Raw genomic sequence first — 55,983 nt, 5'->3', positions numbered from 1 at the left:
ACACCGGTAACAACCATGTCTGGGCCACCAACGATAAGGTTGACGATATCGCCAACCTCGAATGCGTCATCGGTCTCGGGGATGGGCGTAGCATTAAACCAAGGGCTAGATGCGTTCATGTGTATCCTCCTAATGTGACGGCTTAGATCTTGGTGAAGTCGAGGTAGAACGTGTCGCCAACCTTGAACTTGCCGAGAAGAGCGGGATTGGCGATCGTCAGTGACAGCGCGCCCATTGGACTAAACCGCGCGAACTGTTGATCCTCGTCGCTGCCGTCGTCCGGGTAAGCGCCGTCCTTGGATGGGAAGTGGAACGTCAGCGATTCCTGCGTTGCAGGGCCGGCGGTTGGGCAACCGGTGATATTGGTGATGCGAACTTTTGCGACCATGTCGGCCATTGTATTCTCCTCTTTAGTCAAGCTGGAGCCGCCGACAGGATTTGAACCCATATCTGGTCGCTTACAACGCGTCCGCGTTACCGTTACGCTACAGCGGCAAAATGGGCGCTTATCATGGCGCCCTTCTTTATATTATCTATCGCCCACAGCGGCTGAAGATTTGATAGAGACCATGCGCGCTTAAAGTCGACGTCATTTGGCGTTTCATAGTCAAAAGCGGCTAGCGGAATCTTATGATCCACATGCCACTCGCCATAGTTATTCCAATTCATTCCATCCGCAAACTTTGCTTCCAGATGGTCTTTAAGTTCATCAATGGTGTAATCAAGCAGGTCAAAAACCCTTTTCCCGCCTTTCATATCCCTTGATATTGTACCGTTAACAGCCCGCCTTATGTTGTGCTCAAGACGTCCCTTTGCGGTGCTTGTCCTCTTTTGATTTGCCCTCTTCATTTGCTGAAGATGCATATCCTTATTATTCATCCTCCACGCGTAAACGGCGCCAAGAAACTTATCTGGATTTTCGCGTCTATATCTCGCTTTGCGTTCATTCTCGCACGATTGGCAGCGAGAACCGTATCCTGATTTTGTCTTGCTATCTTTGCAGAAAAGCTCCAACGGCTTTTCCTCCAAGCAAGCCTTGCAGGTCTTCATAATCAAAATATGCGCTCCAATAAAACTTGCACCACGCTTCGCGCAACGCGCTGGTCCGGTGCCAACCTATCGGGGCGTCGCCCACGGGTATTAGATTGCGCTTTTAGGCGCTTTTGCGCGGTATGTGATCAAGCGTCGCCATGGCATTAGCAGCATTACAGGCGGCTTGGGAGAAGCGCATCGCATCCTCCGACTTCTCCGACTTGCCAGCCTTTGCAATCATGCCTTCGACATACTTCTTCGTTTCGCTCATTGGGTTCTAACTCCAAGGAATAATCGACGCTTGGTTGATTCTATTCGGCGGTGCGTCGATACGACCGCAGAAACTGAATTGGTGCCTCGCTCAACCACGGCCAGACGCTAGGCGACCAGCAACAGGAGCGAGGCAGAAACGCCACAACGCTGCGGGAGGAGGACGCGCGGAGTGGCGATGGGACGACACGCATGGGTAACTTACCATTGGCCCATCGCCCGTGCCGTAGTCGTTGCAGCCGGCTCCCATACGGTGGGCCTTTGGCTATCCACAGAGCTATTACGCCAGCGTGGTGCTGCAATAGTTACGCCCGGTTCAGAGGCGGCACCGAACTGCCGCATGACCAAGCGCCCGATGCTATGTTGCATGCGGAAGGTGTGGGGATGTCAAAAACATCCCTTCACTTGTCCACACCACAGGATCGGAAAAAGCGGCACTAGGCAGCGGATTTTTTAAGTGCGGCAACCAAATTATCATTCGCCGCCTGCAGCTTACGGCGCCCTTGCCTTTCACGCGTGCGCCTATGACCGCCATCGCCAAGATCGGCCAGACTCCTGGCTGTAAGCGCCCCATCCAACACCTTGGTATCCGCGTCAGAAAGCATGGCTATTGTCGCCTCCCAGACCTCTCGGTTTGCGATATGCGCAGATACGTCCTGCCAGGCCACCGACCCGCTTTCGCCTTGCTTGCCCTTCTGCATGCCAAGGAAGCTTTCGGCTACTCGCTGGCTGCCGCATGGCAAGCCCTTCCGATAGCGCTTCACAGGCGGCAGCACTGGCGTGTTAGCGTAGGCCTCCGCAAGCATTGTGCGGGCTTCCGCGGCCGAATACGAGCGCCCGTAGCGGCGCCCGGTTCCCTTGACGTACCGTGGTTCGATTGCGCCGAGCATTTGGGCGAAATACAGATTGCTCTGCTCAATGTAGGCGTTGCTGACGCCATTACCGCCGAGCATGCGCTCTTGCTGTTCCTCCGTGCGCAGCATGGCGCCAACGGGCATTTCTAAATCTTTGATGACCAACTTGCCGTCCAGCCCTTTTGCAAAACCTTTCTCGGTTTGCGTACCGTCGCTGAAGCGCAGCCTTCCGATGCGGACCACGACCCGATGCCGCTTTCCGTTATCGTCTGTAGCGAAACCGTACTCCACATCGCGGCCACACGGGTATAGCTCGCACTCATGCTTTCCCTTGGCCTTGCTCACGTCAGCGACTGGAACTGGACGACAGTCGACTTCCGCGGACTCGCGCAAAATCTTTGAGATCGTTGGTCTGATCGCCAATCGCCTCTCCACGTGCGTGTTTGCGATTTCCTCTGGATTGGCGTTGTCGTTGGCGGGAACGATCGTCCAGTTGGTGCGGGCAGTCTCAACTGGTGCATCGATGTCGGTACGGTTGCGATAAGCCAGCAGCGCTGAAAGCTGATCGGCCAAAGATCCTTTTTTCAATGTCTGCTCCTGCCGTAAAAATGATCGAGTGCTGCTTTGCCTTTGAGGTTGGCCGCCAATTTGAAAGTGCCGTCACCGATTGGTTGCCACGACAACATTTTGCGTTGTTCGAGGCTGCGCCGAGTGCGATCAGTCAGGGCGGCCGACCAGTGTTGCGAAAAGCCTCGCCGGAGAAAGTCGGCCTGGTTTTTCGTCACCCGCAGTTGCGAGTGGCTCCATGTCTGGACCTGGCTTTGGCTTTCTGTTCTTGCGCACCGTTTGGTCTGCATTTCTGTGTCCCCGAAAATGTACGATTGGCATTGCATTGGTCCCACTACATAAAAAAGGACCTAGGCGATGTCGGTAAGGGAACCGCGAAAAAGAAATACGCGATGGCCGGTGGCGGCCCCGATCGCTTAGCAGGTTGTATGAGAATTCGCTAAATTACTTGCAAAAGTGCAAAAGCTCGAAGTGGTTCACTTTGGCGCTGCAAAAGTGTGCAAAAGTCCTATAGGCACTTTTGCACTTTTGCACTGTTTTGCGGATTTTACTTTTGCGCCACTTTTGCGCTACTTTTGCACTTACTTTTGCAGTATCACAGGTTGTGGGCATATGCGCAGGTTGTATCGCTAGGCTGCATCTGCAACGTCAGCGGCGCTCCGAACAAAGGTGGCGGACATGCGGGTGACTGGGTCTTTTTCGTTGACCTGCTCAAGGACGCCCTCCTTAAGAAGCGCTTTCAAAATTGCGCCGGCTTGCTTGCGGTTAGCTTTGTCGCTTGCGTCGGCGCCCATGACATAAGCCACGGCAAGCCCGGCCCACTCCCGAGAATTCGGCGCAGCCTTGTAGCTTCCGCTGTCGAGCGTCACCTTAAGGCTCCTCAGTTGTTCCGGTGACAAACCCTCAGCAATCTTCTCGCTTGACGGCCAGTCCCACGGGACAACAACGCCGATTTCGTCACCGTTGATGAACGCCAGGTTGCCTTTGCCATTGCCTAGCTTTACCGACTGGAAACGGCGCCAGTCGGACTTGCCGGTGCGTTTTGCCAGGTTGGCCTTTCCGAAATCAACGCGGAAATAGCCCATCCTGTCATGCTGCGGCACGGCAGCCTCAGTGGCCTCTGCGTCTGTCATCTGGTTGATGGTGCGCACCGATCGGCACTTGTCCTTCAGTGCGCCGGCGCCGCGCCCACTGTCTGCTGTAATTTCCATGTTGTTCTTTGTGACATGGTGTATCAGTTCAATCGCGCAACCGGCTTGCTCTGCTATCAGTACCCATTGAGTTGCGACGCGCTGAATCTTGCTATTGTCGTTTTCCTCCACTTCATGCGTCGAGACGAACGGGTCCACGATCGCAACGTCAATCCGGTTGCGGCGAACCTCTTCCTTGAAGGCGTCGACGGTTGGGACGCAAACTCGCGTTTTCTTGCCGTCCTCAGTCATGACGACGAAGCTTTGCTGGCGCCCACTGTCGGTAAACAGCCTCTCGCCAATCTGGTCGGGCCGAATGTTGTAGTGCTTGATTGCACCGGCAAAGCGTCGCTCGATTTCGACTGGGTCATCCTCGGCGTTGATGTACCAAACCCGGAGCGGTGCCTGCGGTGCACCGCCAAGTAGCGGTCGGCCGGTGCACATGCTCAAGGCTTCACTTACGGCAAGCGCCGATTTGCCGCCACCGCCGGCGCCGAATGTGGCCGTCAGGTATTTGCGGACATAGTGACGCCCGTACAGGAATTCGCGCCGCGGAATGAGCGACGGGTCGCGATAGACAAACGGCGATGCAACGAGGATCCGCTTTTCCGGTGTCGCGTCGGATATCTCCGTTTTATGTATGCTGTCCAAAGTTTGTGCGCCATTTTCGGACAAAGGTTCTTCGGCCCGCTGCTTCGCAGCGTGGTTCGCTACCAACCGTGCCACGCCCACAGGGTTAGGTAAGTTGCTATCAGCGCTGCGTTCCGGCACCTGGCGAGGAAGGCGCAAACCAGCCTCGATACCGCGCCGGATCTTCGCGCGGATTTCCTTTTCGCCGTCTTTGGCCAAGACGCCATTGGCGACAGCAGCGCTATATAGGTCAGCCTCAGCCTGTCCGCGATCGAGAGCTCCGCCCGCTATAAATTGGCCGAGTTTGAAGGCTGTCCGGTTCACTAGTTCGCCGCGACCAGGCGCTTGCTTTCGGGCTAGCATTTCGAGCTCGTCGTTTACCGCGGCCGCAACCCAAGCGGGGTTGTCGCCTGCCGCTACCAGCCGGCCTGACCACTCAGCGGACGACTTCTCGAATGGCTTGGGAAGGACCAAGGACAAGAGCCATTCCGGAGCGTTAGCGAACTCGGGTAACCCCTCGCCATCGTGGTCAACCCATTCATAGCTGCGACCGTCCGCCATGACGCTACCCGGCCCGATGACGTAGCCGCCGTCGCCCCGGCAATCGAGAGCCGCGCCCAGCCCGCCACGGTTGCGGACGCCTTCAACGTGTTTCCAAAAATAATGCCTACCGCCGTTGGCAGTGGACACCATGGCCGTTACAGGCAATTCGCCGTGGATTTCCTCGAGCGCCCTCAGCGTCTCGAAGCCATTTACGATCGTCCCGTCAGGGAGGTGTTTAACGTCAACATCTAACACCCAAGCGCCAAGTTTCTCGCCGGTCGGCACGCCGATCAGGGCATTCGGGTAGCGCTCGCCGAACCAGGTTCGGATAATGTGATCATTCTTCGTGGCGCCCTTCAGGCCATCGTGAGTAAGCGGCGACTTCTCGGGCCTTGTCGTTATCTCCCCGGTCGAAGGGTCGAATGAATCCTCGTCGGCGGGTCGGCATGGAAAAATCGGGATTCCGAGGCTTTGATAATGCAGCGCTAGGTCAAGTGCGGCGGGTTGCTCATTCATTCAGTCACTCCAGTATGCCTATAGCACTGCGTGTGGGCGACAGATTGCCTCCGTCGCCCATCTTCGTCGGCCCTATGCTGCGCGGGGTGAGAATGCTTCGATGCCTGTGCGAAGGTACATATCCATCGCGGCGTCTGCCTCCTCTCCCTCAGCTTGCTCGGCGGCGTATGCACTGGCTGCAGCGAATGCCTTGCGATCCGCGTCGAGGCAGGCCGATGCAAATTCCAATGAGGCGAAATCGTCCGGGGAAATGCCGTTATTTTTCATCGCAAAAACGCGCCCTGGAAACGCGTCAATGTCCAATACCATGTGCACGCCCAGCGCCCGTGCAAAGCTCGCGTAGCGCCGACCCTGGCCGCCTAGGTCAGTGATAAAATTCAGTGTGGTGACAGTTTCTGGGTCTCGAATGGACGAGACGGCAACACGAAAGAAAAAAACGCCGTCCAGGCGATGCGAACTGACATCGACACCCCGCACACGGTGGGCGGCGAAATTGAAGGTGGGCTTTTGCAAGGTGTTCTCCTCCCGCAGGGTGCGGGTGTGTGGCTGTTCTGGGATTTGGGTGATGGTTTGGTACTTAGGCTGCGCGGGCTGCGATGCGCTGATCGATCCACGCCTCGACCTCGGATCGGACATATGCGATGCGCCTTTCACCAAGACGCACAGGCTTTGGAAATTCTCCAGCTTCCGCCATAAGCGTCAGAAGCGGACGGGAAAGGCTCGTGGCGATGGCCGCATCCTTCGGCGCCATTAATCGCGGTGCGTTGTCATTCGCGGCAGGGTGCACTTTTTTCTCCTGATTGGGTTGACACGGAATTCGAAATAGGATTATAAAGATTGACTGCTTGATTATTATTTGCGCAAAGCGTTTACGCAATCGTGACAGCTACCGCTTTACCATATTAAAGTCAATATGGAAAATGCGGTCTATTGCGCTTTTGCGCAGTACTCTGCCCAGTCCGTCATCATCTCGCGCCGTTTATCCAGCGCCGTCCCGCGGCGGTAGGCGGCCTCGGTCTTGTCCTTGATGACGTGCGCCAGGGCCGCCTCGGCGACCTCGCGCGGATGGTCAGTACAGTCACCGCACCAATCGCGAAACGAGCTTCGCAGCCCATGTAAGGTGGCCGCTTTGCCTGGCGATGCCTCGCGCATTGCCTTGACGACGATCATTTCGGAAATATGGGTCTCGGCCTTGCGGCTCGCGAACACGAATTGATTCGTGGCAACTTGCTTCTGTGTCTGCAGAATCGTCATGGCGCGCTCGCTCAGCGGGATAACATGATCGCGCTTTGCCTTCATGCGAGCCTTCGGAATCGTCCATGTTCGTTCGGCAAGGTCGAACTCGTCCCAAACCGCACCGCGAGCCTCGCCCGCGCGGACAGCGGTTAGTGCGATAAGTTCTACAACGCGAGCGGCGGCAGTGTTGGCCTCGCGCAGCGCCTTCATCAGCGCCGGAATTTGTTTGTAGGGCAGGGCCGCGTGATGCTTTCCGGATGCGGCAGGCCGTGGAAGCACCTTGTCCAGCAGGCCGGTCCAACGCGCCGGATTGCCAGCCGTGCGCCAGCCATGGGCGCTTGCGTAGTCAAAGACGCTCTCCACGCGAGCACGCAGCCTACTGGCGGTTTCTGGCTGCGTCGTCCACAGCGCCAGCAGGCATTCCTTGACGTCGCCCAAAACGATTTCGCCAACCGGCATGTTGTGGAGATGTGTGGCCTGCTCTCGGAGGCTCACCTCCCACTCACGAGCGGTCTTTCCTCCTGTCCATTCAGGACGCTTTGCGTCGATTAGCGCATTGGCGACTTGGATGAAGGTTTTCGGTTTGTGAGTGCGGGCAGCCCGAGGATCCTCGCCGCGGGCTAGTTGCTGCCGTATTGTTTCCGCCTTCTCCCGTGCCAACGCCAGGCTGACTGGTGCCGTACCACGTCCGTAGCCGCCGAGACCAAGCTCCTCACGCTTGACGCCGCGCCGGTATATAAATAGCCAATTTTTCGATCCGCCTTTTTGGACGCGAATCCACAAGCCGTCGCCGTCACCATATAGACCGGGATCGGTGAGGCCTTTAAGTTTGCTCTCGGATAGCTTGTTTCTTGCCACTTTGGATGCTCTTTGCCACAACCGTTATCATAACGATATCTGCGTAAATACGGCTATTGTGGCAAGAAACAAGCGATTTTTGCCGAGTTTTCGTCAAAAACGTCCGCTTGGCCGGGACGAGCCCGGCCATTTCCTCGATTGCAGAACCGAATTACGGCTGGATCGGCGCGTATTTGCCGTCATGCCACTGGTTGATGTCATAGCTGGCGTTCTTCAGGTCGCCCTTCTCGTCGAAGATGACGTCGCCGACGACGGTGCTGATCGGCTTGCCATTCTTGAGCGCCTCGGCGACCTTGGCCGGATCGTCGGTGCCGGCGCGCTTGACGCCTTCGGCGACGGCCTGGATCACGGCGTAGGAGAACAGCGTGAAGCCTTCCGGCGTGAAGCCGCCGGCCTTGATCTTGGCCACAGCGTCCTTGGCTTCGGGCTTCGACTGCGGGTCCGACGGGAAGACGAACATGGTGCCTTCACCGGCCGGGCCGGCGACCTGCCAGAATTCCGGCGAGGCGATCGAGTCCGGCATGATCAGCTGGAACTTGACGTTCTGCTCGGCCGCCTGGCGCAGGATCAAGCCCGCCTCCGGGTGATAGCCGCCGAAATAGACGACGTCGGCCTTGAGCTCCTTCAGCTTGGTGACGAGGGCCGAATAGTCCTTTTCGCCGGCATTGATGCCTTCGTAGTCGACTTCCTTGAGGCCGCCGGCATTCATCGTCGCCTTCACCGCATCGGCCACGCCCTGGCCGTAGGCGCTCTTGTCGTGCAGCACGACGACATTCTTGCCGGCGTATTTCTTGGCGATCCACGGGCCGATGAAGGCGCCCTGGGCGTCGTCACGCGTGTAGAGGCGCATGATGGTCGGCCAGCCGGACTTGGCGGCGGCGTCGGTCAGCACCGGGTTGGACGAGGCCGGGCTCATCATCAGCGTGCCGGCTTCGGCATAGACGGCCGAGGCCGGAATGCTGGAACCCGAGCAGGCATGGCCGTCGACGAACTTGACGCCGTTGGCGACGATGCGGTTGGCGACCGAAACCGCCTGCTTCGGATCGCACTGGTCGTCCTCGATGTCGAGCTTGATCTGGGAGCCGTTGACACCGCCGGCCGCGTTGATGGCGGCGGCAGCGGCCTGCGCGCCCTGCTTGAACTGGTCACCGATGGTGGCGAGCTGACCGGTCATCGGGCCAACCACCGAAATGGTGATGTCGTCGGCGAAGGCAACCGGTGCGCTCATCATCAGGCCAAATGCGGCCGCGCTCAAAATACCCAATTTTTTCATGGCTATAGAACTCCTCCACTTATGCGCGGCGGCTTGGCCGCGCCTCTTCCACAGAGCCGGGACAATTTCACCCTTCGCCGAAACTGTCGAGAGGACAGCGAGGCCGGTTTTGGTTCATTCCGGCGAGGATTTCTTGGGCCAAGCGCGTGATTACCAAGCGTAATGCAAAAAGCCGCGCCGACCTTGTTTCGGTCGGTCACGGCTTTTGCAGTCGAGCTCCCCAGACGCCCCCGCGCCTGAAAACCCGCTCGCTTCCCTGTTATTTCGCGCAACTTGGCCCGGTTTGGCCCGTTGCGTTCTTGCTCTTGGAAACCGGCCGTCTTGTCGCGACCTTATCCTCTGTGGACTTCCAGGCCTGAGGCCGGGACGATCAGTGCATCGTCATCCATTCGCGCGCTTCGCGCAGCGCCTTGGCGATCTCGATCTTCGACATAGTGGCCGACAGCTCCGAGCGCAGCTCGGCGGCGCGGGTCGAGCCCTTGATTGCGGCGATGTTGAACCATTTGTGGGCGGCGACGACGTCGGTGTCGCAATCACGGCCGGTCGCATACATCATGCCCAGTTCGAAAAGAATGTCGGCCTGGGCAGTTGCCCCCATGGCGCCGAAGCCGTCTTCAAGCATTTCAAAACGTGCCATTTCAATCCCCTGTCTGGCTCCCGAGAGCTGCCTCCTTTTCCCTTGGTGTCCCTCGGGGCGGGCCGCTCTTTCGATGCTTTCGAGAATGACGGCTGGGCTTGAATCCGTCGTTAAATGGCTTGCTTAATTTGAGGAAAACAAAGCTAAAACAAGACGTAAACGCGGAAATTCATTAAGCATGGGAATCCAGCGTTTCAGCCATTTTGCGTCAAATTCGATGAAAATTGACGGGAGCGGAATCAAGACTTCGCTAACCACGGAAACCGAAGCGTTTTTCGCGCCGCGTTTATTTTCCGCCATCCGCGCGGCGAAAATCCTTACAGCCTTCCGCCGCGGCACCGCTTTTGTTTTGGCGGTAGCTGGACTAGCTTTACCTTTGCGTAAGGGACTGGAAGGCGGACCGGAGCCCGCCGCATGCCTATTGAGAGGAGGACAAGATGTTTCGAAAGATGAGCCTGGCCCTCGCGGCCACCATGATCATGGCCGGCGCTGCGCTGGCAGACCCGATCGAAGGCAACTGGAAGACACAAGCCGGCGACACCGCGGCGATCGGCGGCAGTGGCTCCTTCTCCATCACACTCACGACCGGCAAATATGCCGGCAAGACGATCGGTTCGCTGAAGGCGACTGGTGACAACAAATATGCCGGCAGCATCACCGACCCGGCGAACGACAAGACCTATTCCGGCAAGGCGACGCTCTCGGGCACCTCGCTGAAGATGAGCGGCTGTGTGCTCGGCGGCCTGATCTGCAAGAGCCAGACCTGGCACAAGCTCTGATCACCAATCCCAGATCGTCCAAACGGGGCCCAAGCGGCCCCGTTTCTTTTGCAGCGGCCGCGCTCTGCCTGACCAGGTCCAGGCCCGCCGGCAACTCTTCAAGAGCCCGTCAATCAATTTGAACCGCAGATGAATGCCGGTCTCAGAACCGGTTCAGAGGCATTCCGGCATTTTCTCCCGCATTGAAGGAGAGAGAAATGCTTGCCCGTCGCTTCACCATCGTCTGTTTGCTGATGAGCCTGTTCGGCATGTTCTTCGCCATCCTGGTGGCCGAGGGCGGCCACTCGGTCCGCTTGTGGGAACGGCCCGTGGCTGGGTTCTCGGCTCCGTGAACCAAGTGACGCGCTAAAACGACAAAGTTGAAAATCGACCACGTTGAAAACCGGACACCACCAAAATGAACCGCATCGCTGCCACCCCAACGAAGATACTGAGGCTGCTGCCGCGGGCGACGCTCATCCTCATGCTGCTCGCCGCCCCGGTGCTGGCTGTGCCGATGATGCGCGCCGACACCGGCCACCGGATCGAAGCGCCGGCGAATAAGAACAGGAGCGTCGGCTTTGTGCTGCTGGTCAGCCTGCAGCGCGGGCAAGCTCTATAGAGTGTCGGGCGGCGCGAATGGCTCGTAGCCAGCGCGCCTTAAACACATCCGAAGAAAATCGACGCTGTCGGCTCTCGCGGCCCCGCTTTCCCCTCCCAACCGCTCTTCCAAATCCCTATATTGAGCCATGGAAAAGCGAATCTACCCCCAAGCCATCGAATCGGTCGTCATGCCGGAGCCCTTCGGCAAGCAGGAGTTCCACGACGCCAAAAAGGCCGTCGCGGCGCTGCAGGCGCTCTACGACCGCAACACCAAATTCCTGCGCGACTCCTTCTCGGCCCTTGCCGCCGGCGGCGACGAGAGCAAGCGCTACCGGGCATTCTATCCGCAGATCGGCGTCACCACGACCTCATTCAGCCAGGTCGACTCGCGCCAGGCCTATGGCCATATGCCGACGCCCGGGCATTTCGCCACCACCATCACGCAGCCGCAACTCTTCGAGAATTATCTCATCGAGCAGCTTCGGCTGATCATGCGCAATCACGGGGTGACGGTGACGGTGTCGGAATCGACGACGCCGATCCCGCTGCATTTCGCCTTCCTGGAAGGCACTTATGTCGACGGCGCCGCCGCCGAGCGCATCAAGCGGCCGATCCGCGACCTTTTCGATGTGCCGGATCTCGACGGCACCGACGACCAGATCGCCAACGGTACCTTCGAGGTGGCGTTCGGCGAGCCGCGGCCGCTCGCCCCGTTCACCGCGCAGCGCATCGACTATTCGCTGCACCGCATGACGCATTACACTGCAACCAGCCCCCATCATTTCCAGAACTTCGTGCTGTTCACCAACTACCAGTTCTATATCGACGAGTTCGTGGCGCGCGCCCGCGAGCTGATGGCCAATGGCGACAGCGGCTATGTCGAGTTCGTCGAACCGGGCAATGTCGTGACCAGGAACGGGGCGGCGGCCTCTGAAGGCACGCCGCCGGAGCGCCTGCCGCAGATGCCGGCCTATCATTTGAAGAAGCCCGGCCATGGCGGCATCACCATGGTCAATATCGGCGTCGGCCCGTCCAACGCCAAGACCATCACCGACCATATCGCGGTGCTTCGGCCGCACGCCTGGGTGATGCTCGGCCATTGCGCCGGCCTGCGCAACACGCAGGCGCTGGGCGACTATGTGCTGGCACATGCCTATGTGCGCGAGGACCATGTGCTGGACGACGACCTGCCGGTCTGGGTGCCGATCCCGCCGCTGGCCGAAATCCAGGTGGCGCTGCAGGAAGCGGTCGCCGAAATCACCGGCCTCTCCGGCTACGATCTGAAGCGCATCATGCGCACCGGCACCGTCGCCACGATCGACAACCGCAACTGGGAACTGCGCGACCAGCGCGGACCGGTGCAGCGCCTGTCGCAGTCGCGCGCCATCGCGCTCGACATGGAATCGGCCACTATCGCCGCCAACGGCTTCCGCTTCCGCGTGCCTTACGGAACGCTGCTGTGCGTCTCCGACAAGCCGTTGCATGGCGAATTGAAGCTACCCGGCATGGCGACCGAGTTCTACAAACGGCAGGTGGCGCAGCATCTCACCATCGGCATCAGGGCGATGGAGAAGCTTGCCGAAATGCCAATGGAGCGGCTGCATTCGCGCAAGCTCAGAAGTTTTTCCGAGACGGCGTTCCAGTAATCGATCGCTAATTTTTGACCCGCGAGGCAATTCGTCGTCTTGCCTAAGCCGCAATTTGACCGATAAGCGGTCCAAACGGATGCCTTAGGCGGTCGGAGCAGATGACAAGGGGCGATGCGCGCTTGAGCATGATAGCTCAGCTGACATTCCTGGCGGTGATGGCATGCTCGGCCGCGCTCTTGGCCGGGTTCTTCGGCGCGATGCATCCGGCCTTCGATTCCTTCTCGCATTTCCGCATGCATCTGAGCGCGCTGACGGCGTTGCTGGCGCTGTCGCTGCTTGCCACTTCCTACCGGCTGCAGGCGGTGGCGGCGCTGGTGTTCGCCATGGCCAGCTTCGCCACGACGATGAGCGCGCTGCCCAGACTGTCGACGCAACAGGCGGTCGCGAAGCCGGCCGACCGGATCGTCTACAGCCTGCTGCAGATGAATTTGCGCTTCAACAACCCGACGCCGAAGAAGGTTCTGTCGCTGATCGGACGGACCAATCCGGACGTCATCACGCTCGACGAAGTGTCGGCGATGTGGGCGACCGAGCTTGGCTATATCGCCAGCGCCTACCCCTATCGCATCCTGTGCGACTATCCCAACGGCATATTCGGCGTCGCGCTGCTGTCGCGCCGCCCCTTCGCCGCCGGCACCGCGCCACGTTGCGAGCCGCGCGGCGCGATGGCGACCGCAATGATCGATTTCAACGGCGTTCCCGTCAATGTCGCTGCTATCCACCTGAGCTGGCCATGGCCGAAGGAGCAGTACTGGCAGATTGGTGAACTGTCGGAGTCGCTGGCCGCGCTCGGCGAAACCGCCATCATGGCCGGCGACTGCAACGCCGTTCCGTGGAGTGCCGCGGTGCGGCGGGTGGCGCGGCTCAGTGGCATGACGATGATGCCGTCAGCCGGCCCGACCTGGATCCATCGCAAGCTGCCGGACTTCCTGCGCCGCTACGCCGGCCTGCCGATCGACCAGGTGTTCAGCAAGGGCGGGGTGACGATCCTGTCGTCGGCCCGGCTGGAGGATACCGGCTCCGACCATCTGCCTGTTTTGGTCGATTTCACGCTGCGGCCCGACGCGCCCGAGGACGAGCATAAATCGGCGCTGGCGGCGAATAGCTGGTCTGCCGAGCCACGCGGCTGACACGCCCGCGCTGTCATCCCGGAGGGGAAGCGCAGCCGAGCGCACGGATCGCCCAATCAAGGCTTGATCAAGGCCATGACCAGATGCTCGACATGGCCGCCTTCGCGATGCTCGCTCACATCGAACGCGTTCTGCTTCGCCTCATATTGCGCGTAGACGGCCTCGATGCGGCGCCGTGCTTCGCTTCGCGCCTTGTTGCAGGAGGAGTCGTTGGCGATCTCGAGGCCGGCGACCGACCGCTCGGCTTCGCGCATCATTTGCCTGGCGATGCGGCCATGGGTTTCCTCATGCGCCCGCACGCCGGCGAAGAACCGGCTCCAGCGCTGTCTCAGCACGGGCGTCATCGGCGAAACGACGCGGGGAAAGGTGTAGACCAGGTTCATCGTGCCGCTCGCCTGCCGTACCCGGCAAGAACCGTTGTTCTGGAGCACGACCATGTCCCAATTGGCGGTGTAGGACGTCTGGGCGATGGCATGAGTCATGAAGCCGCGCTTCGGGCCCTTGCGGTTGATGGCCACGATCAGCGCCGCGCCGGAAACGCCGCTGACGTCGTAAGTGCGGGTCTCGACCTGGATCCTGCTGCCGGCCGAGGCAGGCGCACACAATGCGCCGACGGCTACGAGACAAGTCAGAGCCTTCAGCCGCATTGTCCTTCTCCCTATCAACGGAGAGGGAACCACAGCCACGGTTCCGTTTCAACAATATTGGTCGGACCGCATACGTCTATAGAAGTCTTGCGGCCTGACCGGCGCCGCTCACATGCCCTGGTAAACCGGCCCCTCACCGGCTTTGGGTATTGTCGTCGGTCGAGACGGCCCGGCTGGCAGGCGCGGTTCACATGCCTTGATAGACCGGGCCTTCGCCGCCTTGTGGCGGCACCCAGTTGATGTTCTGGTTCGGATCCTTGATGTCGCAGGTCTTGCAGTGGACGCAATTCTGCGCGTTGATGACGAAGCGCACATCCTTGGCCGCCGGATCGGCGGCGGCGTTGCCGTCCTTGTCCACCCATTCATAAACGCCGGCCGGGCAATAGCGGGTCGAGGGACCGGCGAAGACGTCGTGCTCGGAGCGCTGCTGCAACGCCAGATCGCCGACGATCAGGTGGGTCGGTTCGTTTTCCTCATGGTTGGTGTTCGAGAGGAACACCGAGGAGAGCCGGTCGAAGGTCAGGACGCCATCCGGCTTCGGATAGGCGATCTTCTGATGCTTGGACGCGGGCTCGAGCGTGGCGTAATCCGCCTTGCCGTGCTTCAGCGTGCCGAAGGGCGAGAAGACGAACAGCGTGTTCAGCCACATGTCGAGACCGCCGATGGCGACCCCGGCTATGGTGCCGAAGCGCGACCACAGCGGCTTGACGTTGCGCACCTTCTTCAGGTCCTTGCCGATATCGCTGCCGCGCCAGGCTTGCTCATAGGAAGCGAGCTCATCATTGGCCCGACCCGCCGCGATGGCGTCCGCGACTTTTTCCGCCGCCAGCATTCCCGACAGCACCGCATTGTGCGAGCCCTTGATGCGCGGCACGTTGACGAAGCCGGCCGCGCAGCCCATCAACACGCCGCCCGGGAAAGACAGCTTCGGCACCGACTGCCAGCCGCCCTCGGTGATGGCGCGCGCGCCGTAGCCGATGCGCTTGGCGCCCTCGAAGGTGCCTTTGATTGCCGGATGCGTCTTGAACCGCTGGAATTCCTCGAAGGGCGACAGCCAGGGATTCTTGTAGTTCAGGTGGACGACGAAGCCGACCGCCACCTGATTGTCCTCGAGATGGTAGAGGAACGAGCCGCCGCCGGTCTTCATGTCGAGCGGCCAGCCGAAGGAATGCTGGACGAGGCCCGGCTTATGGTTCTCGGGCTTGACCTGCCACAGTTCCTTGAGGCCGATGCCGAACTTGCCCGGCTCGCGGCCGTCGGCAAGCTGGTACTTGGCGATCAGCTGCTTGGCCAGGGAGCCGCGCGCGCCCTCGCCGATCAGCACATATTTGCCCATCAGCGCCATGCCGGGCGCGTAGGCCGGGCCATGCGTGCCGTCCTTCTCGACGCCCATGTCGCCGGTGATGACCCCGGTGACGGCGCCGGCGTCGTTGTAGACCAGGCTTACCGCGGCGAAACCCGGATAGATCTCGACCCCCAGCGCCTCGGCCTTGGTCGCCAGCCAGCGGCAGACATTGCCGAGCGAGACGATGTAATTGCCGTGATTGTTCATCAGCGGCGGCATGAGGAAGTTCGGCAGGCGGAACGAACCGGCCGGGCCGAGCACCAGGAAATGATCGTCCGTCACCGGCGTCTTGAACGGATGATCGCTCTCCTCGCGCCAGCCGGGCAGGAGACGATCGATGCCGATCGGGTCGACGACGGCGCCGGACAGGATGTGCGCGCCGACCTCGCCGCCCTTTTCCAGCACCACGACGGAGAGCTCGGGGTTGAGCTGCTTCAGACGGATCGCGGCGGCAAGGCCGGCGGGACCCGCGCCGACGATCACCACGTCGAATTCCATGCTCTCGCGTTCGATTTCGCTCATCGGCCCCTCACTGGCTCGCCATGTTCTCGCATTCTGCTGGCTCCCGCGCTGCATAGCGCATCAATTCGCGACGCGAAACCGGCGCTGACGTGACAACGCCGATTTCGACAAAAAGTCGCGGTTTTGCATGCGAAACGGGTGATGGCACGGTTTGAGCCAAGCATAGGCCAGAGGCAATCAGTTGGCGGCCCAGCCCGCGGCCGCGTGTTTTTAATTGTTCGACGGCTTGGTTATCGGCAATACTTCACACCATGCGCAGTCCAGGGCCGTCCGGCTTTCCACCGAAGCGCTTACTCTTCACGCCCGGCGCTGTCTGGCGCGCGGTTCTTCCGCTCCTCTTTTTGACCCTGCCGGCCTTTTTGACCTCGCCAGTCCGGGCCGACCCGGTGAAGGTCTGGGCGACCGGCGCCTATTCGTTCTCCGACGAGCTGGGCGGCTTCCGCATCACCGGCGTGTCCGGCATCGGCACCAAGGAAGATCCGCTGGTCATCAAGGAAGAGCTCAACACGGCGACGCCGGTGACGCTGACCATTCGCGCAACCAAGCCGATCGAGCCCTTCGGCAAGGCCGGCGAGGTTGCCAACGGCGTCATGTATATGCGCATCGACGTGCTCAACAACAGCGCGCTGCCCTGGGTGGAGTTCCAGTTCGAGCTGCAGGAGATCCTCGACCAGCCGAGCGTGTTCGGCGATGGCCTGTCCTTCGACCAGCGCAACAAGACGCCCGACAACATCTGGTCGAGCAACTTCGCCGATTTCGATCGCAAGTTCGAACCTTACGACCAGTTGCTCTTCAAGAACGGCAAGGTCGACCCGCTGAAGACGGTGACCTTCGATTTCCTGGTCACCGACTACACGCCGCGCTGGACGTTCTACATCGTGCAGGATCCCAGGATTCCGACAGGCTGATCTCATCGTGGTTGCAAAACCTCGCCGCGCGGACAATGGTGGCGCCATGACTGCCGCCTCCCCCAGCACACCTGCCGAGATCGCCGAGCTGCTCGCCTTCTATGCCAGCGCCGGCGTCGACGACGCGCTCGAGGACGCGCCGATCAACCGCTTCGCGGAGGCCAGGCCGAAACAGGTCGAACGCCCACGTGCCCCGGCCGCCTCAGTCGCTGAAAGCAAGCCTCGCGAGCAGCCGGCGAAGGGACCCGGCATTCAACCGCCCGCTTCAGCGGATCGAGCCGCACCATTGTCCGGCCTTGACGCGAGCCATGTTCCCGACGCGCCGGCGCGGGTGCCGGCGGCCGCCGCTGTTCCCGACGAAGCCCAGGCGGTTGCGGCGCGGCAGCTTGCGGCGCGCGCGACGACGCTCGATGAGCTGCGCCAGCACATGGCCGCCTTCGACGGCTGCAATCTCAAATTCACCGCCAAGAACCTGGTCTTCGCCGACGGCAACCCCAACGCAGACCTGATGCTGGTCGGCGAGGCGCCCGGCCGCGACGAGGACCTGGAGGGCCTGCCCTTTGTCGGCCGCTCCGGCCGGCTGCTCGACCGCATGCTCGCCGCGATCGGCCTCGACCGCAACTCGGCCTATATTGCGAACGTCATCCCGTGGCGGCCGCCGGGCAACCGCACGCCGACGCCGCACGAGACCGAGATCTGCCGGCCGTTCATCGAAAGGCAGATCGAGCTGGTCAACCCGAAGGTGCTGGTCAATCTCGGCGGACCGTCGGCCAAGACCTTGCTCAACACCACCGAAGGCATCCTGCGCCTGCGGGGTAACTGGCGGACGCATACGACGGCATCAGGGATCGCGATTCCGGCGATGCCGACGCTGCACCCGGCTTATCTCTTGCGGACGCCGGCGCACAAGAAGCTTGCGTGGCGGGATTTTCTCGAGGTGAAGGCGAAGTTGAGGGGGTTGGCGACTTCCCCTTCTCCCCTTGTGGGAGAAGGTGTCGCCGAAGGCGACGGATGAGGGGTGTTCCAGGGAATGCCAGCGTCCCGCTCCGCTGGAGCACCCCTCATCCGTCTCGGCGCTTCGCGCCGATCCACCTTCTCCCACAAGGGGGAGAAGGGGGAGCTATAACCTCCCAGGTAATTGAATTGCGCCGCCCGCCGCCCTACTCATCCGTCCATGACAACGTCCGAACCCTCCGCGGGCAGCCTGATCCGCGAATGGCGCACGCGGCGGCGCATGAGCCAGCTTGACCTCGCGATGGAAGCCGACATCTCTCAGCGGCACCTTTCCTTCGTCGAAAGCGGCCGCGCCCAGCCGTCGCGCGACATGGTGCTGCATCTGGCCGAGCAGCTCTCGATCCCGCTCAGGCAGCGCAACCAGCTGCTGCTCGCGGCGGGTTTCGCGCCAAGCTTCAGCGAAAAGTCGCTGACCGACGCAACCCTTGCGCCGGCGATGGCCGCGGTCGAGACCGTGCTCAAGGGCCACGAGCCCTTCCCAGCGCTGGCGGTGGACCGGCACTGGAACCTCGTCTCCGCCAATGCCGCGATCGCCCCGTTCCTTGCCGATATTTCCGAGTCGTCCCTGCTCGCGCCGCCGGTCAATGTGCTGCGGCTCAGCCTGCATCCGGGCGGCGTGGCGCCACGCATCGTCAATCTGGCGGAATGGCGCGTGCATCTGTTGGAGCGTCTCAAGCACCAGAATGACGCGACCGGCGATCCGGCCCTGATCGAACTGGAGCAGGAGCTGCGCGCATATCCGTCCGGCATGAAAAGCAGCCGCCCGGCGCCGGTCGAGCCAAGCGGCATCGTGCATCCGCTCAGGCTCGCGCATGGCGATCAGGTGCTCTCCTTCATCAGCACCATCACCGTCTTCGGCACGCCGCTCGACGTCACCCTGTCGGAGCTGGCAATAGAATCCTTTTTCCCGGCCGACGAGCAGACAAGGACGGTGCTGGTGCGGCTGGCAAAGGAGCGGGCCAACGCTATAGGTGTCTAAGCCTCGGCCGATTTGCCAATCTCGGCAACCCACAGGTCTGCCGGATATTGCCGCAAAAGATGGTGGATATTCTCCTGATCGGTGTACCCAAGCAGCTTCCCCTGCAACCACTCAAATTGCGGGCACCAGCCCCTGTGATGGAGGAAATCGATAAGCAGCCAATAAGCTTCGACTCGCCATTCCTCGCCCTTGAGCGTGTAGAACCAGTAGTCGATATCCACCGCAGCACCGCTCGGCAGGACAATCGTTGTGGTTCTCACATGTTCCGAGAACGTTCCGGCTGCGACGTGTGGCGCGAAGTCCTGGTTGGCCAGCGCATCGGCTTTTTCAAACCCGTCCACCTTCTCGTGAGTGAACACGGCCAACGGTTTAGCGCCGGCGAGCATCATCGCCAGCTCTCGGTTCGTGTGAAGAGTGTAAGGACGCTTTTCGCCATTCATTCGTTCACCCCTGCGGCGGCGTGGCCGTCCTGGTGCGCGTGCGCTCCAGACCCAGCTGGCGCTCGCGCCAGATGATGAAGATGCCGGCGGCGACCACGATCACGCCGCCGATCAGCGTGTTGAGCGAGGTCACGTCGCCGAAGACGAAAAAGCCGACGACGACGCCGAGGATCATCGAGGTGTATTCGAACGGCGCCACGACGGAAGCCTCGGCATGCCGATAGGCCGCGGTCATCAGGATCTGGCCAAGCCCACCGCAGAAGCCGGCGAAAACAAGCAGGGCAGCCTGGATCGGCGTCAGCGCCTGCCAGCCGAAGGGCAGCGTCAGGAGCGAGAGCACCGACGCGGTCGAGGAAAACCACAGCACGATGGTCGCCGTCTTCTCGGTCTGCACGAGATTGCGCACCAGAAGCATGGCGACCGCCGAGATCGCCGCGGCGGTCAAGGCCGCCATAACGCCCAACAGCTCCTGGTCGTCGAGCGCCTCGTCGGAATTGAGCAACGTCAGTTCCGGCCAGGAGATGATCAGCACGCCGATCAGACCGACCGCGACCGCGCTCCAGCGGTAGACGCGGATCGTCTCGCCGAGGAAGACCGAGGAGAACACCACCACCAGCAGCGGCTGGGCGTAGTTTAGCGTGATCGCTTCGGGAAGCGGCAGCCTGGTCAGCGCGAAGAAGCCGAGCCCCATGGCGCCGACGCCGACCAGGCCGCGCGCGATGTGGTTGAACGGCCGTTTCGTGGTGAATGCCGTGGCCAACTCTCCCTTGAAGGCCAGGAAGGCGATGATCGGGAAGATGGCGAAGAAGGAGCGGAAGAAGACGATCTGCCCGGCGGGCACGCCGCCGGCCGCCTTGATACAGGTCTGCATGCCAACGAAGACCGCCACCGAGACGATCTTCAACGTAATGCCGCGCAGCGTGCTGTGGCCGGCGGCGTGATCGACGGTCATCTTGCCTCGTGAGGATGGTTGGAAAACGAAGCCGCAAATGAGGCCTTTGTGCAGTTTTGTCGAGTAGCGGTTTCGTGTAAAGAGCGCGCACCCCAAAATTCTTGGACCAGCAAGCCCCGCTGGCCGTCCGAAATCGACAGGAAAAGCCCAAGGAATGCGCACCGATACCGGCCATGTCTTCAGGCTCGAAGACTATCGCCCCAGCGACTATCTCATCCCGAGGACCAGCCTCGACTTCCGCCTGTCGCCGGACGCAACCCATGTCACCGCGCTGCTCACGATCGAGCGGCGCGAGGGCGTTGCCGCCGGGGCGCCGCTGGTGCTCGACGGCGACGGGCTGACGCTGCTTGGCATTGCCATCGACGGGCATACGCTCACGGCCGGCGAGTATGAGGCGACGCCGGACCGGCTGACGATCCTGAAGCCGCCGGCCGCACAGCGCTTCGAGCTTCGCCTGGAGACGGAGATCGCGCCTTCGCGCAACGAAGCGCTGATGGGCCTCTATCGCTCCAGCAACGTCTATTGCACGCAATGCGAGGCCGAGGGCTTTCGCCGCATCACCTATTTCCTCGACCGTCCCGATATCCTGTCGGTCTACACGGTGCGCATCGAAGCCCCGCACAACGAGGCGCCGCTGCTGCTCTCAAACGGCAATCCTGTCGAGCGTGGTGCGCTCGCCAACGGCCGCCATTATGCGGTCTGGCACGACCCCTTCCCCAAACCCTCCTATCTCTTCGCGCTGGTGGCGGGCGCGCTGGGCAAGGTGGCCGACAGCTTCACCACGATGTCCGGCCGCGAGGTCGAGCTCGGCATCTATGTCGAGCCGGGCAAGGAGCGGCTCGCCGGCTACGCGATGGACGCGCTGAAGCGCTCGATGAAATGGGACGAGGAAGCTTTCGGCCGCGAATACGACCTCGACGTCTTCAACATCGTCGCGGTATCGGACTTCAACATGGGGGCGATGGAGAACAAGGGCCTCAACGTCTTCAACGACAAATACGTGCTGGCCGACGAGGAGACCGCGACGGATGCCGATTTCGCCAATATCGAGGCGATCATCGCGCATGAGTATTTCCACAATTGGACCGGCAACAGAATCACTTGCCGCGACTGGTTCCAGCTCTGCCTGAAGGAAGGGCTGACGGTTTACCGCGACCACGAATTCTCCGCCGACCAGCGCTCGCGGGCGGTGAAGCGCATCGCCGAAGTGCGCACGCTGCGCGCGCACCAGTTCCCGGAGGATCAGGGACCGCTGGCGCATCCGGTCAGGCCGCGCCGCTACCGCGAGATCAACAATTTCTACACGGCGACCGTTTATGAGAAGGGCTCGGAAGTGGTGCGCATGATCCGCACCATCCTCGGGCCGGAAACGTTCCGCGCCGGCATGGATCTCTATTTCGAGCGGCATGACGGCGAGGCCGCGACGATCGAGGATTTCCTGAAAGTGTTCGAGGATGTCTCGGGCCGCGACCTCGCGCAATTCGCGCTCTGGTATCATCAGGCCGGCACGCCGAACCTGACGGTGAGTTCCGCGCATAATGCGGCGGCCAAGGAGTTCACGCTGGAGATCGAGCAGTCGGTGCCGCCGACGCCGTCGGAAAGCCGCAAGCGGCTGATGCATATTCCCCTTGCGTTCGGACTTGTCGGCGCCGACGGCAGGCCTGTCGCCTGGGACGCCGTCGAGGGCGCCACGGTGGATGACGGCGTCATCCATATCCGCAAGCGCCGGCACACGGTGCGCTTCACCGGCGTCGCCGAGCGGCCTTCGGTCTCGCTCAACCGCGGCTTCTCGGCGCCGATCACGCTTTCGGTGCAGCAGAAGGCGGACGACCAGTTCTTCCTCGCGGCGCATGACAGCGACGCCTTCTCGCGCTGGCAGGCGTTCAACACGCTGCTGACCGACGCGCTGATCGCCGCCTTCCGCCAGGTGCTCGGCGGCAGGCAGCCGGCCTTCGCGGCACGGCTGGCCGAGCTTGCCGGCAGGATCGCCGGCGACGAGACGCTGGAGCCGGCCTACCGGGCGCTGGCGCTGGCGCTGCCCGGCGAAGCCGACATCGCCCGCGACATCGGCAAGGGGATCGACCCCGACGCCATCTTTGCCGCGCGCGAGGCGCTGGCGCGGACGGTCGCCGAGGCAAACCGTGATGTCTTCGCAGCGCTCTATGACAGCCTTGCCGACGCTGGTCCGTTCACACCGGACGCGGCAAGCGCTGGACGCAGGGCGCTGCGCAACACCTTGCTCGACTATCTTTCGCTGCTGCCGGAAGGCGCGACGCTGGCCGCAGGACACTTCAATGCCGCCACCAACATGACCGACCGCGCCGCCGCGCTCACCGTGTTGGCGCATCGCCATGCCGGCACCGCCGAAGCCAAGGACGCGCTGGCGGCCTTCGAGGCGCGCTATCGCGGCGACGCGTTGGTGCTCGACAAATGGTTCCAGATCCAGGCCGGCGTGCCCGGCGCGCGGACTGTCGACAAGGTGCGCGACCTCATGCGCCACCCCGCCTTCTCGATCGCCAATCCAAACCGCGTGCGTTCGCTGATCGGCACCTTCTCCAGCGCCAACCAGACCGGCTTCCACCGCGCCGACGGCGAAGGCTATCGCCTGTTCGCCGAGACGGTGCTGGAGGTCGAGAAGCGCAACCCGCAAGTGGCGGCGCGTCTGGCGACGGCGCTCAGGTCCTGGCGCTCGCTGGAGCCCGGACGGCAGGGCAAGGCCAAGCAGGCGCTGCTCGACATGGCGAGGGCCGAGAACCTGTCGGCGGATCTGCGCGATATCGTGGAGCGGACGCTGGCTTGATTAGCGATCTCCCCCCTTGTGGGGGAGATGCCCGGCAAGGCAGAGGGGGGCGCGAAGGAACGCGACGCCTGCCGGTGACCCACGTTCGAATCTGACGAGGCTGGGCAATGGACGATTGAGAGGTTGGCGAGACAGCGCCCCCCTCTGGCCTGCCGGCCATCTCCCCCACGAGGGGGGAGATCAGCTCAATTTCAATCAACTTTTAATCTTTTTCGCCCGCGCCTCTGGACAAGGCGAATCGGCTTTGATTCTTTAATGGCGATTCGGGCGTGCGGCGTATCCGGATCATCCAGTATACGGCAGATCGGGGAGTGCCATTTATGGCCAAGGCGGACGCGTGGGGCGCGCCCGGAGGGAAGGCTTTTGCGCGTCGCAAGGCAAGGAGCGATGGACTTGCCGGCAACACGCGCCTGATCGCCGAACCTACTTATCAGCGGCTCCTGGCCGCCGAGCCGCTGCTGCGCCGGTCGATCCCGGCGCTGATCGTGATTTTCCTCATCGTCATCGCCGCGCTGCGCTTCCTGTCGCTGATGAACGAGCATGACGAGATCGAGCGCGACGCCAAGGCGGTTCTGGCGCTGGCCGCCGGCCAGATGGCGCAGGCCGTCACCGCGGACCCGAATGCGGCCGGCGCCAACGCCATAAGCCTTCTCGAAAGCACCAGCCGCCAGGGCGCCATGAGCCGCGCCCATGTGCTGGCCATCACCGACGGCGCCTTCAAGGTCATCGCCGTCTCGCCGCTGTCGACAGGCTGGCAGGGCCGCACGCTCGACAGTCTTGTGCTCGGCGGCCAGCCGCTGTTCATGTTCGGCGACCGCGCCGGCGTGATGGATGTCAGCATCGCGGGGCAGGACTGGTTTGCCGCCGTCAGCCTTACAGGCGACCGCAAACATGCAGCCGCCGTGCTGGTGCCGCAGGAAGCGGTGTTCGACAGCTGGCGCAAGTCGATGTCGCTGAACGTCACGCTGTTCGTGCTGACGGCGGGCGTGCTGATCGTCATCCTTTACGCCTATTTCGGCCAGGCGGCGCGCGCCCAGGCTGCGGACCGCATCTACCTCGAGGCGCATCAGCGCATCGACATGGCGCTGGTGCGCGGCCGCTGCGGCCTGTGGGACTGGGACATGGTGCGCGGCAAGATGTACTGGTCGCGCTCGATGTACGACATGCTTGGCTACGAGCCCTGCGATTCAATGCTCTCCTTCGGTGAAGTCGACGAGATCATCCATCCCGATGACGGCGACCTGTTCGAGCTCGCCAACCGCATCGTCGAACGCGAGATCGACCATATCGACCAGGTGTTCCGCATGCGCCACGCCGACGGACAATGGGTGTGGATGCGCGCTCGCGCCCAAGTGATCGACCCGGAAGCACCCGAGATCCAGTTGATCGGCATCGCCGTGGACGTCACCGAGCAGCGGCATCTGGCGCTGCGTTCGGAAGCGGCCGACATGCGGCTCAGGACCGCGATCGAGAACATCAACGAATCCTTCGTGCTGTGGGACGCCGCCGAACGGCTGATCATGTGCAATTCGAAATTCCAGAAGGACAACGGACTGTCGGACCGCGACGTCGTGCCCGGCGTCGGCCGCGACGCGCTCGAGGAGCGGATGCTGGCCTTCGCCTCAGAGCGCAGGCTCGCCAACGCCAATGGACCGCATGGCGGCGTTACTCTGGAGCGCCAGCTTGCCGACGGCCGATGGCTGCAGGTCAATGAGCTCAGAACCCGGGACGGCGGCATCGTCTCGGTCGGCTCCGACATCACCCAGATCAAGCTGCACCAGGAGAAGCTGGTCGACAGCGAGCGCCGGCTGATGGCGACGATCCACGATCTCAGCCTCGCCCGCCGCGCCGAGGAGGAACGATCCAGCGAACTGGTCGAGCTCAACCGCAAATACATGAAGGAAACCGAACGCGCCGAGGCGGCCAATCGCGCCAAATCGGAGTTTCTCGCCAACATGTCGCATGAATTGCGCACGCCGCTCAACGCCATCATCGGCTTCTCCGAGCTGATGCAGCAGGCCCTGTTCGGACCGCTCGGCTCAGAGCGCTACGAAGAATACGCAACCGACATCAACGGCAGCGGCAAATACCTGCTCGGCGTCATCAACGACATTCTCGACATGTCGAAGATCGAAGCCGGCCAGTTCTCGCTCGACCGCGAGGAGATCGACCTCTGCCCGCTGATCAAGGAAACGGTGCGGGTGATCTCGCTGCAGGCGGCGGAAAAGTCGATCAATGTCGAGACGCGCATTGCCGATACGATGCGGCTCTATGCCGACCGCCGCGCCATAAAGCAGATCGCCATCAACCTGCTCTCCAACGCGGTGAAGTTCACCGGACAGGGCGGCAAGATCACGGTCCGGGCGCGCAACACCTCCGGCGCTCTGCTCCTCACCATCGAGGACAATGGCTGCGGCATCCCCAAGCAGGCGCTGAGCAAGCTCGGCCGGCCGTTCGAGCAGGTGCAGAACCAGTTCTCGAAAAACCACACCGGCTCGGGCCTCGGGCTCGCTATTTCGCGCTCGCTGGCCGAGCTGCAGGGCGGCGCGCTGAAGATCCGCTCGACCGAAGGCGTCGGCACCATCGTTTCGGTGCGCATTCCGCTGAAGAAAGCGCCACCTGCGGTGAAGGCGGCGGCTTAGGCTAGACCGGTTTCGCCCGCTGTACTGCCCAAACCAGGAGAAAACGTCCGCTCCCGGGTTCTATCGCAGAATTGCTAATATTGCGATTGGCTCAGCCGGCTTGCCCCCGCGCCGGTCACGCCCGGCAGTCGATCGAACCCACCCCCAACGGACTGTCGGGCGCTAAACTGGGCCAGTGGGGTTTAGATCGTTTACGACTGCCGGCGCCGGGCTTGCCTCGGCGCCTTTCGATGCCCGTCGATAGACCAAGGCCACGACGAGACCGAAATATCCGACCTGCAGAATGACCATGGCCAGCATTGCCCATCCGAGCGCCGCCCAGACGGAACCAGTTTCTATATCAGCCCAGACCGCCACCATGAGTGACGCTGCGAACATGCCCACCAAGAATTTCTGAAGATCCATAGTTGCCCAGCGCCCCCGGCGTTCAAGTCAGCCGCTGAAAGAACCCACCGCTCCATTTGCGAAGCGGCGGGGCCCCCCTTCGTCGGGGTGATGATTGACCCCGGCATTGCTGACAGTGCAATTGCGGTGCCAGACCCATTGACCCATTACGGGACACCTCTGCCAATGGCGCAAGGCCGGATCGCCGATTAATATTAACTGTGGCTAATGTGCCACCCGGGAATCTCATGGCGACGATGCGGTTGATGGCGACGCTCCCGCACGAAGTAAGCGATCGAAATCTCTCCTGACCTTCCGCGACGTCTCCTTAAGATGCGCTTCCAGCACAGCGAAATCCGGCAGGTCTGTAACCGCCAGGAGCAGGTCCGAAAGCCCCGGCGGGACATCGTCACGCTGGAACTCGCCGGTGAGGCAGAGCCTGATCATCTGGGTCAGCGCGAGGTAGAGCCGATAAGCCCCGGCAAGTTCTTCGCGGATATCGCCGCCCGCGAAAGCGGGGGCCAATCGCGCCAGAATGTCGGCCGTCGCCGTCACTCGGCGGCCGGACTCGACATTGCCGGTGATGGTCGCCACCTGGGCGATGAATTCGAGATCGATTAGCCCGCCAGGGATCAGCTTGATGTCCCAGAGATCGCGCGGCGGCTTTTCCTTCTCGATCAGCGCCCGCATGTCGGAGGCCTCGGCCTTCACCTTGGCGGCGTCGCGTGGCTGCGCCAGCACCCCAGCAACCTCGTCGTCGAGTTCGGCGCAGAGCTCGGCATCGCCGCCGATGGCTCGCGCCCGCGCCAGGGCCATATGCTCCCAGGTCCAGGCGTCCTGGCGCTGATATTTCTTGAACGCATCGATATGGGTGGCGACCGGACCCTTATTGCCCGAGGGACGCAGGCGCAGGTCCAGTTCATAAAGCACGCCTTCGGCTGTCGGCGCCGAGACGGCGGCGATCAGGCGCTGCGTCATGCGGGTATAGTAATGCGAAGGCGCCAGCGGCTTGTCGCCGTCGGACTCCTCGGCATCGGCGTCATGGTCGTAGAGCAGGATGAGGTCGACGTCCGATCCGGCAGTGAGCTCGCGGCTGCCGAGCTTGCCCATGCCGAGCAGCGCCACCCTGCCGCCGGCGATCCTGCCGTGGCGCAGCGCGAATTCAGCGTTCACCGCTTGAAGCGCCGCTTCGATGGTGAGGTCGGCAAGATCGGAAAAGGCGCGGCCGGCGCGCGCGGGATCGATAGAGCCGGCAAGCAGACGCACACCGATCAGGAATTTCTGCTCGGAAGCAAAAATGCGCAGGCGGTCGAGCACATCTTCATAAGCGCGGTCGCCCTCTATGAAGGCCGCAAGCCGCGCCGAGAGATAGGCGCGGTTCGGCAACTCAGTAAGCAGTGCCGGGTCGAGCAGGCCGTCGAAGACGTGCGGGCGGCGCGTGATGATGGCCGCCAGCCGGGGCGCTGCGCCCATGATGGTCGCCATCAATTTGAGCAGCGCCTGGTTGGACTGCAGCAGCGAGAAAAGCTGGATGCCCGCCGGCAGGCCAACAAGGAACTCGTCGAAGCGGATCAGCGCCTCATCGGCGCGCCGTGTCTGGCCGAAGGCTTTAAGCAGCGCTGGCGTCAGCTCGGTCAGCCGCTCGCGGGCCTCCGCCGAGCGGGTGACGCGGTAGCGGCCGAAATGCCAGCCACGGATGACGCGGCAGATGTCGCTAGGGCGCTGGAAGCCGAGCCGGTGCAGAGTCTGCAAAGTGTCGGGATCGTCGACGTCGCCGGTAAAGACCAGATTGCCGACGCCGGCCGACAGTTCGGGCGCTGTCTCGAACAGCGCCGCATAGTGGCGCTCGACCTGCTGCAGCGAGGCGCGGAAGGCCTGAGTGAATTCCGCCTCGCCGGCAAAACCCAGCATCAGCGCGATGCGTTGCAGTTCCTCATCGCTGTCCGGCAGGATGTGCGTCTGCTCGTCCGCTACCATCTGGATGGCATGCTCGACGCGGCGCAGGAACCAGTATTGGCGCGTCAGCGCATCGCGCGCGTCGGCGGTGATCCAGCCGCGCGCGGCGAGCGCGCCCAGCATCGGCACCGTCTCGCGGCCGCGCAGCTCCGGGAAACGGCCGCCGGCGATAAGCTGCTGGGTCTGGACGAAGAACTCGATCTCGCGGATGCCGCCGCGGCCGAGTTTCACGTTGTGGCCCTTCACGGCGATCTCGCCATGGCCCTTGTGGGCGTGGATCTGGCGCTTGATCGAATGGACGTCGGCGATTGCCGCATAGTCCATGTATTTGCGCCAGACATAGGGCTGCAATTCCTTGAGGAAGGCCGCACCCGCTGCAAGATCGCCCGCCACCGGCCGCGCCTTGATCATGGCGGCGCGCTCCCAGTTTTGGCCGCGCGCCTCGTAATAGCGAAGCGCCGCCTCGACCGGGATTGCCAGCGGCGTCGAGCCGGGATCGGGACGGAGTCTCAGATCGGTGCGGAAGACATAGCCATGCTCGGTGCGGTCCTGCAGGATGCGCACCAGACGTCGCGTGAGCCTGGAGAACAGCTCGGTCGCGTCGAGCGGATCGATAACGGCCGGCGCTTCCGGCTCGTAGAAGACCACAAGGTCGATGTCGGAAGAAAAGTTCAGCTCATGCGCGCCGAGCTTGCCCATGCCGAGCAGGATCCAGCCTGAATCCCTTGCCGGGTCCGCTGGCTTGAGGAGCCTGAGCTTGCCTTGCCGATGCGCGTCGAGCAGCAGGAAATCGACGGCGGCGGATGTGCAGGCGTCGGCAAGATCGCTGAGGCGCCGCACCGTCACCGAGGTTTCCGCCTCGCCTGAAAGATCGGCCAGCGCGATCAGGAAATGCGCCTCGGTCTTCCATCGCCTGAGCGCCATCATCAGCCCGGTTTCCGAGATATCGTCGGCCTGCGCCGCGCCGCCGATCGCCTCGCCGACGGCGCCCAGCCGCGCCTCGACCGTCTGGTCAAACAACGTCTCGAGAATTACCGGCCGGCGGCGCGCCACATCGCGCAGGAAAGGCGAGAGGTCGAAGACGGCCGCCAGCACGTCCTGCAGCGGCCCCTCCCCGGCCAGGAATGCGGCGAGACGGGAAAGCCCCTCTTCCTCGGCGGCGTCGGCGATTTCCGACAGCTTACGCCGGGCACGGTCCGCATTGAGGGGGCGGAGCGCCAGTGTCGGGCTAAGCCGAAACTCGGATTCGATTTGCTTCTTCGCCATTATCCGCGCCATCAATGCGTCTCCCGCAACGGGAAACTCATGACCACGGACAATCCGGGATTGGCGGGCAAAAGATCAAGCCTTCCGTTGTGGAAAGTCATGATTGCCTTGGCGAGGCTGAGGCCAAGGCCAGATCCCGGTTGCGAGCGGCTCTTTTCCAGCCGCACGAAACGTTCGGTGGCCCGGGCACGATCGGCATCGTCCGGAATGCCGTGGCCATTGTCGGTGACGGTAAGCTTGATCTCTCCTCCGGCGCGCTCCAGCGCCACACGCACTTTCGGCGTCTCGGCTGCGTCGGTCGAGTATTTGATGGCATTGTCGACGATGTTGGACAGCGCCTGGCCGATCAGCTCGCGGTTGCCGTTGATCGTCAAGGCCTCGGGCGCGCTCGTTTCCAGCACGACGCCCGCCTCCTCCGCCACCGGCTCGTAGAGCTCCACGACATCGCTCACCGTGGCGGCGAGGTCGACCGGACCGGTCTGTTCCGAGGAATAGCCGGCCTCCAGGCGCGAGATCATCAAGATGGCGTTGAACGTCTTGATGAGCTGGTCGGACTCCGCGATCGTGCTCTCCAGCGCCTGGCGGTAGTCCGTGGTCTTGTGCTTGCCGGCGAGCGTGGCCTCGGCGCGGTTGCGCAGCCTGGTCAGCGGCGTCTTCAGGTCGTGGGCTATGTTGTCGGAGACCTGCTTCAGCCCCTCGTTCAGCATGGCAATCCTGGCCAGCATCGAATTGAGGTTTTCCGACAGGCGGTCGAATTCGTCGCCGGCGCCGGTCACCGGCAGCCGTCCGCTGAGGTCGCCGCCCATGATGCGGCGGCTGGCGTCCGAGACGCTGTCGATGCGTTTCAGCGCGGCGCGCCCGACGAAGAACCAGATCAGGATGCCGCCCAGGCCCATCATGCCGAGCGCCAGTGTCAGCGCGCGGCTGACGACGGCGCGGAAGCGCTCGGGCTCGCCGAGGTCGCGGCCGACCAGCATGATCATCTGGTTGGGCAGTCTCAGCACGAGCGCGATGGCGTTGTGGCCCTTTTCGCCTGTCGACTGGGGATTGCTGCTGTCGCCGGCCTGAGGCGCGGGCTGATCCGTAGCGCCGCTGCGCAGTCGATCGAGCTCACCCTCGCCGAAGCGCTGGTAGGAAAAGGGTTCGGTCGTCCAGCCCTCGGTCTCGATGACCCCGGGCTCAAGGCTCTGCACGTTGCCGGTCAGGATCTGGCCGTTGGCGTCGGCGATCAGATAGAGGTTGGCGCCAGGCTGGCGGGAGCGGTTCTCGACCACGCGCACCAGCACCGGCAGGCCGCCGCGCTGATAGGCGCGGGCCAGACCCAGCACCTCGTCATTGATGGTCTCCTGCGTCTGCGCGGTCAGCATGCGCGCCGACAGCGACGTCATGTAGAAGACGAGTAGGACCGCGCAAAGCGCGAAAAGCAGAAGATAAAGCGCCGAAAGCCGGGCCGCCGTCGTCCTCATGATGGCCGGCAGGGAAAGAGCCATTTGCTTCTAGATCAGGACGACGATCTGTTGAATCGTCATCCTGATCTAACCCCTTGTTGCAGCATGATCTTTTCCGAAAACCGCTTCCCACTTTTCGGGATCATGCTCTAGCCGCCCTTCAGCATGTAGCCGGCGCCGCGGATCGTGTGCAGGATCGGCTTGTCGAAGCCTTTTTCGATCTTGCCGCGCAGGCGCGAAACATGGACGTCGATGACATTCGTCTGGGGGTCGAAGTGATAGTCCCAGACATTTTCCAGAAGCATTGTGCGCGTCACCACCTGGCCGGCATGGCGCATCAGATATTCGAGCAGGCGAAACTCGCGCGGCTGCAGTGTGATCTCGCGCCCGGCGCGCTTGACCGAATGCGACAGCCTGTCGAGTTCGAGATCGCCGACACGGTAGACGGTCTCGGACTCGCGCGCGCTGGCGCGGCGGTTCAGCACCTCGACGCGGGCGAGCAATTCGGAAAAGGCGTAGGGCTTGGTGAGATAATCGTCGCCGCCGGCGCGCAAGCCGGTGACGCGGTCGTCCACCTCGCCCAGCGCCGAAAGGATCAGCACCGGCGTGGTATTGCCGCGCGAGCGGAGGGCGGCTATCACCGACAGGCCGTCGCGGCGCGGCATCAGGCGGTCGACCACCATCACGTCATAATCGCCGGCATCGGCAAGCGCGAAGCCGGTCTCGCCGTCGCCAGCGACGTGGGCGGTGTGGCCCGCCTCGGCAAAGGCTTTCTGCAAGTAGTCCGCTGCCTCGCGATCGTCTTCCATGACGAGAATCTTCATGGAGCCGTTATACGCGATTTCACTGGAAGGTTGAGAGGCAGTCATTCTTGTTGCCTTGCATTCATTAGTCGCATGTCTTCTTCCCAAAACCGGGACCCACTTTTGGGCGTCATGCGATAAAGCGGCAGCGGGTGATGGGAAACCCGCTGCCGCCAGGAGCGAAACACGGTGACTGACTTACGTGCTCGGCCCCATGTTTTCCCGATGGGGGCTCGGGGGTGTTGATACCGCCACAGGGAAAAGCTGAACGTCTTCCAGTGGCGCATGATCCGTTCCAAAAACCGATGCGGTTTTCGGGGTCATGCGCGATATCTCAGCCCTTGCCGACCGGAAGCGCGACGAAGCGGTTCGAGTCGTCGTGGGTGATCTGCATCAGCACAGCCTTGCGGCCGGCCTTGGCGGCATCGGTCATCGCCTTGGAGACGTCGTCAGTGGTGTTCACCTCGTTGGAATTGATCGAGGTGATGACGTCGCCGGGCTGGATGCCGCGGTCGGCCGCGTCGCTGTCGGGATCGACATCTGTGACCACGAGGCCCTTGCCGTTTTCCGCCTTGGTAACCGTCAGGCCGAGATCGGCCAGCGTGTCGGGTTTCGCGGCGGGCGCCGACTGCTTGTTGCTATCGTTGTTCGAGGCCTGCTTGTCGCTGGCCGGCAGCGTGCCGAGATCGACCTTGACCGTTTCGGACTTGCCGTTGCGCCAGACGGTGAGGTCGACCGACTTGCCCGGCGAATAGCCGCCGATCGTGCGGGCGAGATCCTTCGGCGAATCGATATCCTTGCCGTCGACCTGGGTGATCACGTCACCGGCGGTAATGCCAGCCTTCTTGCCCGGACCGGAATCCTGGGCACTCGACACCAGCGCGCCCTTGTCCGACTTCAGGCCGAGCGACTCGGCGATGTCGGAGGTGACCGGCTGGATCTCGACGCCGAGCCAGCCGCGCTGGACGGAGCCGCTCTTCATCAGGTCCTGGACGACCTGCTTGGCGGTCGAGGCCGGGATGTCGAAGGCAATGCCGACGCTGCCGCCCGACGGCGAGAAGATGGCAGTGTTGATGCCGATCACCTGGCCGTTGAGGTTGAAGGTCGGGCCGCCCGAATTGCCGCGGTTGACCGAGGCGTCGATCTGGATGAAGTCGTCATAAGGACCGGCGCCGATGTCGCGGCCGCGGGCCGAGACGATGCCTGCCGTAACGGTGCCGCCGAGGCCGAACGGATTGCCGACGGCAACCACCCAGTCGCCGATGCGGATCTTGGAATCGTCGGCGAAGTCGACATAGGTGAACTTATTGCCGCCGCCATCGACCTTGAGCACGGCGAGATCGGTGCGCGGGTCGGTGCCGATCAGCTTGGCGTCGAGCTCCTTGCCGTCATTGGTGACGACGCTGAAGTCCGAGCCTTCCGAGACGACGTGGTTGTTGGTGACGAGGTAGCCGTCCTCGGAGATGAAGAAGCCCGAGCCCTGGGCGATCGGGCGCGGCTGGCCATTGCCATGGTCGCGGTGGTTGAAGCGGCGCATGCCGAACTGGCCGCCCTGACCCTGATCGCCGAAGCCGCGGAATTCCTTGAAGAAGCGGCGCAGCTGCGGATTGTCGGGCAGGTTGTCGAAGCCGTCCTGGTCGTCGGAACCGTCATCGGCCGTCGGCTGGATCTTGGCCTTGACCTTGACGCTGACGACCGCAGGCGAGACGTGCTCGACGACATCGGCAAAGCTCGGCATCTGCGGGGCCTCGACGCGCACGGCATCGGCCAGCACGGGGGCGGTGCCGGTGGCAAGCGCGCCCGCGCCGACCGCGCCGATAACGGCCAGGGACGCCGCAGCCGCCATCAGGCGCTTGCGGGTGCTGGAAAATGAATTGGGGGCATTATTCATGGCGTTTCTTATCCTCTGTCGAAGCGGATGCGCTCAGGCGAAGCATCCTCGGGCAAGAGGATTAGTGAGCCGCACATTACGGCGCCATTTCCGGTACATGAAAGTTTTGTAATGTTGGTAGGCTGGGGACGATGCGCGAGATCACGAGGTTTCAAAATGACCACAGGCCATCCCAACCGAACTCGAGTCTCAGTCGATTGGGAGACCGAGACGATGGAAGGCATCAAACGCGGAATAGCCGACGCAAAGGCGGGTCGTGTGGCGCCTCACGAAGCGGCAATGGCGGAAATCGACGCAGTGATCAAGGCCGTGGAGCCCGAGCGCGCAGGCGAGGTGTGAGGTAGCCGCCCTTGGCTGAAACCTCCGCGACGTCGTCATTCCAGGGCGGAGCAAGGAGCGAAGCGACGCGCGCAGACCATAGAATGACGACCTCAGAAGTGATTGAACCCAATCACCAAGGTCCCAGACGGCGCTTAGTCGCGCAGCATCTTGTCCAGCGCTGCCTGCTCTTCGTCCGAAAGCGCCGACGATGCCGGGCGGCGCGAACGGGCGCTTAGCACGATGAACAGGCCACCGGCCAGAAGCAGGAGCACCGGCGTGCCCCATAAAAGCGCGGTGCGCAGGCTGAAGCGCGGCTTCAAGAGCACGAACTCGCCGTAGCGCGAGACGATGTAGTCCATCACCTGCTGGTCGCTGTCGCCGGCGACGAGGCGCTGGCGCACCAGGATGCGCAGGTCGCGGGCAAGGTCGGCGTCGGATTCGTCGATCGACTGGTTCTGGCAGACCATGCAGCGCAGGCCTTCCGAGAGAGCGCGCGCCCTCGCCTCCAAGGCCGGGTCCTGCAGCACCTCGTCAGGTTTCACCGCCTGTGCCGCGCCGGCAAAAAGCAAGGCCAGGAGCAAGACCAGCGAGGCGAGTGAAAATCTCGGCCTCATGTCGGGCTCGCGGTCGCTGCAGCCGGTGCAGGCTTGCGCCGCTTTGCCGGCGCGCCAACGCGCAGGCGGCGGTCGAGCAGCGACATAGCCGCACCCGCCATCATCACCAGGCCGCCGCCCCAGATCAGCGTCACCAGCGGCTTCCACCACAGGCGCACGACGACGGAGCCGTCCTTGTTTTCGTCGCCGAGCGACAGATAAAGCTGGCTCAGGGCCAGCGTGCGGATGCCGGACTCGGTCGTCACCGTCTGGCGCACCGGATAGAAGCGCTTGGCCGAGGTGATCTCGCCATTGGCCCTGCCGTCTGACATCAGCAGGAAGCGGCCGCGATCTTCGGTGAAATTCGGACCTTTCTGCGGGGTGAGCCCCTCGAAGCGCAATGTGTGGCCTGAAAGCTCGACCGTTTCGCCAGGATGCATCGAAAGGATTTTTTCGGTGCCGAAGCAGAGCGTGCCGACGATGCCGAGCAAGGTCAGGCCAAGGCCGAGATGGGCAAGCGCCGTGCCGAAGACCGAGCGCGGCAGGCCGGCGAAGCGGCGAAGAATAACGGCCGGAGCCACGGAACCAACTCCGGATTTGACGGCAAGGTCGGTCAGCGCACCGGCGACCAGCCAGACGGCGAGGCCGACGCCGAGTGCCGCAAACACCGACGCACCGTCGATGAACAGGCCGGTGACCAGCATCGCGGCGATCGCAATGGCGAAGGCCGCCATCAGGCGCTGCGAGGCGGCAATGATGTCGCCGCGTTTCCAGGCAAGCAGCGGGCCGAATGGCACGATCGCCAAGAGTGGCAGTATCAGTGGGCCGAAAGTTAGGTCGAAGAACGGCGCGCCGACCGAGATCTTGCCGCCGGTCAGCGCCTCCAGCGCCAGCGGATAGAGCGTGCCGACGAGCACCGTGGCGGTGGCGGTGGTGAGGAAAAGGTTGTTCAGCACGAGAGCGCCTTCGCGCGAGATCGGGTGGAACAGGCCGCCCGCCGTCAGCCGCGAGGCGCGCAGCGCAAACAGCGTGAGCGAGCCGCCGATGAACAGCGTCAGGATGCACAGGATGAAGACGCCGCGCGCCGGGTCCGTGGCGAAAGCGTGTACCGACGTCAGCACGCCGGAACGCACCAGGAAGGTGCCGAGCAGCGACAGCGAGAAGGTGAGGATGGCAAGCAGCAGCGTCCAGATCTTCAGCGCCGAACGCTTCTCCATGACGATCGCCGAATGAAGCAGCGCGGTGCCGGCGAGCCAGGGCATGAAGGAGGCGTTCTCGACCGGATCCCAGAACCAGAAGCCGCCCCAGCCGAGCTCGTAATAGGCCCAGTAGGAGCCCATGGCGATACCGCCGGTCAAAAACATCCAGGCGACCAGCGTCCACGGCCGCACCCAACGCGCCCAGGAGGCGTCGATGCGGCCCTCGATCAGTGCGGCGACCGAGAAAGAGAAGCAGATCGAGAAGCCGACATAGCCGAGATAGAGCATCGGCGGATGGATGGCGAGGCCGAGATCCTGCAGGACCGGGTTGAGGTCACGTCCCTCGATCGGCGCCGGATTGAGGCGGATGAAGGGGTTGGACGTCGCCAGGATGAACAGGAAGAAGGCGGCGCCGATCATGCCCTGCACGGCCAGCACGTTTGCCTTCAGCGTTGAAGGCAGGTTGTTGCCGAAGACGGCGACCAGCGCGCCGAAGAAGGTCAGGATCAGCACCCAAAGCAGCATCGAGCCTTCATGGTTCCCCCAGGTGCCGGTGATCTTGTAGATCATCGGCTGCAGGGAGTGGGAGTTTTCCCACACGCTCGCCACCGAGAAGTCCGAACCGGCATAGGCGCTCGCCAATGCGGCGAAGGACAGCGCAGTCAGCGCGAAGCCGGTGACCGTGACCGGACCGCCGACAGCCATCAGCCGCTGGTTGCCGGTGCGGGCGCCGACCAGCGGCACCAGCATCTGCACCAGCGACAGCGCGAAGGCGAGCACAAGCGCGAAATGTCCGGTCTCGACCATTGGTTACCTGTTTTCTCGCAGGTTCTGATCGCAAAACCGCGTGGCACTTTTGCGGAACCTGCTCATCAGTTCGTGCTTTCCTGCCAGACGCCCTTGGCTTTCAGCCCGTCGGCGACTTCCTTGGGCATATAGCGCTCGTCGTGCTTGGCAAGGACGCTGTCGGCGACGAACACGCCATCAGGGCCGAACGCGCCCTCGGTGATGACACCCTGCTCCTCGCGGAACAGATCCGGCAGGATGCCGGTATAGGTGACCTTGACCGATTTCTGCTTGTCGGTGACCGAGAAGGCGACGGTGGCGCCCTGCCCGCGCACGATGGTGCCTTTTTCGACCAGGCCGCCGAGCCGGATGCGCTGTCCCGGCGGCACGCTTGCGGCGGCAAGATCGGCGGGCATGTAGAAATAAGACGCCTTCTGTCCCAGCGCATAGAAGGTGAGTCCGGCGGCGGCGGCGAGGAAACCCAGCCCCGCCAGAATCACCGACATCCGCTTCTGCTTGCGCGTCATTGCCTTTACTCCGCCGCCGTCACGCCGAGCGAGGCGGCGAAGGCGGTGAATTTCTTGGCCTGCTCGCTGTCGGCGCCAAAGGCGGCGACAGCGCGGCCGAGCGCGTCGCGCGCCTGGTCGGCCTTGCCGAGCACGACATAGGAACGAATGAGCCCCATCCATCCTTCCTCGTCACGCGGGTTCTGCTTCAATTTGTCGTCAAGCCCGGCGACCATGGTCTCGATCATCGCCTGCCGGTCCTGCGGCGACATCTGCTGGGCCGCTTCCATTTGTTGCGCATCGGGGCCGTTCGCCGGCGGGTTTGCGGCGACCGCCATTTCGCCCGCCTCGGCAAGCGACTGCTGGACGGCGTTGCGCCAGGGCGAGTCCGGCGCGAGCTGGCCGAGCATCTTTTGCCAGGCGGCGACAGCCTCGGCCTTCCTGCCCTCCTGGGCGAGGCCGACAGCCAAATAGAAATTCGCCTTGGCGTTGGCCGGATCGAGCTTCAAGGCCGCGTCGAAAGCATTCTGGGCGTCGGCCGTAACGATGCCGCCGGCAGCACTTGCAATCGCCTCGCCAAGTCCGGACTGGCGCACGGCGCTGTCGCCGTCGAGGCGGATGGCATTGCGGTAGGCGGTCACCGCGTCAGGGAAGCGCTGCAGGCGCAGATAGATCGGCGCCAGCACGTCCCAACCCTTGCCGTCGGATGGATTGGCGGCGAGATGTGCCTCGGCGCGGGCGACCAACTCGTCGACCGAGGAGTCGGCGGGATTCTTGGCGAGGCGTTCGGCCAGCGGCTGCGAGGGCAATTCGGGAGAGCCGAGCACGCCGTACAACCCCCAACTCAGCAGCGGGACGGCAAGCACCGCCACGCTGGCGAGCAATCGGGCGCCGCGCGAAGGTGCGGAGGCTGCCACGTCCGACTGGGCAGCCGCGCCAAGGCGCAGGATGCGGCGACCGATCTCGGCGCGCGCCTCTTTGGCTTCCCCCGGCTGAATCAGGCCGCGCGCCATGTCGCGGTCGAGCTCGGACAGCTGGTCGCGATAGACTTCGAGGTCGTGGTCGCCGGCCGGCGACGTGCCCTTCATGCCGCCGGTAAGCGGCAACAGCACCGCCAGGCTGGCGCCCAGCGTGAGGATTGCAGCTATGACCCAGAACAGCATGGCTCTTCCAATAAAGGCAGAGCCCTGCCCTGCCAACACAGGCTTGCTGCGACGCTTTGGCGGCCGCGCCGTCGGCCGGCGGCCTGATCGCGTTCGAGACCCGTCAGGTCAGCGGCGTCCAGCTGCCGTCGGCATTGCGGCAGGCGGTGCCACGCGCGGTGACGCCGGAGGTGCCTGTAAAGACCGTGTGGGTATACTGGCGGCAATCCTGCGAACCGACCCGGTAAGGCTGGGCGGCGACGACCTCGCCGGAATGGTTCGAGCTGTCGCTCTTCCACGTCACCTTCTGGCCGCTGGTGTTGTATTCCAGCGCCTTATACTCCGCCTCCAGCCCTTTGCGCTTCTCGGCGTCGCTCAGGCCCGAGCCGATCGATCCGCCGATGAGCCCGCCATTCATGGCCGAGACGATTCCGGTCGACACCTTGCCGCCGGCGGGCGGCGTGGAAACAGGCGTGACCGGAGAGGCTGGCCCACCCCTGCTGAGCGTCGAGCAGCCGGAAACGGCGAGCAGGGCGGAAACGAGCGCGACGCGGATCTTCATGCCTACAACCGGTTCTCTTGGGCGGGATGAGCTGGGGGCTGCGTCATCGAGGGGATTTTCGTGGCCATAGTGTTGATATTTGTCGGAAATTTGGCCGCTGCCGGCCACACGCAAGTCGATAAAAAACATTATTGGAGGCTCCGCAATCTCACCACCGCTCTCAGACCGCCCATGCCGGACCGTTCCAGCGCCAGGACGCCGCCGTACTCGTTGACGAGGTCGGCGACAATGGCAAGGCCGAGCCCGGTTCCCGGCTTCGTCTCATCCAGTCGCTTGCCACGCTTCAACACCTCCCGCGCGCTGTCCTCGGGTATGCCCGGACCGTCATCCTCTATAACGATTTCAAACAGGTTAGCGTTTCCCGAAATAGTGGCGATCGTCACGGAGACGGCGCTCTTTGCCCATTTCATCGCATTGTCGAGCAGATTGCCGAGCAGTTCCTCCAGATCCTCGCGCTCGCCGGCGAAGACGATCTCGGACGGCGGCAGCGACAACGTCAACGTCGTCTGCGGGTTGAGCTTCCGCAGCACGCGCACCATGCGTTCGACCAGCGGCGAAACCGGAGTGCGGAAGACGACGCTGTCGCGCTGCGCGGCGACGCGGGCGCGCTGCAGATAATGGTCGACCTGCTTCTGCATCGAGGCGGCCTGGTCGGCGATCAGCTGGCCCTTGGCGCCGCCAAGCGCCCGGCCCTCATTGATCAGCACGGCAAGCGGCGTCTTCAGCGAATGGGCGAGGTTGCCGACCTGGGTACGCGAGCGCTCGACGATGCGCCGGTTGTTTTCGATCAGCGCATTCGTCTCATTGGCCAGAGGCTCGATCTCGGCCGGGAAGGTGCCGTCGAGCCGCTGGGCCGTTCCTTCGCGCACCATGGCGAGCGCGTTGCGGACCTTGCGCAGAGGCTGGAGGCCCAAGAGGATGGCGATGGCGTTGATGGCGATCATGCCGGCGCCGAACAGCGACAGATAGGTAAGCAGACGGCGCTGGAAGCTTGCTATCTCCTGCTCGAGTTCGCTGTGGTTGCCCATGACGCGGAAACGGGCGGCGCGGTTCTTGGCGTCGAGAACGAACTCGCTCTCGAACACCTGGAGCTGCTCGCCCTTGATGCCTCCCGTCGCGTAGCTGCGCTGGAAATTCGCGTTGAACGGCACGTCGGCGACGCTGGGCGACAAGATGGAGGTCGTCATAGAGGAGGAATGGAGCTCGCCATGCACGCCCTCGGAGGCAGGCTCCACTGACCAGTACCAGCCGGAATTCGGTTGGGAAAAGCGCAGGTCGCCGAGGTCGGGCGAGCCGGTCAGCGCGCCGTTGTCGGAAATGCCAACGGAGCCGATCAGGTTGAACAGATGCGCCGACAAGAGGCTGTCGAAGCCGCGTTCGCTGGCCTGGCGGTAAAGCGTGGTGATGAGGGTGAAGATGACGATCAGCGTCACGATCGCCCAGATGGTCGAGAAGCCGATGACGCGAAAGGTCAGCGAGCGCGGCCAGAGCCGCAGCCTCGACAGGCGCGTGCTTACGATTGGCTTCAGCGGTTCCGCGTCACGCCTCCGGCTCACGCATGCGATAGCCCATGCCACGCACGGTTTCGATCATGTCGATGCCCATCTTCTTGCGCAGCCGGCCGACAAACACCTCGATGGTGTTGGAATCGCGATCAAAATCTTGGTCGTAGAGATGCTCGACCAGCTCGGTGCGCGACACCACCTCGCCCATGTGGTGCATCAGATAGGCGAGCAGCCGGAACTCATGCGAGGTGAGTTTCAACGGCACGCCGTTGACATCGGCCTTGGACGCCTTGGTGTCGAGACGGAGCGGCCCGCAGGTGAGTTCCGACGAAGCGTGGCCGGCGGCGCGGCGGATCAAGGCCCGCACCCGCGCCAGCACCTCTTCGATGTGAAAGGGCTTTGTGACGTAGTCGTCGGCGCCGGCGTCGATGCCGGCCACCTTGTCGCTCCAGCGGTCGCGCGCCGTCAGGATCAGCACGGGCATCTTGCGATCGCCGCGGCGCCAGCGTTCGACGACGCTGATGCCATCCATCTGCGGCAGGCCGATATCGAGGACGACCGCATCGTATGGCTCGGTGTCGCCAAGGAAATGCCCCTCCTCGCCGTCATAGGCGCGGTCGACGACATAGCCGGCGTCGACCAGCGCGTCGGCCAGTTGCCGGTTGAGATCCTTGTCATCCTCGACGACGAGCACGCGCATGGGTTGAAAACCTGTTGCTGGATAGACGTATAGGCCGATTCCGCCGGCCTGGGAAACGAGTGGGTCAGCCCGCCGGGACGACGATTTCCGAGCGGCGTGGACGCTGGCCGTCCTTGCCGGGGACGAGCACGACGATGACGCAGACCGGCTGGCCGCCTCGCGTGGCCTGCGACGCCTTGGCCAGCGTGCCGCCATTCTGCGCGGCGACCTGCTGGCCGATCGCATAGCAATCGCCGGCGGCGAGCACGACCGGCTGATCGGCCGACGGCTCGACGACCGGCAGAGCGGTCGCCTTCGAGGCAAAGAGGCCGGCTGCGGCGATCGCCAGCACTGCTTTGCAAAGATGTGAGCCAAGGTTTTTCATAGTCACGGTTCTAACGCATATGGGCTGAACGTGAAATGAACGGTGAACAACCGAAACTCCATGCCACCCATTCCCCAGCGAGTATCGATGCCAGGACTCCCTCAAGCCCGGCTGCGAATTCATAGCCGGAAAATCATTCGATCCGCCATGCTTTTTGGCTGCGGATTCCGTGCCCCCGCCCTAGCTAGAGTAGATCGGTCCGCCGACGATAGGAGCATGCGATGACGCGCGAGGGTATTGCCGATCTCTACCGGGGCTACATCGCCTGCCTGAACGACCAGAACTGGGACAATCTCGGCCGCTTCGTCGGCGAAGAGGTGCAGTATAATGGCGAGACGATCGGGCTTTCAGGCTATCGCCGCATGCTGGAGGGCGATTTCGAGTCCATTCCCGATCTGCGCTTCAACATCGAGCTTCTCGTTGCAGAGCCGCCGCGCGTGGCGGCGCGCCTGCATTTCGACTGCCATCCCAAAGGCGTGCTGTTCGGCCTGCCGGTCCATGGCAAGCGCGTTTCCTTCGCCGAGAACGTCTTTTATGAATTCCAGGACAGCCGAATACGCGAGGTCTGGTCGGTGATCGACAAGGCCGCGATTCAGGCTCAACTTTAGAGCCGGATACTCAGGCGCTTTCCTGCGTCAGCGCGCGAAAGCGCAGCAGCCCGTGATAGACGGTCAGGTCCTCGTCGTAGCGCGCTTCGGCGAATTCCAGCGACAGGCTGGTCTGACCACGCGATCCGATGGAGAACGCCGCGCCATCGAGGCGCGCCTTGATGCTGTCCATGATGAGCCGCGTCTCGGCCTCACCCTGGGCTTTCGACCAGATATGCAAGGTAACCAGCTGGTCATTGTCATTGTCGGCGCCGGTCTCGAGGTCAAAGGCGCTGGTGCGGCCATAGGTGACGTTCGGAAAGGCGGCCTTGTCGCTCGCCTTCTCAAGCAGGCCGACGCCGCCGAGCAGCGCCGACAGGGTCGCATCGGTCTTCAGCCGCAGGAACAAGGCCTGCATCAAATCGCCAGGCGCCGTCATCTACCGTCCATCGCCAATACATATCTCCGCATGTTGCCCGCAAGGTAACCGCGCTCGCGATCCGATGCCAGATCGCGAATCGTATTGACTATAACGTGAATGGCGAAGGTCTCGAATTTATTACGTTTTCGTCGAATTAAGAGACCGGCGCCGCGCCACCCTGCTCGGTGCGCCTGGCGGTGAACTCGTCGAGCACGCCCGCGCAGGCGGCAGCGGCCGGCGGCGGCTGGAAGTCGGCGAGAATCCGCTTCCAGATGCCGGTCGCGCGCTCCGTCGCCGTCTTGCCGCCGGCTTGCGTCCAGTTGCCGAAATTCGACCAGTCGGCGACCAGCGGCTCGTAGAAGGCGGTGCGGTAGCGCGCCATGGTGTGGGCGGCCGAGAAGAAATGGCCGCCGGGCTGCACCTCGGCGATCGCGTCGAAGCCGATGGCATCAGCGTCGCCGGGCGTCGTGGCGCAAAGTTCGGCGACCGTCTGCAGCGCCTCGATGTCGGTGATCAGCTTTTCGTAGGAGACGCTCAAGCCGCCTTCCAGCCAGCCGGCGGCGTGGATGCAGACGGTGGCGCCGGCGAGCACCGAGCCCCATAGCGCGAACTGCGTTTCGTGGGCCGCCTGAACATCGGAAATGTTGGCAGCGCTGCCGCCGCCGGAGCGCCAGGGCAGACCGGTGAAGCGTGCGAGTTGGCCGGCGCCAAGCGTGGCCTTGATGTGCTCCGGCGTGCCGAAGGCCGGGGCCCCCGACTTCATGTCGACATTGGAGGAGAAGGAGCCGTACACCACCGGCGCGCCGGGCCGCACGATCTGGGAGAGCGCCAGGCCGGCCAGCGCCTCGGCATGCTGCAGCGTCAGCGCGCCGGCGACCGTGATCGGCGCCATGGCGCCGGCCAGGCAGAAGGGCGTGATGATCGAGACCTGGCCGGCCTTGGCGAAGTCGATGATGCCTTGCGCCATCGGGATGTCCAGCTGGCGCGGCGAGTTGGTGTTGATGACGGTGTAGCAATAGGCGCCGGCCTGGAACTCAGCCTGCGACAGCCCGCGCGCCAGCCGGACCATCTCGAAACTGTCCTCGACCTGCGGCGTGCCGCGCGCGAAGACGAAGGGGAATTTGTCGGACAGCGTCAGTTGCGCGCGGTTGACGGCGTAGTGGCGGAAGCGGTTGTCGATGTCCTGCGGCTCGATCGAAGGACAAAGCATATGCAGCACGTCGAAATGCTGGATGAGCTTGGTCAGTTCCTCATAGGCGGCAAGGGAGCCCGGTCGCCGGCCGCGTTCGAGATCGGTGACATTGGGCGCGCCGGCCCCGGCCAAGAAGGTCATGGAGCCGAGTTCGAGCATCAGGTCGCGCTCCCGGGCACCGGCCAGCGCCTGAATCGATTTCGGCGCCGTGGCAAGCGCGGCGGTGACGATGTCGCGGCCGATCCTCACCATCTGGCTGTCCTCGTAGACCAGCGCACCCGCCTTGGCGTAGATGGCGCGGGCTTCAGGCAACAACACCTTGATGCCAAGTTCCTCAAGCACGCGCAGCGCGGTGTCATGTATCGCCGCGACCTGGTCCTCGGAGAAGACCGGCTGCGGCAGGAACGGGTTCTTCAGCGCGCGGTAATTCGGATGGCGGCTGGATTCACTGCCGGCCTCGCCGGTGCGGCCACGCCGGCGTTCGCGCCTCAGGTCGCGTGCGACGTCTTCAACCATGGCATCTGCTCCTCATTGCCGCATCGCCTTGCCTTCAGGGTCGTAGGGCGAGGCCGCGATGACGCGCGCCGGCCGTTTGACCCCGACAATGTGAACGGAAAGTTCGGTCCCCTGCCCGGTGAAATCGTCGTCCAGCAACGCCAAGGCGACGCTCTTGCCGAGCGTGTAGGCGTAGCCGCCGGAGGTGACGAAGCCGACACGCCGGCCTTTGGACCAGACCGGCTCGAAGCCGCTGGCATCGGCATCGACGGCATCGACTTCCAGCATCACGATACGCCGCGAGACACCCACCTTGCGCTCTTTCAGCGCCGCCTCGCGACCAATGAAGTCGCCCTTGTCGAAGGCGATGAAGCGGTCGAGCCCGGTCTCGCCGGGCGCGTAGCCTTGCGTGAATTCGCGCGACCAGATGCCGAAACTCTTTTCCAGCCTGAGCGAATTCAGGGCGTAGTAACCGATCTCGGCAAGGCCGAGATCCTCGCCGGCGGCAAGCAGTGTTTCACGCAGGCTCGAATGCAGGGTGGCCGGACAGTTGATCTCGAAGCCGAGCTCGCCGGCGATGGAGAGGCGGGCTACGCGGGCGCGCACCATGCCGATATCGAATTCACCGCAGGCCATGAACGGCACGGTTTTGGCGGAAATGTCCTGATGCGTTGTGCGCTCCAGGATTTTCCTGGCGTTGGGACCGGTGACGAGGAAGCCGGACATGGCATCGGAAATGTCGGTGACCGTGACGCCATCCCTCGGATGCGCCTCGAACCAGCGCATGTGGAATTCGCGCAGATAATAGGAGCCCATGATCCAATACTCGCCGCCCCAGTTGAGCACGGTGAGATCGCCCTTCAGCCGGCCATCATGCCCCAGCATCGGCGCCAGCTTGGCGCGGCCCGGCTTCGGCAGCCGGCAGGCGAGCAGCCGGTCGAGCCAGGCCGCGGCGCCCGGGCCTGACACGGCGTAGCGCGAGAAGGCCGTGGTATCGACGAGGCCGGCGGCGCGGCGCACCTGCAGCACCTCGTCGCCGACGATGTCGAAGGCGTCGGAGCGCTTCAGCGTCGTCTCCTCGCGAAAGCCCATCGGCGCGAAATAGGCCGGGATTTCCAGGCCCCAGGACGCCGTCCATTCGGCGCCGGCGGTGCTCATGCCGTCATAAGCGCCGGGGCGCTTCAGTGGCCGGCCGGCCGGCAGCCGCTCATTGGGGAAGGTCATGACGAAGCGGCGAGCGTAGAACTGCCGCGTCGTTTGCCTGAGATATTCGCGGTTGGCGGCGAAGGCGCCATAGCGGGCGATGTCCATGCCGAAGATGTCGGCCTGCGGCTCGCCGTAAATCATCCACTCGGCCAGCGACTTGCCGACGCCGCCGCCCTGGCTGAATCCGGCCATGACACCGCAGGCGACCCAGTAGTTGCTGAGCCCCCGCACCGGGCCGACCAGCGGATTGCCGTCCGGCGTGAAGGTGAAGGCGCCGTTCACCCATTTGCGGATGCCGGCCTTCGCCAGGCAGGGAAAGCGCTGATAGGCCTTGGAAAGCTCGGGGCTGATGCGGTCGATATCCTCCGGGATCAGCTCGATCCCGTAGTCCCAGGGCGCGCCGTCCATGTTCCAGTGTTTCGGGTTCTGCTCGTAGACACCGAGCAGCACACCCTTTCGCTCCTGCCTGAGATACGAGAAGCCGTCGAGGTCGACGGCGAGGCCGAGCTCCTTGTCGAGGGCGGCGACCTCCGGAATGTCCTCGGTGACGAAATAATGGTGCTCCATCGGCGTCACCGGCAGATCGACGCCGGCCATCAGCCCGACCTGCTTGGCCCACAGGCCGCCGGCATTGACGACATGCTCGGCAACGATCGTGCCCTTTTCGGTGACGACATCCCAGCCGCCATCGGCGCGCGGCTTCAACTCGACGACGCGGTTGCGCAGGATGACGTCGGCGCCGCGCTTCTTCGCGGCGCCCGCATAGGCCTGCGTCGTGCCGTAAGGGTCGAGATGGCCTTCATTGGAATCATAGAGGCCGCCCAGCACGTCGCTGACGTCAACGATCGGGCATATCTCTTTGATCTCTTCGGGCGTCACCAGGCGGGCCGTCTCGATGCCGACCGACTGAAAGACCGCCCAGGCCGATTTCAGCCATGCCCAGCGCTGCGGGTCGCTCGCCATGTTGACGCCGCCGGTCATGTGCAGGCCGGCATTCTGGCCGGACTCGGCCTCGATCTCGCGATAGAGCTTGATCGTGTAATCCTGCAGTGCCGCGACATTCGGATCGGCGTTGAGCGCATGAAAGCCGGCAGCCGCGTGCCAGGTCGAGCCGGCCGTCAGCTCGGCGCGCTCGATCAGCGCCACATCGCTCCAGCCGAAGCGTGTCAGGTGATAGAGCACCGAGGCGCCGACCACGCCTCCTCCGATGACGACCGCGCGATAATGCGACTTCACGAGCCTCTCCCTCTCGTTGGAGGCTGCACGATACATAGTCTGGACACATGTGTCTAGACACTTATGTCCAGAGCTTGCGCGCGGCTCCGCGCCGTGCCACTTGTTCGGTCATGACCATGACCGCTCCCCAAGCCGAGTCGGTACCCGGCAACATCAAGGTGACGCGCCAGGACTGGATCAAGCTCGCGCTCGAAACCCTGATTTCCGACGGCATCGAGAGCGTGCGCGTGCTCGCGCTCGGACAGAAGCTCGGCGTGTCGCGCTCGAGCTTCTATTGGTATTTCGAAAGCCGGCAGGATCTGCTCGACCAGTTGCTGAAGCATTGGTATGAGACCAACACCAGGGCGATCGTCGAGCGCGCCCGGCGCCCGGCCGCATCCATCATCATGGGCGTGCTGAACGTGTTCGAATGCTGGGCCGACGAGCGCCTGTTCGATCCCAGGCTCGATTTCGCGGTCCGCGAGTGGGCACGCCGTTCCAGCGACGTGCGGCGCATGATCGACCGGGCGGACGACGATCGGCTTCTCGCCATCCGCGACATGTATAAGCGGCACGGCTATGATGCAGAGGACGCCTTCATCCGAGCCCGCGTGCTCTATTACATGCAGATCGGGTATTACGTGCTCGACCTCAAGGAACCGGTCGAAGCGCGCGTCAGCCACCTCGCCGCCTATCTGCGCGCCTTCACCGGGCTGGAGCCGAGCGAGGCGGACGTAGCGCATTTCATGCGCTTCATCGCGGCAAGGTGATCAAAAGGCCGCGTCGCTGCTATGGCCCGTAAAAGAAGTCCACCAGCACGGGCACGTGCGGGCCGGGCTTCAGCATGTGGTTCTGGCCAGCCAGCGTCAGGTAGCGGGCGTTCGGCAGAGCATCGGCCAAAGCCTTGTTGCCGTGACGCATCCAAAGCGGACTCCTGCCGCCGTCCGTCACCAATATCGGCACCATCATCGAGGCCCACCGGCCGGGGACCAGCGGCTTGCCGCCCTGATCGTCGGCCACGATGGCACCATCGTAAGGCAGCGTATGCGCCACAGCCTTGAGCTTGGACCAGATCGGCGTCAGCCGCATGAGGAAGACAAGCGGGCGAGGCATGCCGACCGACTTGAGGAAGATGGTCAGCGCGTCGCCGCGACGCCCGGCGGCCACGACTTTCCGGATGGCGGCCCAGTCGGCCTCGGTGGTCGGGCGGCTGTCATCGACGATCAGAGGCGCCTCGTAGAGCGCAAGCTTCCTGACACCTGGGAAACGTTCCGCTGCCATCAGCGCCAGCATGGCGCCCGACGAGGTGCCCCAGACGAAGGCCTCTCCGCCCGCCGCATTGAGCACGGCCTCGATGTCATCGACTTCGCGCTCGACCGCGTAAGGCACGGCATCTCCGCTCTCGCCCCGGCCGCGGCGGTCGTAGCTGAACACGGTGAAGTGCGCTGCCAGCGCCGCGGCAAGCGGGCGGCTCGGACCCATGCCGCGGGAACAGAGCGCGCCATCGACGAGAATGAGCGGATGGCCTTTTCCCTGACGTTCGTAGGCGATCGGCGTGCCGTCGGCCGAAATCGCCGTTTGAGTTCCTGGCGCGTCGGCAGAGAGTGCGCGGCCTGCCGTCGGCGCGTCACGGTCCCGCGATGTTTGCACGGCCTGTTGCATGGGGCACTCCACAATTTGTCTCGACGGAACTTTGGTCAGTTGTCATTCAGGCGGAGGCCCAGCCGCGTCCTGCAGCGAGGCCAGCCGACTGATCTCGCGCTCAAGCCTGTCGAAGCTTTGCATCCAACCGCCGCGCACACCCAGCCCCAGCAGCCGCTCCCGGTCGGCGGCTCTTGCAAACATCACCTCGAATCGGACATGGGTTCTCGCGCCGTCGGCCTCGAATGTGACCTGGTGCAGGCTTTGTCCCGGCGGGTTGCCGGCCCATTCCCGCAATTCAGGATCCGGTTCGTCGGTGTAGCTGAGCCGCCGGTTCGCCACCACGTCGACATATTCGCCCTCATTGCGATAGAGCGCGCCGCTGGCGGTGCGCATATCGATGCGCCATCTGCCGCCGACCCGCACATCGAGCGCGCAATACGCGATGGTGCAGTCCTTGATGCCCCACCATTGCGCGACAGACAGCGGCTCGGTCCACAGCCTGAACACGCGCTCCACCGGCGCGGCGAATGTCCGCTCGATCGTGAAGCTGCGTTGAGCTTCGGACGCGACAGGCTGTCTTGAGCTCATTCGCCCACCCCTTCCGCCCGCTCGCGCCTCAGAAGATCCTCCATGCGATCGAGCCGTTCCTCCCAGAGCCTGCGGTAGTCGGCGAGCCAGCCGTCAATGTCGCGCAAAGGCTTGATCTCGATCCGGCTCAGGCGCTTCTGCGCCGCGCGGCTGCGGGTGACCAGGCCGGCCTGCTCCAGCACACCCACGTGCTTGGAAACTGCCCGCACGGTGAGTGCGAAGGGCCGAGCCAGCTCGGCGACGGAAGCCTCCCCGTCGAGCAGACGGGCCAGGATCGCCCGGCGCGTAGGATCGGCAAGTGCGGCAAAAGTCTGATCGAGGGAAGCGGTCATTTGGAACCATTTGGTTCTGGAACTATCTAGTTCTATAACGGCCGCCCGCTGACGTCAACCACCAACGTCCGCTCGCGAGCGCGATATCTCAGAAGCCTGCGTAAGCGGCCCGCGAAGCGGGCCACCCGGCCTCAGCGTTCAACAAAGCTTGTGTGTGGCTTCGCCGCCCTTGTGAGCGGTGCTAAAATGGTTGATTAGTCTGGCAGGGAGGGCGCCCTGGAACTGCCATCGGCTGTTTCGGGCGGAAGTGCCGGGGTGGAATTCTGGAATGGACAGTCCCTCTAAACCACGCAGGAGAAGAGGCCGGATCGCTTCGGCGCTGCTCGGCGTCGACGCGTGGCTCGATACCTCGCTCTACGAGATCGGTTTCAAGGCGCGCGAATTCTGGGAAGCGGCGACGATCTTTTCGCGCCGTTTCCGCGTGCATGGCTGGCGCCGCGTCATCATCGAAATACTGAGCGAAGGCTTCACCATGGGCGCCGGCGGCTTCGTGGTGCTGCTCGCGCTCGCCATGCCGGCCTTCGACATCACCACCGGCGACTGGCGCAACCAGGGCGACTTCGCCGTCACCTTCCTCGACCGCTACGGTAACGAGATCGGCCAGCGCGGCATCATCCAGCGCGATTCCGTGCCGGTCGACGAGATGCCCGACATCGTCATCAAGTCGGTGCTGGCGACCGAGGACCGGCGCTTCTTCGAGCACTACGGCATCGACATACTCGGCCTGTCGCGCGCGATCTTCGAAAATGTCCGCGCCAATTCGGTGGTACAGGGCGGATCGAGCCTCACCCAACAGCTCGCCAAGAACCTTTTCCTGTCGAACGAGCGCACCTTCGAGCGCAAGATCAAGGAAGCCTTCCTCTCGCTTTGGCTGGAAGCCAATCTCTCCAAGAAGGAAATCCTGCAGCTCTATCTCGACCGCGCCTATATGGGCGGCGGCACGTTCGGCATCGAGGCGGCGGCGGATTTCTATTTCGGCAAGAGCGTCAAGGATTTAAATCTGGCCGAGGCGGCGATGCTGGCCGGCCTGTTCAAGGCGCCTACCAAATACGCCCCGCACATCAACCTGCCGGCGGCGCGCGCGCGCGCCAATGTCGTTTTGTCGAACCTCGTCGACGCCGGCTTCATGACCGAAGGCCAGGTGCTGCAGGCGCGACTGCATCCGGCTGACGTCGTCGACCGCGGCGAGCAGAAGAGCCCCGACTACTTCCTCGACTGGGCCTTCGACGAGGTGAAGAAGATCGCCAAGCCCGGCCAGCACTCGCTGGTCGCCCACACCACTTTCGACGCCAACATCCAGAAGGCGGCCGAGGAGTCGGTCGAGTTTCACCTTCGTCAGTTCGGCAAGGAATACAACGTCACCGAAGGCGCCGTCGTGGTGATCGAGACCAATGGCGCGGTGCGCGCCATCGTCGGCGGCCGCGACTATGGCGCCAGCCAGTTCAACCGCGCCACCAAGGCGCTGCGCCAGGCCGGCTCATCGTTCAAGCCCTATGTCTATGCCACGGCCATGGAACATGGTTTCACGCCGAATTCGATCATTTCGGGCGGGCCGATCAGCTGGGGCAACTGGTCGCCGCACAATTACAACGGCGAATCCGCGGGCAAGCTGCCGCTGATCGTGGCGATGGCCAAATCGATCAACACGGTGCCGGTCAGGTTGGCGAAGGATTATCTCGGCATCGCGCCGATCAAGGCGACGGCGGAGTCGTTTGGCGTCGAGTCGCAACTGGAAGCGCACAAGACCATGGTGCTCGGCACATCCCTCATGACGGTGATGGACCAGGCAACCGGTTACAGCGTGTTCGCGCAGAACGGCTTTACCGGCAGCCGCCACGGCATAACGCAGCTCGTCACCCGCACGGGCGAAGTCGTCTATGACTGGACCAAGGACGCGCCGCCGCCGCATCGCGTCTTGTCCGAGCAGGCGCTGAAATCGATGAACACGATGCTTGCCGCCGTGCCGGTGATGGGCACGGCAAGGCGTGCTCAGATCCCCAACATCGTGGTCGCCGGCAAGACCGGCACGACGCAATCCTACCGTGACGCCTGGTTCGTTGGCTTCACAGGCAATTACACGGCCGCCGTCTGGCTCGGCAATGACGACTTCACGCCGACCAACAAGATGACCGGCGGTTCCCTGCCGGCGATGGTCTGGCAGCGGCTGATGGTCTACGCGCACCAGAATATCGACCTGAAGCCGATCCCCGGCATCGAGCACCCATTCGTCGATCCGGAGGTGGCGGCGAAGGCCGAGGAAGCGGCCAAGAAGGAAGCCGACACGGCAGCAGCCCAGGCCGAAGCAGAGCGCCCGCCGGTGCTGTCTGCCCGCACGACCCAGATGCTGCGGGACATGACCAGGGTGTTCGAGGCGGCGCCTGTCCTCGGAGCCCCAGCCTCGCCGGAAACGCTGTCGGCGCTTTAGAGCATGTCTGCCGAAAGTGGTAACCGGTTTCGGGACAAAGACATGCGCAAAACCAAAAGCGCAGAGCGAATCTGAAAAATTGCGAAGCGCTTTAGGACGGAGCTCGCGTGAAGCCGGCTTGCCACAGCACCCCGCGCCGCGATATCCCGGGCAACCTCCTCTGTTTGCGGCTCTCATGCTAAAGAACGCCATCCTGACGCTGCTTTCGCTTGCCATGGCCATCGGGCTTGGCGGCTACAGCGTCTGGTACGCGCTCAATACGCAGGACGGCGTCGGCGCGATCCGCATCGGCCGGTGGACCGCCTTCCCCGAAATGGGGACGTTGGCCGCCGACCCCTACTCCAAGGCCCGCGTGGCGCGCGAAGGTGTGCTGGCACTCGGCCAGGCCGAGGGACTTGCCTTCGTCGCCGAGCGCGACGATGCCGGCGAGCCCTTGAAGCGGGAATGCACCTATTCGATCGAAGGTGGCTATCCGGCCGCGAGGTTCTGGACGCTCTACGCCGCCGACCAGTCGCTTGGCGTGATCGACACCGGCAAGACGAGGCGGTCGGCGCTGCAGTCCTACGAGGTGCTGCGCCAGCCCGACAATTCCGTCGTCATCACCGTCGGCAATCGCCCGGCCCCCGGCAATTGGCTGCTCACCGGCGGCTCCGGCAAGATGTATTTCGTGCTGACCTTCTACGACACGCCGATCGCCTCGAGCACCGGCCTGTCCGACGTGACGCTGCCGCGCATTTTGAAGGCGGGTTGCAATGCGTAGGCTGCTGCATGCCCTGATCCTTGGCCTGCTCGGCGCCGGCATCGTGCACATCGTGGTGCTGTTCCTGGTGCCGGAATTCTCCGAACGCGATGCCTGGTCGCGGCTGGCGATGGCTTCCGACCTCTACAAGATGACACGGCTGGACGCCGAGGCCGGCGGCGCGCCGGTGGTGAAATCGGTCGATCCACTCTTCTATGCCGCCGCTTGCCGCTTCGACCTCGCCGACGGGCTGGTGCGGATCAAGGCGCCGGGCGACGTGCCGTTCTGGTCGGCCTCGGTCTATGACCGCAACGGCCACAACATCTATTCCTTCAACGACCACAACGCCAATGGCGAGAAGCTCGACACGGTGGTGCTGACGCCGGCGCAGATGATCGATGTGCGGCGCGACCTTCCGGAGGATTTGCAGGGCGCGATCTTCGTCGAGGCGCCGATCGAGGAAGGCATTTTCGTCGTCCGCGCCTTCGTGCCGGACGAGAGCTGGAAGCCGATCGTGTCACGCTTCCTCGAGCAGAGCGCCTGCGAATTGCAAGACTATTAGAGCATTGCCGGGAACGGTTAGGCCTGGCGACTTCCGGAAATTTACGTCAACGACCTATCAGTGATGCGGCGTCGAAGGTGGCGGCGAGCCGGGCTTGTCCGGACTGCCGGGCTGAGCCTCGCTGGCCTGCGGACGCAATTCGTAGCGGACGCCGGGGAAAATGATGACCGCCGCCGCCGTAGTGGTGTCGTGACTTGCTCGATTTACAGGTGCCGCTCGCGGCACAAAAGACAGGACCATGCCCATGGTTCGCGCATTCCTCTCGGTTTGACCGGAGCACAACGCAACGCCTCCAAAGTTGATTAAGGGGCTTAGAGGGTTAACGGAGCGCTAACGGATCGCGGCTAATTTGATGTTTGTTTTTCCTGGAGTTGCGAAACCGGCCCTGTCGGATTGCGCGGTTCGGGACTGTGTCGAGTGTCGGGCGTATCCTCCGTGTCATCTTCGGATTTCAGGCAAATCGCTATCCGGACCGAAGCGGGAAAAGCCGAAAGGCTGTTCCGCGCCGCCGTGTCGGCCTTCTGCTCGCTGACGCGTCCCTCGCGCCGCGAGATTGCCCAGCTCGAGGATCTGACGCTGCCGCTGTTCGACGAGGTCTCGGTCGAGTCGCGCCGCTATGTCGCCGCCGCGCTCTCCGAATGCGAATATGCGCCGACCGCCCTGGTCAGACGGCTGGCCGAAGAGCCGGTCGAGATCGCAGCACCGCTGCTTACCCGCTCCAACGCGCTGAACGACATCGACCTGATCGCGCTGATCGGCCGGCACGGGCTGCCGCATGCGCGCGCCATTGCGCGCCGCAAGGAGCTCAACTCGACGATCGCCGACCTGATCCGCGCGCTGGAAAGGCCGACGCTGGTCAAGACGCGGCCGCCGGAAACGGTCACCGAGCTGGCGCCGAGACCCGAGCCGGCAGCCAAGGCGGACACCGGTCATCCGACGCCTGGCGAAGCCGCGGAGAACGCGCGGCGCCGCCTGCGTTCGATGATGCGACCGGCCGACGAAAGTGCCCATGTGAACGCCTTCCTCGGCCAACCGGCCTATGTGAAGCTGCGCGAGACGGCGCTGACCGGCAATGCGGCCTTCTTCCAGACCGCGCTTGCCGACGCGCTGGAGATCGACTTCGCGACGGCCCGCTCGGTGACCGGGCAATCAGGCTATGCCGCATTGCTTGCCGCGCTGCGCGCCCTCGACCTCAGCGAAGACAGGGCCTTCCTGATCGCGGTGGCGGTCTATCCCGGCGAGTTCCCGCATCCGCAGGCGATCCGGCTCTTTCTCGACCGCTACCGGCTCCTGCCCCGCGAAGCGGCGCTCGACAAGGTGCGCGCCTGGAAGACCGAGAGCCTTTCGCGGGCGATCCGTGGCAATTCGTCCGACACATCCAGCGCCGAGCACCAAGCGTCGAACAGCGACCAGGCGAGCTCTGGCCTCAAGGCATCCTGACGCGGTTATTCCGCCTTCACGGAAAGAAGCTCTTCGACCGGAACGGTCCCCGCTTCGATCTCGACGACCCAGATGTCGGGATCGAATTTCTTCTCCCGCTCCAGGCGCGCATCGAAGGCCGAACCATCGTCGCCGGCATCGAGCATGGTGAAGAAGCGCTCGTCAGGCTTGGCCGAATCGTAGCTCGTCTGCGACGCCGGCCCGTAGAGCGCCACCTCCCCCATCCGTCCGCGCGACAGCACGAAGACGGCGCCCGCCTCGGTGGCGCCGCGCTTGACGATCGCCGCAAAGCCGCCGGCGCCGAAGACACGACGCACAAGGGCCGAAACCCAGAGATCGGTGGTTACGCGCATGGGATGGTTCCGGATGACATGCAGCCTGTCTAGCGAGATTCAGCTATGCCCGCGAGAGGCTGGACATCGAAGAGATACGCTCTAACAAATCTTGTTAGGTTTTGTTAAGAGCGCTATAAAGGAATGATGAAAAGCCAAGCAATGCGCACGCTCACGATATCGCTCACGCCGAAACAGGCCGCCCGTTTGCAGGATGCGGTCGAGAGTGGCGACTATGCCTCGAACAGCGAAATCGTCAGAGAGGCCCTCAGGCTGTGGGAGCACCGCGAGGAGCTTCGCGTGCTAGAACTCGCACAATTGAAGCAGGCCTATGACGAAGGAATGGCGAGTGGCGAAGGCCATGAGATCGATCGCCGCGCCTTTCTGCGCGCTCTGAAAGCCGAGCGCGCGGAACGTGGCTAGCTATCGACTTACACCTCGCGCGGAACAAGATCTCAAGAACATTTGGCGCCATATTGCAGCTGACAGCGAAAGGGCGGCGGACAGCCTTTTAGGGCGCATTTTCGACAAGCTGGAACTCGCCTGCAATCATCCAAATATGGGGGTTGCTCGACCAGAGTTGAGCGCCACGGCACGTGTTCTCGTGGAGGGTCGATATATCGTTATCTACGAGCCAATGGACTACGGCATCCTGGCCGTGGCTGTTGTTCACGGGATGCGAGACCCCGAGCATTGGCTTGAATAAGCAGGTTCGGATGCCCCCGCTCAGTTGGTCAGGCCGATCTCGCGCATCTTGACGTAGACGGCCTCATCGGGCTCGCCGGTCTCAGGCAGGCCGAACAAGGCCTGGAATTCCTTGATCGCGGATTTGGTGCGGGCGCCGACTTTGCCGTCGAGCTGCATGTCATTGTTGCCGAAGGCCTTCAGGCCGGCCTGGATCTTGACGATGCGGGCATCGGGCGACTGCGTGCCGCCATCGGCCGGGGTCGACACCGGGATCACCGGCGGTTTGGCGGCGGCGACATCGGCCGGCCGCGGCATCGGATGCGGAATGGCAGCGGTCGTCTGGCGCGCGCCAAGCTGATCGAGCAGCGCGCCGTCAATCTCGCCCGACCCCGGCAGCCCGACTTTCAGCTGATAGGCCTGGATGGCCTTGCGGGTGGCCGGGCCTGTCAAGCCGTCAACCGTGCCGTCATAGAAGTTGAGATCCTTCAGGATGCCCTGCACCTGCTCGACGACCGGATCGGGCTTGGGCGTCTGCTGTGCCGGCGCCTGGCGCAGGATGTTGATGGTGGTTTCCGATTCGTTGGATAGGGTGTGCGGGAAATTCTCGATGCTTCGGGTGGCGAAGAAAGCGCCGGGATGCGGAAAGGGCTGATACCAGAGCGCGTTGGCCGAGACATAGAACAGCGTCACCAGGAAA

54 protein-coding genes, 1 tRNA gene and 1 pseudogene (2 of these 56 only partly in view) are annotated in these 55,983 nt (G+C 63.3%); 20 read left to right on the top strand and 36 right to left on the bottom strand.

The features are described from left to right. The 6 genes from EN869_RS03025 to EN869_RS03005 all read right to left on the bottom strand — a co-directional run. Window positions 1-119, bottom strand: partial view of a DUF2158 domain-containing protein gene (locus EN869_RS03025; protein WP_128334379.1) — the 5' portion only. It extends 100 nt beyond the left edge of the window; 119 of the gene's 219 nt are visible here — the first part of the coding sequence; the start codon lies at window positions 117-119; its stop codon lies beyond the left edge, outside the window. A gap of 23 nt (window positions 120-142) precedes the next feature. Further along, complete coding sequence (locus EN869_RS03020) at window positions 143-397, bottom strand: hypothetical protein (protein ID WP_128334380.1); 255 nt, start codon at window positions 395-397, stop codon at window positions 143-145. Window positions 398-420: 23 nt separating this feature from the next. After that, window positions 421-495: transfer RNA gene (locus EN869_RS03015), tRNA-Thr, on the bottom strand. Beyond that, the gene (locus EN869_RS03010; RefSeq protein ID WP_128334381.1) at window positions 481-1,056 is read right to left on the bottom strand and encodes a hypothetical protein; all 576 of its coding nucleotides are present in this window, start codon (window positions 1,054-1,056) and stop codon (window positions 481-483) included. The genes EN869_RS03015 and EN869_RS03010 overlap by 15 nt, the downstream gene beginning before the upstream one ends. Window positions 1,057-1,153: 97 nt before the next feature. Next, window positions 1,154-1,303 carry a hypothetical protein gene (locus EN869_RS34280; protein WP_189384619.1) on the bottom strand — a complete coding sequence of 50 codons (150 nt, stop codon included), beginning with the start codon at window positions 1,301-1,303 and terminating at the stop codon, window positions 1,154-1,156. 436 nt (window positions 1,304-1,739) lie between these two features. Beyond that, the gene (locus EN869_RS03005) at window positions 1,740-2,744 is read right to left on the bottom strand and encodes a hypothetical protein (protein WP_128334382.1); all 1,005 of its coding nucleotides are present in this window, start codon (window positions 2,742-2,744) and stop codon (window positions 1,740-1,742) included. On the opposite strand from EN869_RS03005, the gene EN869_RS03000 reads away from it, so the two are divergent. Continuing rightward, window positions 2,744-3,166 carry a hypothetical protein gene (locus EN869_RS03000; protein ID WP_128334383.1) on the top strand — a complete coding sequence of 141 codons (423 nt, stop codon included), beginning with the start codon at window positions 2,744-2,746 and terminating at the stop codon, window positions 3,164-3,166. The two genes, EN869_RS03005 and EN869_RS03000, sit on opposite strands and share 1 nt — an antisense overlap. A 186-nt stretch (window positions 3,167-3,352) precedes the next feature. Here EN869_RS03000 and EN869_RS02995 read toward each other — a convergent pair whose 3' ends face one another. From EN869_RS02995 to EN869_RS02970, 6 genes are all read right to left on the bottom strand, one after another. Next, window positions 3,353-5,602, bottom strand: coding sequence for an AAA family ATPase (locus tag EN869_RS02995; protein WP_128334384.1), 2,250 nt, complete (start codon window positions 5,600-5,602; stop codon window positions 3,353-3,355). Window positions 5,603-5,674: 72 nt separating this feature from the next. Beyond that, window positions 5,675-6,115, bottom strand: coding sequence for a hypothetical protein (locus tag EN869_RS02990; protein WP_128334385.1), 441 nt, complete (start codon window positions 6,113-6,115; stop codon window positions 5,675-5,677). Between the two features lie 64 nt (window positions 6,116-6,179). Further along, a complete protein-coding gene (locus EN869_RS02985; protein WP_128334391.1) occupies window positions 6,180-6,353 on the bottom strand; it encodes an AlpA family phage regulatory protein in 174 nt (57 codons plus the stop codon). Between the two features lie 176 nt (window positions 6,354-6,529). Next, window positions 6,530-7,696: a site-specific integrase gene (locus EN869_RS02980; protein WP_128334386.1), complete on the bottom strand. Its 1,167-nt coding sequence runs from the start codon at window positions 7,694-7,696 to the stop codon at window positions 6,530-6,532. A gap of 151 nt (window positions 7,697-7,847) precedes the next feature. Beyond that, window positions 7,848-8,969 (bottom strand): ABC transporter substrate-binding protein, encoded by a 1,122-nt coding sequence (locus tag EN869_RS02975; protein ID WP_127228552.1) that lies wholly within the window; start codon window positions 8,967-8,969, stop codon window positions 7,848-7,850. A gap of 370 nt (window positions 8,970-9,339) precedes the next feature. Further along, a complete protein-coding gene (locus EN869_RS02970; RefSeq protein ID WP_127228553.1) occupies window positions 9,340-9,606 on the bottom strand; it encodes a sel1 repeat family protein in 267 nt (88 codons plus the stop codon). A gap of 437 nt (window positions 9,607-10,043) precedes the next feature. Between EN869_RS02970 and EN869_RS02965 the strand changes: the two genes are divergently transcribed. From EN869_RS02965 to EN869_RS02950, 5 genes are all read left to right on the top strand, one after another. Continuing rightward, the gene (locus EN869_RS02965; protein ID WP_127228554.1) at window positions 10,044-10,385 is read left to right on the top strand and encodes a DUF2147 domain-containing protein; all 342 of its coding nucleotides are present in this window, start codon (window positions 10,044-10,046) and stop codon (window positions 10,383-10,385) included. Between the two features lie 197 nt (window positions 10,386-10,582). After that, window positions 10,583-10,717: a hypothetical protein gene (locus EN869_RS35450; protein WP_281015727.1), complete on the top strand. Its 135-nt coding sequence runs from the start codon at window positions 10,583-10,585 to the stop codon at window positions 10,715-10,717. Window positions 10,718-10,782: 65 nt separating this feature from the next. After that, on the top strand, window positions 10,783-10,986 hold the full coding sequence (locus EN869_RS02960; protein WP_127228555.1) for a hypothetical protein: 204 nt from the start codon (window positions 10,783-10,785) through the stop codon (window positions 10,984-10,986). Window positions 10,987-11,155: 169 nt separating this feature from the next. After that, window positions 11,156-12,613 carry an AMP nucleosidase gene (locus EN869_RS02955; RefSeq protein ID WP_245489539.1) on the top strand — a complete coding sequence of 486 codons (1,458 nt, stop codon included), beginning with the start codon at window positions 11,156-11,158 and terminating at the stop codon, window positions 12,611-12,613. A gap of 128 nt (window positions 12,614-12,741) precedes the next feature. Next, on the top strand, window positions 12,742-13,746 hold the full coding sequence (locus EN869_RS02950) for an endonuclease/exonuclease/phosphatase family protein (protein WP_167506992.1): 1,005 nt from the start codon (window positions 12,742-12,744) through the stop codon (window positions 13,744-13,746). 56 nt (window positions 13,747-13,802) lie between these two features. On the opposite strand, the gene EN869_RS02945 is transcribed toward EN869_RS02950, so the two are convergent. Together EN869_RS02945 and EN869_RS02940 are read right to left on the bottom strand one after the other, a co-directional pair. Next, window positions 13,803-14,393, bottom strand: a complete 591-nt coding sequence (locus tag EN869_RS02945) for a DUF922 domain-containing protein (protein ID WP_127228558.1) — start codon at window positions 14,391-14,393, stop codon at window positions 13,803-13,805. A 187-nt stretch (window positions 14,394-14,580) separates the two neighbouring features. Continuing rightward, on the bottom strand, window positions 14,581-16,260 hold the full coding sequence (locus EN869_RS02940) for an electron transfer flavoprotein-ubiquinone oxidoreductase (RefSeq protein WP_127228559.1): 1,680 nt from the start codon (window positions 16,258-16,260) through the stop codon (window positions 14,581-14,583). Between the two features lie 251 nt (window positions 16,261-16,511). Here EN869_RS02940 and EN869_RS02935 point away from each other — a divergent pair, with 251 nt between their 5' ends. From EN869_RS02935 to EN869_RS02925, 3 genes are all read left to right on the top strand, one after another. Continuing rightward, window positions 16,512-17,168, top strand: coding sequence for a hypothetical protein (locus EN869_RS02935; RefSeq protein ID WP_127228560.1), 657 nt, complete (start codon window positions 16,512-16,514; stop codon window positions 17,166-17,168). Between the two features lie 46 nt (window positions 17,169-17,214). After that, on the top strand, window positions 17,215-18,183 hold the full coding sequence (locus tag EN869_RS02930; RefSeq protein ID WP_127228561.1) for a uracil-DNA glycosylase: 969 nt from the start codon (window positions 17,215-17,217) through the stop codon (window positions 18,181-18,183). Window positions 18,184-18,342: 159 nt separating this feature from the next. Next, window positions 18,343-19,161 (top strand): helix-turn-helix transcriptional regulator, encoded by an 819-nt coding sequence (locus EN869_RS02925; protein ID WP_127228562.1) that lies wholly within the window; start codon window positions 18,343-18,345, stop codon window positions 19,159-19,161. Here EN869_RS02925 and EN869_RS02920 read toward each other — a convergent pair. Next, window positions 19,158-19,601 (bottom strand): hypothetical protein, encoded by a 444-nt coding sequence (locus tag EN869_RS02920; RefSeq protein WP_127228563.1) that lies wholly within the window; start codon window positions 19,599-19,601, stop codon window positions 19,158-19,160. The two genes, EN869_RS02925 and EN869_RS02920, sit on opposite strands and share 4 nt — an antisense overlap. Before the next feature lie 4 nt (window positions 19,602-19,605). Continuing rightward, window positions 19,606-20,553: a DMT family transporter gene (locus tag EN869_RS02915; RefSeq protein ID WP_127228564.1), complete on the bottom strand. Its 948-nt coding sequence runs from the start codon at window positions 20,551-20,553 to the stop codon at window positions 19,606-19,608. Window positions 20,554-20,707: 154 nt separating this feature from the next. Between EN869_RS02915 and pepN the strand changes: the two genes are divergently transcribed. Then, entirely contained in the window at window positions 20,708-23,353 is a 2,646-nt protein-coding gene (pepN, locus tag EN869_RS02910) for an aminopeptidase N (protein WP_127228565.1), read from the top strand. Window positions 23,354-23,673: 320 nt separating this feature from the next. Then, window positions 23,674-25,995 carry a PAS domain-containing sensor histidine kinase gene (locus EN869_RS02905; RefSeq protein WP_127228566.1) on the top strand — a complete coding sequence of 774 codons (2,322 nt, stop codon included), beginning with the start codon at window positions 23,674-23,676 and terminating at the stop codon, window positions 25,993-25,995. Window positions 25,996-26,625: 630 nt separating this feature from the next. Here EN869_RS02905 and EN869_RS02895 read toward each other — a convergent pair. The 4 genes from EN869_RS02895 to EN869_RS02880 all read right to left on the bottom strand — a co-directional run bounded on the left by EN869_RS02895 (window position 26,626) and on the right by EN869_RS02880 (window position 33,743). Then, complete coding sequence (locus EN869_RS02895) at window positions 26,626-29,613, bottom strand: bifunctional [glutamine synthetase] adenylyltransferase/[glutamine synthetase]-adenylyl-L-tyrosine phosphorylase (RefSeq protein ID WP_127228568.1); 2,988 nt, start codon at window positions 29,611-29,613, stop codon at window positions 26,626-26,628. Next, the gene (locus EN869_RS02890; protein WP_127228569.1) at window positions 29,613-31,091 is read right to left on the bottom strand and encodes a HAMP domain-containing sensor histidine kinase; all 1,479 of its coding nucleotides are present in this window, start codon (window positions 31,089-31,091) and stop codon (window positions 29,613-29,615) included. Before EN869_RS02890 ends, EN869_RS02895 begins: the two co-directional genes overlap by 1 nt. A gap of 107 nt (window positions 31,092-31,198) precedes the next feature. Further along, complete coding sequence (locus EN869_RS02885) at window positions 31,199-31,873, bottom strand: response regulator transcription factor (RefSeq protein WP_040991372.1); 675 nt, start codon at window positions 31,871-31,873, stop codon at window positions 31,199-31,201. A gap of 313 nt (window positions 31,874-32,186) precedes the next feature. Then, the gene (locus EN869_RS02880; RefSeq protein ID WP_127228570.1) at window positions 32,187-33,743 is read right to left on the bottom strand and encodes a Do family serine endopeptidase; all 1,557 of its coding nucleotides are present in this window, start codon (window positions 33,741-33,743) and stop codon (window positions 32,187-32,189) included. A gap of 192 nt (window positions 33,744-33,935) precedes the next feature. Here EN869_RS02880 and EN869_RS34960 point away from each other — a divergent pair. Beyond that, window positions 33,936-34,082: pseudogene (locus EN869_RS34960) on the top strand (CopG family transcriptional regulator); the annotation flags it as partial. Window positions 34,083-34,216: 134 nt separating this feature from the next. Here the strand turns inward: EN869_RS34960 and EN869_RS02875 are convergent. The 8 genes from EN869_RS02875 to EN869_RS02840 form a co-directional block, all read right to left on the bottom strand. Next, entirely contained in the window at window positions 34,217-34,678 is a 462-nt protein-coding gene (locus tag EN869_RS02875; protein ID WP_127228571.1) for a cytochrome c-type biogenesis protein, read from the bottom strand. Further along, window positions 34,675-36,663: a heme lyase CcmF/NrfE family subunit gene (locus EN869_RS02870; protein ID WP_127228572.1), complete on the bottom strand. Its 1,989-nt coding sequence runs from the start codon at window positions 36,661-36,663 to the stop codon at window positions 34,675-34,677. The genes EN869_RS02875 and EN869_RS02870 overlap by 4 nt, the downstream gene beginning before the upstream one ends. 65 nt (window positions 36,664-36,728) lie before the next feature. Beyond that, on the bottom strand, window positions 36,729-37,169 hold the full coding sequence (gene ccmE / locus EN869_RS02865) for a cytochrome c maturation protein CcmE (RefSeq protein WP_127228573.1): 441 nt from the start codon (window positions 37,167-37,169) through the stop codon (window positions 36,729-36,731). Between the two features lie 5 nt (window positions 37,170-37,174). Next, on the bottom strand, window positions 37,175-38,311 hold the full coding sequence (gene ccmI / locus EN869_RS02860; RefSeq protein ID WP_127228574.1) for a c-type cytochrome biogenesis protein CcmI: 1,137 nt from the start codon (window positions 38,309-38,311) through the stop codon (window positions 37,175-37,177). A gap of 103 nt (window positions 38,312-38,414) precedes the next feature. Then, on the bottom strand, window positions 38,415-38,852 hold the full coding sequence (locus EN869_RS02855; protein ID WP_127228575.1) for a hypothetical protein: 438 nt from the start codon (window positions 38,850-38,852) through the stop codon (window positions 38,415-38,417). 128 nt (window positions 38,853-38,980) lie between these two features. Then, window positions 38,981-40,408, bottom strand: a complete 1,428-nt coding sequence (locus EN869_RS02850; protein WP_127228576.1) for an ATP-binding protein — start codon at window positions 40,406-40,408, stop codon at window positions 38,981-38,983. Continuing rightward, the gene (locus EN869_RS02845; RefSeq protein ID WP_027164846.1) at window positions 40,392-41,057 is read right to left on the bottom strand and encodes a response regulator transcription factor; all 666 of its coding nucleotides are present in this window, start codon (window positions 41,055-41,057) and stop codon (window positions 40,392-40,394) included. Before EN869_RS02845 ends, EN869_RS02850 begins: the two co-directional genes overlap by 17 nt. Window positions 41,058-41,121: 64 nt before the next feature. Then, on the bottom strand, window positions 41,122-41,421 hold the full coding sequence (locus EN869_RS02840) for a hypothetical protein (RefSeq protein WP_127228577.1): 300 nt from the start codon (window positions 41,419-41,421) through the stop codon (window positions 41,122-41,124). Between the two features lie 221 nt (window positions 41,422-41,642). On the opposite strand from EN869_RS02840, the gene EN869_RS02835 reads away from it, so the two are divergent. Continuing rightward, entirely contained in the window at window positions 41,643-42,029 is a 387-nt protein-coding gene (locus EN869_RS02835; protein ID WP_127228578.1) for an ester cyclase, read from the top strand. A gap of 10 nt (window positions 42,030-42,039) precedes the next feature. Here the strand turns inward: EN869_RS02835 and EN869_RS02830 are convergent, their stop codons facing one another. From EN869_RS02830 to EN869_RS02820, 3 genes are all read right to left on the bottom strand, one after another. Then, entirely contained in the window at window positions 42,040-42,447 is a 408-nt protein-coding gene (locus EN869_RS02830) for a DUF3168 domain-containing protein (RefSeq protein ID WP_127228579.1), read from the bottom strand. Between the two features lie 136 nt (window positions 42,448-42,583). Next, on the bottom strand, window positions 42,584-44,137 hold the full coding sequence (locus EN869_RS02825) for a trimethylamine methyltransferase family protein (RefSeq protein WP_127228580.1): 1,554 nt from the start codon (window positions 44,135-44,137) through the stop codon (window positions 42,584-42,586). A gap of 12 nt (window positions 44,138-44,149) precedes the next feature. Beyond that, complete coding sequence (locus EN869_RS02820) at window positions 44,150-46,558, bottom strand: FAD-dependent oxidoreductase (protein WP_127228581.1); 2,409 nt, start codon at window positions 46,556-46,558, stop codon at window positions 44,150-44,152. Window positions 46,559-46,668: 110 nt separating this feature from the next. On the opposite strand from EN869_RS02820, the gene EN869_RS02815 reads away from it, so the two are divergent. Then, window positions 46,669-47,307, top strand: a complete 639-nt coding sequence (locus EN869_RS02815; RefSeq protein ID WP_127228582.1) for a TetR/AcrR family transcriptional regulator — start codon at window positions 46,669-46,671, stop codon at window positions 47,305-47,307. A gap of 19 nt (window positions 47,308-47,326) precedes the next feature. Here EN869_RS02815 and EN869_RS02810 read toward each other — a convergent pair whose 3' ends face one another. Genes EN869_RS02810 through EN869_RS02800 form a run of 3 tightly spaced genes read right to left on the bottom strand, consistent with a single transcriptional unit; the run spans window position 47,327 to window position 49,101 of the window. Then, window positions 47,327-48,199, bottom strand: a complete 873-nt coding sequence (locus EN869_RS02810) for an alpha/beta fold hydrolase (protein ID WP_127228583.1) — start codon at window positions 48,197-48,199, stop codon at window positions 47,327-47,329. Between the two features lie 42 nt (window positions 48,200-48,241). Continuing rightward, window positions 48,242-48,769: an SRPBCC domain-containing protein gene (locus EN869_RS02805; protein WP_127228584.1), complete on the bottom strand. Its 528-nt coding sequence runs from the start codon at window positions 48,767-48,769 to the stop codon at window positions 48,242-48,244. Beyond that, window positions 48,766-49,101 carry a metalloregulator ArsR/SmtB family transcription factor gene (locus tag EN869_RS02800; protein ID WP_127228585.1) on the bottom strand — a complete coding sequence of 112 codons (336 nt, stop codon included), beginning with the start codon at window positions 49,099-49,101 and terminating at the stop codon, window positions 48,766-48,768. Before EN869_RS02800 ends, EN869_RS02805 begins: the two co-directional genes overlap by 4 nt. Window positions 49,102-49,369: 268 nt before the next feature. Here EN869_RS02800 and EN869_RS02795 point away from each other — a divergent pair, with 268 nt between their 5' ends. From EN869_RS02795 to EN869_RS02775, 4 genes are all read left to right on the top strand, one after another. Continuing rightward, entirely contained in the window at window positions 49,370-51,526 is a 2,157-nt protein-coding gene (locus EN869_RS02795) for a penicillin-binding protein 1A (protein ID WP_127228586.1), read from the top strand. A 175-nt stretch (window positions 51,527-51,701) separates the two neighbouring features. Further along, a complete protein-coding gene (locus EN869_RS02790) occupies window positions 51,702-52,286 on the top strand; it encodes a DUF1214 domain-containing protein (protein ID WP_127228587.1) in 585 nt (194 codons plus the stop codon). Then, window positions 52,279-52,827 carry a DUF1254 domain-containing protein gene (locus EN869_RS02785; RefSeq protein ID WP_127228588.1) on the top strand — a complete coding sequence of 183 codons (549 nt, stop codon included), beginning with the start codon at window positions 52,279-52,281 and terminating at the stop codon, window positions 52,825-52,827. Before EN869_RS02790 ends, EN869_RS02785 begins: the two co-directional genes overlap by 8 nt. 435 nt (window positions 52,828-53,262) lie before the next feature. Continuing rightward, entirely contained in the window at window positions 53,263-54,267 is a 1,005-nt protein-coding gene (locus EN869_RS02775; RefSeq protein ID WP_127228589.1) for a DUF2336 domain-containing protein, read from the top strand. A 5-nt stretch (window positions 54,268-54,272) separates the two neighbouring features. On the opposite strand, the gene EN869_RS02770 is transcribed toward EN869_RS02775, so the two are convergent. After that, the gene (locus EN869_RS02770) at window positions 54,273-54,620 is read right to left on the bottom strand and encodes a DUF1491 family protein (protein WP_127228590.1); all 348 of its coding nucleotides are present in this window, start codon (window positions 54,618-54,620) and stop codon (window positions 54,273-54,275) included. Window positions 54,621-54,761: 141 nt separating this feature from the next. Here EN869_RS02770 and EN869_RS02765 point away from each other — a divergent pair, with 141 nt between their 5' ends. Further along, complete coding sequence (locus tag EN869_RS02765) at window positions 54,762-55,022, top strand: type II toxin-antitoxin system ParD family antitoxin (protein WP_189341256.1); 261 nt, start codon at window positions 54,762-54,764, stop codon at window positions 55,020-55,022. Continuing rightward, window positions 55,015-55,305, top strand: a complete 291-nt coding sequence (locus tag EN869_RS02760; RefSeq protein WP_127228592.1) for a type II toxin-antitoxin system RelE/ParE family toxin — start codon at window positions 55,015-55,017, stop codon at window positions 55,303-55,305. The genes EN869_RS02765 and EN869_RS02760 overlap by 8 nt, the downstream gene beginning before the upstream one ends. 20 nt (window positions 55,306-55,325) lie before the next feature. On the opposite strand, the gene EN869_RS02755 is transcribed toward EN869_RS02760, so the two are convergent. Continuing rightward, window positions 55,326-55,983 carry the 3' portion of a peptidoglycan-binding protein gene (locus EN869_RS02755; RefSeq protein WP_127228593.1) on the bottom strand. 122 nt of this gene lie beyond the right edge of the window, so only the last 658 of its 780 coding nucleotides appear in the window; its start codon lies off the right edge, out of view; its stop codon occupies window positions 55,326-55,328.

This window comes from Mesorhizobium sp. M2D.F.Ca.ET.226.01.1.1 (assembly GCF_004022705.2).
GTDB lineage: Bacteria > Pseudomonadota > Alphaproteobacteria > Rhizobiales > Rhizobiaceae > Mesorhizobium.
The sequence above is the reverse complement of the archived record's forward strand: the minus strand, read 5'-3'. Positions and strand labels throughout refer to the sequence as shown.

Bases quoted from the DNA above. Each gene is read 5' to 3' on its own strand.
- EN869_RS03020 (WP_128334380.1), bottom strand. From the start codon at position 397: ATGGCCGACATGGTCGCAAAAGTTCGCATCACCAATATCACCGGTTGC.
- EN869_RS34280 (WP_189384619.1), bottom strand. From the start codon at position 1,303: ATGAGCGAAACGAAGAAGTATGTCGAAGGCATGATTGCAAAGGCTGGC.
- EN869_RS03000 (WP_128334383.1), top strand. From the start codon at position 2,744: ATGTCTGCTCCTGCCGTAAAAATGATCGAGTGCTGCTTTGCCTTTGAG.
- EN869_RS02995 (WP_128334384.1), bottom strand. From the start codon at position 5,602: ATGAATGAGCAACCCGCCGCACTTGACCTAGCGCTGCATTATCAAAGC.
- EN869_RS02985 (WP_128334391.1), bottom strand. From the start codon at position 6,353: ATGGCGCCGAAGGATGCGGCCATCGCCACGAGCCTTTCCCGTCCGCTT.
- EN869_RS02975 (WP_127228552.1), bottom strand. From the start codon at position 8,969: ATGAAAAAATTGGGTATTTTGAGCGCGGCCGCATTTGGCCTGATGATG.
- EN869_RS02970 (WP_127228553.1), bottom strand. From the start codon at position 9,606: ATGGCACGTTTTGAAATGCTTGAAGACGGCTTCGGCGCCATGGGGGCA.
- EN869_RS02965 (WP_127228554.1), top strand. From the start codon at position 10,044: ATGTTTCGAAAGATGAGCCTGGCCCTCGCGGCCACCATGATCATGGCC.
- EN869_RS35450 (WP_281015727.1), top strand. From the start codon at position 10,583: ATGCTTGCCCGTCGCTTCACCATCGTCTGTTTGCTGATGAGCCTGTTC.
- EN869_RS02960 (WP_127228555.1), top strand. From the start codon at position 10,783: ATGAACCGCATCGCTGCCACCCCAACGAAGATACTGAGGCTGCTGCCG.
- EN869_RS02955 (WP_245489539.1), top strand. From the start codon at position 11,156: ATGCCGGAGCCCTTCGGCAAGCAGGAGTTCCACGACGCCAAAAAGGCC.
- EN869_RS02950 (WP_167506992.1), top strand. From the start codon at position 12,742: ATGATAGCTCAGCTGACATTCCTGGCGGTGATGGCATGCTCGGCCGCG.
- EN869_RS02945 (WP_127228558.1), bottom strand. From the start codon at position 14,393: ATGCGGCTGAAGGCTCTGACTTGTCTCGTAGCCGTCGGCGCATTGTGT.
- EN869_RS02940 (WP_127228559.1), bottom strand. From the start codon at position 16,260: ATGAGCGAAATCGAACGCGAGAGCATGGAATTCGACGTGGTGATCGTC.
- EN869_RS02935 (WP_127228560.1), top strand. From the start codon at position 16,512: ATGCGCAGTCCAGGGCCGTCCGGCTTTCCACCGAAGCGCTTACTCTTC.
- EN869_RS02930 (WP_127228561.1), top strand. From the start codon at position 17,215: ATGACTGCCGCCTCCCCCAGCACACCTGCCGAGATCGCCGAGCTGCTC.
- EN869_RS02925 (WP_127228562.1), top strand. From the start codon at position 18,343: ATGACAACGTCCGAACCCTCCGCGGGCAGCCTGATCCGCGAATGGCGC.
- EN869_RS02920 (WP_127228563.1), bottom strand. From the start codon at position 19,601: ATGAATGGCGAAAAGCGTCCTTACACTCTTCACACGAACCGAGAGCTG.
- EN869_RS02915 (WP_127228564.1), bottom strand. From the start codon at position 20,553: ATGACCGTCGATCACGCCGCCGGCCACAGCACGCTGCGCGGCATTACG.
- pepN (WP_127228565.1), top strand. From the start codon at position 20,708: ATGCGCACCGATACCGGCCATGTCTTCAGGCTCGAAGACTATCGCCCC.
- EN869_RS02905 (WP_127228566.1), top strand. From the start codon at position 23,674: ATGGCCAAGGCGGACGCGTGGGGCGCGCCCGGAGGGAAGGCTTTTGCG.
- EN869_RS02895 (WP_127228568.1), bottom strand. From the start codon at position 29,613: ATGGCGCGGATAATGGCGAAGAAGCAAATCGAATCCGAGTTTCGGCTT.
- EN869_RS02890 (WP_127228569.1), bottom strand. From the start codon at position 31,091: ATGGCTCTTTCCCTGCCGGCCATCATGAGGACGACGGCGGCCCGGCTT.
- EN869_RS02885 (WP_040991372.1), bottom strand. From the start codon at position 31,873: ATGAAGATTCTCGTCATGGAAGACGATCGCGAGGCAGCGGACTACTTG.
- EN869_RS02880 (WP_127228570.1), bottom strand. From the start codon at position 33,743: ATGAATAATGCCCCCAATTCATTTTCCAGCACCCGCAAGCGCCTGATG.
- EN869_RS02875 (WP_127228571.1), bottom strand. From the start codon at position 34,678: ATGAGGCCGAGATTTTCACTCGCCTCGCTGGTCTTGCTCCTGGCCTTG.
- EN869_RS02870 (WP_127228572.1), bottom strand. From the start codon at position 36,663: ATGGTCGAGACCGGACATTTCGCGCTTGTGCTCGCCTTCGCGCTGTCG.
- ccmE (WP_127228573.1), bottom strand. From the start codon at position 37,169: ATGACGCGCAAGCAGAAGCGGATGTCGGTGATTCTGGCGGGGCTGGGT.
- ccmI (WP_127228574.1), bottom strand. From the start codon at position 38,311: ATGCTGTTCTGGGTCATAGCTGCAATCCTCACGCTGGGCGCCAGCCTG.
- EN869_RS02855 (WP_127228575.1), bottom strand. From the start codon at position 38,852: ATGAAGATCCGCGTCGCGCTCGTTTCCGCCCTGCTCGCCGTTTCCGGC.
- EN869_RS02845 (WP_027164846.1), bottom strand. From the start codon at position 41,057: ATGCGCGTGCTCGTCGTCGAGGATGACAAGGATCTCAACCGGCAACTG.
- EN869_RS02840 (WP_127228577.1), bottom strand. From the start codon at position 41,421: ATGAAAAACCTTGGCTCACATCTTTGCAAAGCAGTGCTGGCGATCGCC.
- EN869_RS02835 (WP_127228578.1), top strand. From the start codon at position 41,643: ATGACGCGCGAGGGTATTGCCGATCTCTACCGGGGCTACATCGCCTGC.
- EN869_RS02830 (WP_127228579.1), bottom strand. From the start codon at position 42,447: ATGACGGCGCCTGGCGATTTGATGCAGGCCTTGTTCCTGCGGCTGAAG.
- EN869_RS02825 (WP_127228580.1), bottom strand. From the start codon at position 44,137: ATGGTTGAAGACGTCGCACGCGACCTGAGGCGCGAACGCCGGCGTGGC.
- EN869_RS02815 (WP_127228582.1), top strand. From the start codon at position 46,669: ATGACCATGACCGCTCCCCAAGCCGAGTCGGTACCCGGCAACATCAAG.
- EN869_RS02810 (WP_127228583.1), bottom strand. From the start codon at position 48,199: ATGCAACAGGCCGTGCAAACATCGCGGGACCGTGACGCGCCGACGGCA.
- EN869_RS02805 (WP_127228584.1), bottom strand. From the start codon at position 48,769: ATGAGCTCAAGACAGCCTGTCGCGTCCGAAGCTCAACGCAGCTTCACG.
- EN869_RS02800 (WP_127228585.1), bottom strand. From the start codon at position 49,101: ATGACCGCTTCCCTCGATCAGACTTTTGCCGCACTTGCCGATCCTACG.
- EN869_RS02795 (WP_127228586.1), top strand. From the start codon at position 49,370: ATGGACAGTCCCTCTAAACCACGCAGGAGAAGAGGCCGGATCGCTTCG.
- EN869_RS02790 (WP_127228587.1), top strand. From the start codon at position 51,702: ATGCTAAAGAACGCCATCCTGACGCTGCTTTCGCTTGCCATGGCCATC.
- EN869_RS02785 (WP_127228588.1), top strand. From the start codon at position 52,279: ATGCGTAGGCTGCTGCATGCCCTGATCCTTGGCCTGCTCGGCGCCGGC.
- EN869_RS02770 (WP_127228590.1), bottom strand. From the start codon at position 54,620: ATGCGCGTAACCACCGATCTCTGGGTTTCGGCCCTTGTGCGTCGTGTC.
- EN869_RS02765 (WP_189341256.1), top strand. From the start codon at position 54,762: ATGCGCACGCTCACGATATCGCTCACGCCGAAACAGGCCGCCCGTTTG.